This window comes from Trinickia mobilis (assembly GCF_017315705.1).
Classification (GTDB): domain Bacteria; phylum Pseudomonadota; class Gammaproteobacteria; order Burkholderiales; family Burkholderiaceae; genus Trinickia_A; species Trinickia_A mobilis.
Genome location: NZ_JAFLRF010000037.1, coordinates 1 through 55831, shown reverse-complemented (window position 1 = coordinate 55831; position 55831 = coordinate 1). Strand labels below are relative to the sequence as shown.

The window sequence follows — 55831 nt, the reverse complement described above, 5'->3', positions numbered from 1 at the left end:
ACCCCCAATTGTCGTTGCATTTCCCGCAACATGCCAACAACGTGGCAGTAGCGCGGAAAGATACAAACAGTTAAGACCTTTCAGGCTCCGGCGGTCGCCTCAAGCAGTTTTTGCAAGCACTCAGGCCCGGCTGCAATCGCATGAAGGTACATAGTGATCGAGAAGTGAACCATCGGATCAACAGCGACGCGCACATCCGACCTTGGCACGCGACTGCTGAGGATGAGCGTCGCAAGCCCGTGCTCCATCGCCCACGCGCCGTGACTCACAAAAGGCAGCGATTCCGCAGTCCACCCGCATTCCTCGGCATAAGCTGCGATAGCCCCGGCGAAGTCGGAAAACGACTCGTTACCTGCCTGCAATAGGTCAGGGTAGGCGTCGCGATCGATGATGCGTGGGCCAGCCATCAGAGCGAATACACCCTTGTGCGCATCGGCGAACTCCACGTAAGCGTTCATCATCCGATAGGCAACGGTGAGGGAATCGCCTCCCGCGCTGACTATCGTGCGGCGGATGCCGGCGAGTTCTCGAAACCCGTCAGTCGCGAGGGCAGCGAGAAATTCAGCCTTGTCGGAAAAGTGACGGACCGACGCGGCCGAGGATACGCCCACCGCTTTGGCCAGGCGACGAAGACTTAACTCATTGGGTCCGAGCGTTTCGAGTTCGGATCGACCTTGCGCAATTAGGGCGTTGCGCAGATCACCGTGATGATAGGCACTGCTAGTGGCGCGTGATGTTTCTGAAGACATTCAATGGGTATCTCGAAGAAGTCTCAATTGCTAAGGCATGAGCCTAGTCTCGTGATCGATTTGGCGAGCACTCTTTCCCAATTTTACCAAACCGGACAATGGCGTAGCCCGGTCGTTCGTTCGTGTCAGTTCCGCGGGGAAACCCTAATACCAGGAACCGCTTCCGATGTTACCATTGAGCACATGAATGTTAGCGCTGCAAACACGGCGACACGAACGGAGCTGAAATGTGCAATGAGATTCTCGCGGTGGAGGTTAGGGGGAAGGTTAGTGTCCTTACGATGACCCATCGTCCGCACAACCTCATGGGGCCCACGATGTATCGATCTCTTCTTGCTGGCTTTGCTGAGGCAGTGGAGCGCGGTTCAAGAGCAATCCTCCTGCGCAGTGCACTGCGTCACTTCTCGGCGGGCGCCGAGGTCAGCTTGTTCCCTGAGCGCATCGAAAGGGAGGGTAAGGGCGTAATCGACCCGGTCGAAATATTGCGCGCCTTCGAGACGCTGCCCATTCCGATCGTCGCGGCTGTCAACGGCGTTTGCCTGGGTGGCGGTTTCGAGGTCGTGCTGGCGTGCGACTACAGTGTAGTTGCAGAGTCGGCAAAGATCGGTTCAGTGGAGGTTGCACTTGGGCTGCATCCGCTGCTTGGCGGTATCCAGCGGCAGGTCATGCGTGCGGGACCGGCTCGGGCCAAGGAACTTGCGATGCTCGGACGTCGCTACGACGCGGCCACGCTAGAGCGTTGGGGGCTGGTGAATCTGGTCGTGCCTGACGACAAACTCGACGAAGTTTCGTTCTCGATAGCCGAAGAACTGGCGAACGGTCCGACGGTCGCCCATGCTGCAACGAAACGGCTCGTGTCGATTGCGCTCAATGACGGCGTCGAGGCTGCGGACAAGGCCATGTTTGAAGTACAGAAACCCTTCTGGGCATCGGCAGACTTGAAGCGGGGACTCGACTCGTTCTTCAAGGACGGTCCCGGCCTTGCCGTCTACGAGGGGAACTGATTATGCCGGGTCCTCTTTCAGGTATCAAAGTTGTTGATTTTTCCCGAGTGCTCGCTGGGCCGCTCTGTGCGCGCACGCTTGCCGACCTCGGCGCCGAAGTCGTGAAGATCGAGCCACCTCGCCCCGACGTTACGCGTCTGTCATACCCCTTCGTGGACGGCATGTCCGGGTACTACGCACAGCAAAACAGCGGCAAGCGCAACGTGAGCATTGACCTCAATGTGGCGAACGCGCGTGAGCTGGCGTTGCGGTTATGCGACGGCGCCGACATAGTCGTGGAGAACTTCCGGGCCGGCACGCTCAAGTCGTTCGGGCTGGATTATGAGACGCTTAGCAAGCGCAACCCTCGCCTGATTTATGTCTCGATCACCGGTTATGGGCAATTCGGGCCATGGGCTTCACGGATGGCCTATGCTGCGACCGTGCAGGCCGAAGCCGGCTTCACTCATCGAATGCTGACGCACTTCGATAACTACGATGGACGTTCACGCACCGATGCGCTGTCTCATGCCGACGTGTACGCAGGTCTGCAGGCCTCGATTGGTGTTCTCGCGGCACTGCGCAAACGGGAAGTAACGGGGCGAGGGCAGCACATTGATGTCGCGATGGCGGCAGTGCTGCTTTCTGTCAACGAGCGCGCGCATCTCGACATTGAGGAAGTTGATACAGGGGCAGAGCCGGGCGCCTTAGGTGCGGCAGACGGTCCACACTTTGTCGGTCCCGGCGGAGAAGAAATCGTAGCGGCGCAAAGCATTATCGGCAGCAGGTCGTTCCTGAACTATCTGCGCGCGATGCGTCGGCCCGATCTGATTCACGATCCGCGCTTCAATACGGCGGAGGGGCGTCTGCAAAACTACGACGCGCTGCACTCGATCATCCAGACGTGGATCCTGTCGTTCAGAGACCTCAAGTTGCTGGATGCCCAGTTGGATGAAGCGAAGATCGCGATTGGCGAAATTCGGACACTTAAGGAACTCGCCAATACCGAATGGGCACAGCAGTGGGGCGCGGTACACGAAGTGTCGGACCGGCGCGGCGGAACGTACAAGATTCAGGGCTATCCGTGGCTCTTTTCCGACGAGACGCTTGAGCCTCGAACCGCGCCCGCGTTTCGCGGCGAACATAACGTCGAAGTGTTTCGCGAAGTGGGTCTTTCGGAGCAGGAAATCCAGGATGCGATTTCCAGCGGCATGTTGCTAAGCGCCGTGCCGGCGACCGAGAACCTCGCCGTCGCCGCTTCGTGTATCGGGTCGAACTGAAGCCACTTGCGACGTTTCCATCTTCATCGAGCGCCCGATGTGCGCGGTCATTGTGTCACTTAGTGCTGGAATCCTCGTTTGTCGCGTGATGTCGCCGCTGTTCGAGGCACGTAATCTCGCAAGGCAAGTATCGCAGAACGAGTCAACGCCATCCTCTGGCTCACGGGCCGAGCAAGAGACGATATCGGAGTCCTGATTATAAAAATCGTGGGGAAGCGTATCCCGGAGCTTGCCTGCGAGAGCGGCAAGTCCTTAAACACCGATTTCTTCGGCTATCGAAGAGACTCGACCCAGGCGTTTTTCACGGAGAACCTCATGCCGTACAACACTGTCAGTCCTGCTACAGGCGAGCTACTCGCCACCTACGATGACATATCCGACCAGTTGCTCGAGGCGAAGCTCGCTGCAGCGCATCGTGCTTTTGAAACCGACTGGCGCCGCCGTCCGGTCAGCGACCGGGCGCGAGTTGTGTCGCGCGCGGCGGCGCTGCTGCGGGAAAAGGCCGGCGAATACGCGGGCTACCTGACGTTGGAAATGGGCAAACGCAGCGGTGAAGCACGCAAGGAAGTGGAATCGTCGGCAAGCATTCTCGAGTACTACGCCAAGCACGCAGACGCGTATCTGCAACCTCGCCCACTCACAGAAGCGCCCGGCGCGGCCGTACACATCGAGCCGATCGGCGTACTCTTCGCCATCGAGCCATGGAATTTTCCCTACTATCAGATTGCGCGAGTAGCCGGGCCGCAACTGATGGTGGGTAATGTCCTGCTGCTCAAGCACGCCGAAAGCGTGCCTCAATCGGCGCTGGCTTTCGCGCGACTGTTTGAGGAAGCGGGTGCACCAGAAGGTGTATATACGAATCTGTTCATCTCGATCGAGCAGGCTGGCCGCGTCATTGACGACCCGCGCGTCCAGGGCGTGACACTGACGGGCAGCGAGCGCGCCGGCGCCGCCGTCGCCGAGCGTGCCGGGCGCAACCTGAAGAAGGTCGTGCTCGAACTGGGCGGCAGCGATCCGTTCATCGTGCTCGAGGATGCACCGCTCGACTGGGCTATCCAGAGCGCGGTCGCGGGCCGCATGCTCAATGCGGGTCAATGCTGCGTTGGTTCGAAGCGCATCATCGTGGTCGGCAAGGCACGCGGCGACGCGTTTCTCGAAGGTTTCGCGACGCGGATGGCAGCGCTCGAGACTGGTGATCCGGCCGACCCGGCGACCGCCGTCGCACCGCTTTCGTCCGAGCGCGCGCTGAATCTGCTGCTTGAGCAGATCGATCGCGCGGTATCGCACGGCGCGCGCGTCGTGTGTGGCGGCAAGCGCGTCGAAGGGCCGGGCTTCTATTTGCAACCGACTGTTCTGACCGGCATCACAACGCAAAATCCGGTCTTCGCCGAAGAACTGTTCGGCCCGGTCGCCGCGTTCCACGTTGTCGAGGACGAAGCCGCCGCGGTTGCGCTCGCTAATGGCACGCCGTACGGTCTCGGCGCGTCGGTGTTCACCGCGGATACCGAACGCGGCGAGCGCGTCGCCGCGCAGATCGACAGCGGCATGGTGTTCGTCAATCAGCCGTTCGGCACGTCGGCGGAACTGCCGTTCGGCGGCGTCAAGCGTTCAGGCTTTGGCCGCGAGCTTTCTCAGTTGGGCTTCGACGAGTTCGTCAACAAGAAGCTGATCAAGGTTGCCCCCGTCGGAGCGGCGCCATTCGGCCCCGCGCGGGCCGCCTGAACGTCCCGCGGCGCGCCGCCCGCTCACTGTCATTTCCATCATCGAGAAGACACATCATGCCACTCTGGAACATCCGAAACTGCCCGGACCAGACGACCGAGAGGACTGGATGCGGCGGCCACTCAAGTCCGAGCCCCTATTCGATGGATGCCACGACGGGCGCCTGACGCCGGTCACATGGCGAGGCGCTCGATTGTGGCGCTTCATTCTTATTTCCTTTGAACGAACACTATGACAAGCAAGACGATTATCAGTTGTGCACTCACTGGAGGCGGCGATACGCCGCGGCTGAGCCCTGCAGTGCCCGTTACGCCCAAGCAAATCGCCGATGAGGCCATTGCTGCATGTGAAGCCGGTGCGAGCATCGCTCACATTCACGTTCGTGACCCCAAGACTGGCGTTCCAAGCACTGAGCTGTCGCTTTACAGAGAAGTCGTTTCGCGTATCCGCGATAGTGGGTGCCCGATCTTGATCAATCTGACAACGGGCCCGGGTTCACGTTTCGTTCCCAGCGACGAAGACCCGAACCGGGGAAGTGAATTGAGTATGATGATGACGCCTGACGCCCGCGTCCGGCACGTGCTCGAGTTGCGCCCGGAAATCTGCAGCCTCGACGTGGCGACCATGAACTTCGGCAATCGCGCATTCGTCAACGTGTCTGACCATCTGGTCAAGATGGCAACCTTGATCGAGGAAGCAGGCGTGAAGCCGGAAATCGAGGTATTCGATCTCGGGCACGTGCGTCTGGCGCGCCACCTGATCGAAACGCAGGGGATTCTGCAGGCTCCTCTGTTTCAGTTGTGTCTTGGTGTGCCATGGGGAGCGTCCGCCGACACCGAGAGCCTTCTGCAGATGAAGCGATATCTGCCCGAGAAAGCGCGTTGGTCGGCGTTCGGCATCTCGCGCGCCCAATTTCCGATCGTGGCGCAAAGCGTGATTCTTGGCGGCCACGTCCGCGTGGGCCTCGAGGACAATCTTTATCTTGCCAAAGGGGAACTGGCGCCAAGCAACGCAGCGCTGGTCATACGTGCGGTCAATATCATCAAAAGCATCGGCGCAGACGTGGCAACGCCTGACGAGGCTCGCAGCCTACTCGGCCTTCCCCGTCGCCAATAGAACGGGTTGAGAGCGTGCGACGGTACCGATCATCGGTACGGTTCACGGGAGATGCCGTCGGTGTTGGAACGACGATGTGGCTGCGTACTTCTGCCCGAAGGGGCGCAATTGATCGTTGTGAATCTGGCCTTGGTTCTAAAGGAAGCGGATGGGCAGCGGGATCGCCTTTCCTAAGAACGCTGCGTTGCGAAGAACATTGGTTTTAACCGGTAGCCTATCCCTGGGCTACCGATACCGCCGCCTCACTAATGTCAAGTTCATTATTTCTTGCAAGAGACTTAGATGTACTGACATACGAAACGCGGCATCTATTGTGATGCATGGAGACAAAAATGCCTTTGTGGAATATCTATCATCCAGTCGGCGCGTACACGGCAGAGGAAAAGCAGGAGATGGCCAGGCGCATCGTCGACATTTACGTCGCCATTCCTCGCTTCTACGTAGGCGTGCTGTTTCATGAACAGCCGAAAGACTCCTTCTTCATGGGAGGCGAGTCACGAGGCGACTTTGTAAGAATCAGATTAGACCAATTCGCCAGGCACATCTCTAAGGACGTCGAGTGGAGGGAGTCTTGGCTGCGCAAAGCGAACGCCGCGATAGCGCCATTTGTCCAGGATCGAGGCTACCACTACGAGTTGCATGTCGGCGAAACGCCGCGAGAACTGTGGTTGATCGACGGCCATCGACCACCTCGGCCTGATACGGACGCTGAGAAGAAATGGAAGCTTGAAAACCGCGCGTCGCCATATGATCCGAGCGAAGGTTGAATGGGTCAGTTTCGTCTGAAGCAATTCGGACGAGAAACTTAACAGCCCGCGGTGAAGGGCTAGCCGTCACCGCAGTCTCTCTCAACCTTCTGGCTGCTCGCCTCTCTCAAGTATCGTTTTATACCAAGACGGAGGCGTGGCCGGCATTCGCGACGGTATTAACGCCGATAACAGAATGCGCGTAACAGCGTTAGCACTGTTTTCGTTTCGTCGAGTTTTATTTTCACCCACCATATTAGAACCTGCTCACATGACTATCGAGCTCGCGTTGCCCAGCAAAGGGGCAATGGCAAGGAATGTGCCACAGCGAATATTGGGAATCTTCGCAGGGCGCATGGCGCAGCGATCGCCCCTTTGGTCGGGCAACCTCTTGAACGATTTTTAGATTTGGGGAACGCACTCTGCCGGCCATCTGGCCGCGTTTCCGGCTGCTTGCTTGGAGCGACAGAGCGGTGCAGCGTGCGCCTTGCCAGCCGACCGGCAGATACGTTCTCGAGTTCGATAGTCATGTGCACAGGACCCAGCGCGGCTCCCCCGGGGTGTATTTGCCTTTCCCGGACACTGAGGATACGGCTGCATCAGGAATCAAGAAACCAGGAAATATGAGGAGATAGATATGGAAGCTACAACAGTACTCGAAGAAATCGAGCCGCCTGACAGGCTGTATCGGAAGATCACGTTGAGGATCATTCCGTTTCTGTTCATCGCATATGTCGTTTCGTTTCTGGACCGGATCAACATCGGATTCGCCCAGTTGCAGATGAAGCAGGATCTGGCCTTCAACGATTCCATCTATGGCCTCGGCGCGGGCATGTTCTTCATTGGTTACTTGCTCTTTGAAGTGCCGAGCAATCTGCTGCTGGAGAGAATCGGAGCACGGCGAGCCTTCGCGCGAATCATGATTTTATGGGGCCTTGTGTCGGCCGGCATGCTTTTCATCAGTTCGCCATGGCAATTCTATTTGTTGCGCTTTTTGCTGGGCGTGTCTGAGGCGGGATTCTTTCCTGGCATCGTGCTTTATCTGACTTACTGGTACGCGTCCAAACGGCGCGCCACAGTGGTCTCATGGTTCTTCGCGGGCGTCGGCATCGCGGGTCTGGTCGGCGGACTGCTGTCAGGATGGATCATGAAAGACATGACGGGTGTCGCCGGGATGCAAGGCTGGCAATGGCTGTTTTTGCTTGAAGGTGCGCCCGCGTGCATCCTGGGCGTGATTGCCTATTTTCGCCTCGTCGATGGCCCGCAACAGGTGTCGTGGCTGTCCGACGAGGAGAAGCGGAACCTGATACAGGCGATTAACGCCGATCATCTCGAGAAGCATGACGCGAAACCTCAGTCGTTTGGCAACGCACTGAAAAACCCCAAAGTCTATCTCTTCTCGTTTGTCTATTTCACGGCCGTTTGCGGTGTGTTTGCCTTCAGTTTTTGGCTGCCGACGCTCATCAAGGAGTCCGGCGTCAAGGACGTGATGCTGGTTGGCCTGTACAGCGCGATTCCTTATGGCATCGGGGCGATCGCCATCGTAATGATCTCACGCCATTCGGACAAGACGCGGGAACGTCGGCGTCATTTTGCGGTTTGTGCGGTCGGCGGTGCCCTTGCGCTGTCGCTGCTCACGTTGCATACCGGTCTGCCTGTGATGCTTGGCATTGCGAGCGTCGCGACGCTCGCGTTGGCTGCGCTACCGATTTTCTGGGTCATGCCGCCAGCCTATCTCGGCAGTAGCGCAGCAGCCGGCGGGATCGCCCTCATCAGCAGCATCGGGCAGATCGGCGGCTTTGTCAGCCCCTTTCTCGTCGGCTTGATCAAAACGCGTACAGGCCACATCGACTATGGCCTGTACCTGATCTCGGTGCTGTTATGCCTAGGCGCTGCCGTGTGGTTGTTCAGCGTGCGCGACGAACTCAAAGGGCGTGCGCTGTAACCGGCGTTTGCCGTCAAATTCGAAATATCAAAGATACGTAAAGAGGTTGCATCGCTCGTTCGGACAGTCGGATAAGTGGGTCGGCCGCGGCCTTTGCCAGCGATAACGCTGGCAAAGGTACCGAGGATACGACGACGAGAACCCGACGAGCCCACTCAGCGGTCACCTCTTAAACCATGGAGACGGAAACATGAGGCGATACGGAGTATTCGGAGTATTGGCGTTCGCGGCGATGTCGGCCTCGGGCTTGGCAGTCGCGCAAAGCAGCGTGACGATCTATGGTCTCATTTCGGAGGGGGTCGCCTGGACCAACAACGAAGGCGGTGCGTCAAACGTCAAGCTGATGAGCGGAATCCAACAGAACAACCGCCTCGGCTTTAAGATCAGTGAGGATCTGGGCGGAGGCAATCGCGCGGTCGCGCAACTGGAAAACGGTTTTAACATTACCAACGGCAACTTCGGGCAGGGCGGGCGGATGTTCGGACGCCAGGCGTTCGTTGGGCTAAGCAGCAATACCCTGGGGACAGTGACCGTAGGCCGCCAGTACGACGCGTTCTGGGACTATATCGCGCCGATCTCCGCAGGGGTGGCGACCAATGGCCTCGCGGCTCACCCTGGCGATGCCGACAATCTATATGGCAGCTGGCGCTACAACAACTCGATCAAATACGTGTCTCCCACGATAGCCGGCTTCAATGCGCAGGCACTGTACGCGCTCAGCAATGCCGCCGGTGCATTTGGCCTCAACCGGGCATACAGCGCCGGCGTCAACTATGCGCAGGGCGGTTTCAAGTTTGCGGTGGCATACGTGCAACTGGATAGCCCGGGGACGGTGAACCCCACCGGTGCGGTGACCGACGATTATCAGGGCGCGCCGTTTTTTCTGTTCCGCACCAGTCCGCTCAACTCGGCGGCCGGCGTAGTGAGACAGCATAATTTCGGCGCCGGCGGACGCTACGACTTTGGGAACGGCGTGCGCTGGAACTTCATGGTCGACAATATCCATTATTCGTATCGCGACGGCACGGGGCTGTCGTTGACCAATTACGACACTTCGGTTACCTACGATCTCACGCCCGCACTCATGTTGGGAGCCGGGTACGTGTATACGCAAGGAAGTTATGGAGGTTTGAGCGCCAACCCGCATTGGCACACGATGCAGGTGAGTTTGAATTATCGTCTTTCCAAGCGTACCGATGTTTACATCTACAACGACTTGCAGATGGTATCCGGGCCGCAAGCTGTCGCCGACATTTACATGAACGCGCCTTCGAAAACGCGCAATCAGAATCTGCTGGTCGTTGGCATCCGCCACGTCTTCTAACCGAGTATCCGCAGAGACGCCGCCGCGCCCGGATCAAATACGCAAGATCTGCCCGGTGCGGCTGCATCGACTCTTCTTCCTCATCTTCACATGGAGATTGGCATGTCCGATACCCGACCCACTTGCAATACCTACACCCTTTGGGGTGGGGCACTGTCCTTGTTCACCGGCAAGGTGCGCTCTTATCTGATCAAGAAGGGTATCCCATATCGCGAGTTCTATGCCGGGCACCCCGATTTCCAATCGCGAATCCGGCCCATCGTCCGCCTCGGCGTCGCACCCGTCCTGGAAACGCCACAGGGCGAAGTGCTACAGGACTCGACGGAGATCATCGACTTCATGGAGCGGCGTCTGCCAGAGCCGGCAATGATCCCGGCGAGTCCGGTGCAACGCGTCGTCGCCTGGCTGCTCGCCGCCTACGGCACCGAGCATCTGAGGCTGCCAGCGATGCACTACCGCTGGGCCGAACCGTATCTGTCCGAGCAGCGGTCCTTCCTCGACGCCGAGTTCGGCCGTGTCTCCTATCTGGGCAACGACCGCCAGGCGCGCAACGCTGCCGGCGCCAGGATGATCGACTATTTCAGCGGCCGGTATCGGACAATCGGCGGTTCGCCCGAGGCCGCCCCGGCCATCGAAGGCGTGTATCTGGAACTGCTGGAACTGCTCGACATCCACTTCCAGCACGTGCCCTACCTGCTCGGCGGCCATCCCAGCATCGCCGATTTCGGCCTGATGGCGCCGCTGTTCGCTCACCTTGGGCGTGACCCGGCGCCGGCGCGGATCATGGCGCTGCGGGCGCCTAACGTCTTACGCTGGGTCGAGCGCATGAACCTGGCGGTGATTCCCGATGCGGAGTACCCCGACATCGCCCCCGCTTTCCCCGCCGACGACGCACTGCCGAGGACGCTGGAGCCGGTGCTGGAGATGTTGTTCCGCGACTGGACGGCCGAACTACTGGCCAATGCTGCCTGCTACCACGCCTGGCTCGCCGCCTATCCAGACCTACCGGCCGGGCAATTCGTCACTACCGATACCAAGCGGCGCGTACATCCGACGCTGGGCCCAATCGAATTCAAATTGCGTGGCGTAACGATACGGCGCAGCAGCGCACCACAGATGCTGTGGCACTTCGACAAGGCGGCCGCGCTGGCGCGTGATCTCGACGGCGAAGCACGCACACGCTTTACGGCACTGCTGCGCCGCGTCGGTGGCGAGGAAGCGATGGCGATCAGCCTCGCCCGGCCAATCGTGCGCAACGATTATCTGCTCGCCGTCGGCTGAACACGGTTCAAAGAATCTGCAGGGCCGACGCACGAGGCCGAGATCCTCGGCGCCGAGCATATCGCCGAACGCATGCGCGACTTCGCCGCCCGGCACGGCGACCGCCACGGTGATTGGACACGCCGGCCCGCCGCTTCGCCGCGTGCACCAATGTCGACTAAAACACAGCGCATTTGCTGAAAGGTTCTTCACCATGAAAACGCGCATCACCCAACTCTTTGGCATCCGCCCCCCGATCAACCCCCTTCGGAGAACTCCATGAGCACGGACATCCTGTATTCGGTCGAGCAACGCGTCGCGACCATCACGTTCAACCGGCCGGAGAAGATGAACGCTATCAGCCCCGCGATGCTGGAGCGCTTCTTCGCCCGCGTGGCCGATGCCGCCGCCGACACCGAGGTGCGCGCGATCGTGGTGACGGGCGCCAAACGTGCCTTTTGCGCCGGTGTCGACTTGGGTGGGGCCACGAACCGGGACCCCAACGCGCCGACCGTCCCCGGCACGCTTACGCCGGCTGCCGACCAGCCGCCGCCGCAGTGGGACGACGGTGTCGGCCCCGCGCTCGCGCGCCAATTCGCCGCCGGATGGAGTGGCCTGATCCGCGCTCGCAAGCCCACCATTGCCGCCGTCAACGGCGCGGCCTACGGCTGGGGCGCAATCTTCGCGCTGCATTGCGACCTGCGCTTCGCCGCGCGCTCGGCGGTGATGAATTTCACCTTCGCGCGCCTGGGCGTGCCCGCCGAGAAGGCCAGTGCCTGGCTGCTGACGCGTCTCGTCGGCCCGGCGCGCAGCGCCGACCTGCTGTATACCGCGCGCCGCATTGAGATGGCCGAGGCCGAGCGCATCGGCCTCATCAACAGCGTGCACGACGACGACGTGCTGCTCGCGCACACCATGGCCTACGCGCACCAGCTCGCCGAGCATTCGGCGCCACGTTCGCTGGCAGCAATGAAGGCCCAGATCTGGATGGCGCTGGACGAGTCCTACGACGACGCCTACCTGAAGGCCGACGAAGAGCAGGCGCGCTGCATGCGCACGCTAGATTACAAGGAGGGCTTCACGAGCTACATGGAAAAGCGCCCGCCCTCCTTCACGGGACATTGATGCAGGAGCTGAGATGAGCGACTACCATGCGCCCCGGCGCGACCAGCAGTTCGTCCTCGAGACGCTCGCTGGCCTTGACGAAGTACTGGCCTTGCCCGCGAACGCGGGTGAGACAACGAGTGAAGTCATGCTCATGATTCACTGGCAAGGCGGCCAGCACTCCCCAGTTGCGGATCCGCAAGCCCAAAACGGTCGAGCATGGATGCAGCACGTCGGACGAAGCGCTCGCAATCGTCCGCAGCATGCCAACCCGATGGTCTGATCAGGTTACACGATCTCGAACGATCTCGAGGTGCGGTTAAAGGTCCTGAAGCGTACGCGGTCGGTTCGCGCCGCGACTCTCCCGGACGATCGTCAAGCGCGCGACGGGCCGGATGGCACGGCATTGCGAGCGCATAACATGCCGCGTTTGCCCGGTGATGGTGCCGATGTTGAAGCCTTTCATGTCACAGGCGCCGCGCCCGTACAGGCGACCGTCCTTGACCTCCGGTCTGAAGGGGGCCGTGTCCCATGACTGACTTTCAATGGGGAACACGTCTGTGTGGCCAGCCATTACAATTCCGCCTCGAGTTCGACCGTCATGTGCCGGGACCGTGGCTACGAGAAAAGCTTTTCTGCCGCCACTACAATGCGTGAGGGCAACAGGAAGACCACGCCGAACGAAGTGGTCTCTCATGATTTCCATGAGCCCCAGATTCCATATGCGCGTTGTCGTGTCCATCGACATAATCCGCCGAACCCACTCGAGTGAATCCACTTCGGCCGGCACTGCAACCTGAACGGTATCTGACAACATTCACCTCGCACACAAACGTGCTGCCCTCAACTGGGAATGGCGAAATTGACCGGTCGATGCCGCCACTGAGACAGACCGGGTTAATGCTGCACGCCCAAGCTTTCGCGTTTGCCATCCTTGAACGTATAGAGCGTCAAGGTTGCGTCCATAACGTCGCCCTTGTTGTCAAACTGCGTCTCGCCGATGACGCCCTTGTAGTCTGTCTTTTTGAGGTACGGCAGATACTTCGCCGGGTCCGAAGAGTTCGCCCGCTTCATCGCGTCGACCAGAATCATTACCGCGTCATAGGCGTACGGTGCATAGATGACCACCTCCTCACCATACTTTTTTACTAACCGAAAGCGTGCGGTTCACGTTCTTGTTCTGTTTACTAGAACGTTGGAAGCATCCCGAAAACCGGACTGTAGGCGCCAGACAACCGAGCCTGTAGGCGAAGCCGAGATGTCTCCTGGCCAAGATGCTCAGCGCTTATCGGTCCTCCCGTCGGGCTGCCTCCGCCCTGGCAAGCGCTACGGGCGAGGTGACGCTCTCGCTGACGTCGCGGCGATTTCGAATTCCTTCCTCCGGCCGCAGTGCCTCAACGCACACATAACGGCTCCCATTAGGGCGTGTGCGACTGAATCGGGTTACCGGGACCGGCGTCGCCGAATTGGGCATCGGCCAGTTTTCCAACAAGAAAGCGCAAGGACTTTTCTGCGCTCATCCGCTTCTCCTTCAACCTCTTTTCCATTGGGTCGGCCGCGCCGTGTTGCACTCGACAAGACGCAGATTCGGCCACAAGGAGATTGGTCACTTCGTGAAATAGTGAACGCAACCCGACGAAGCATGCCTGCGAATTTCTAACTCAGTGCTGAAATGAATTCCGCTGACTGATCCACGTTTCCTCGATACCATATATGCAATATTTTCTGCCATCGCCGACTTGACCGCCCTTGGACGAACGGCGCTTCGCCCCCTCAGTGGCCCGCTGCCGTGCGGATCCCTTTCGTCGGTGGTGAGCAGCTGAGAACCTGCGCGAGTGGGCCGAAAAGTACATTTCCGCGTAGCAAGACGGCAGGGGGCTCGGCCAGAAGCGGAGTGCCCTCTGCCCAAGGGACATCAGTTCTTCGCGACGAGCACAAGCTTCTGGTTCACAAACTCCTTAATGCCGAGTTCAGAGAGTTCAAGGCCGTAGCCAGAGCGCTTGACGCCACCAAACGGAAGCTCCGGCGCAGTGCTCGAAAACGTGTTGATCCAAACGGCACCGGTCTCGATCCTCGAGGCTAGGGACTTGGCGCGCTCGACGTTCTTAGAAAACACGACGCCAGCTAGCCCATATCGCGAGTCGTTGGCCAGATCGACGATCTCGTCGTCCGTCCGGACTACGTACACCTGGGCCACTGGACTGAAGAACTCTTCGAAGTACGCAGGGTTGTCACGGCTCACGTTGGTCAGGATCGTCGGCTCGAAGAAGTTGCCCGCTCGATCGGCCGCTTTGCCGCCATAGTGCAACGTCGCGCCGTGGGCCACGGCCGCCTTGACCTGCAGCGCCAGGTTGTCACGGGCCGACTGGGACGACAAAGGCCCCAGCGTCGTGGAACCGCCTTTAGCTGCTCGATAGGCCAGACCTTTCCTGCCCCTAAGTTATGCGTGTTTTCCAGGCATAGCAGTTTCACGGGCGCCGGAACTGTGCTCGGAAAGAACTTGTGCGACACCCCCAATGCATTCGATACGTCCTCCGGCGTAAACACGCCACGTACCCCAGGCCGAAGACGAGGTAACACGCCAGAGATGGCGGCGGGCGCACCCCCTTCGAAAAGATATACATGCGCATTCTGGTCGAACATGACCGCGTCGCCGGGCTCCGTGTGCGCACGAATCCCCAGCAATCCGAACCTCCGCCTGATCACGACGATGACCCGATTGAACGCATCTCATCGTCGCTGGCAGGGTGAAACCGGAGTGATCGACACGGCCAAGATCAAGCTGGCAAGCGCCGGCTTGACGGAACCGATTTTCTATCTGGCCGGACCGCCCGCCATGGTCGAGTCCATGAGAGGCGTGCTCAATGACATGGAAGTCGATGACGACGATATTCGCGGCGAGGAATTCTTCGGATACTAAATTGGACATCCGCGAGATCGAACAGGCTTACGTTTCGGTATCGCCGCACTCGCCAGGAGCGCCATTCCAAGATCACCCGACGGAGCGCCGCAAATGCTGAGTCTTTTGAACATGCGCCAGCTCGACCGCGATGCACAGCATTATTCAACGCAGGCCGACATCACGATCGTTCCGCCCTTATGCCCGCTTGATGTCTCGGATCGACTTTTGGTTTGGGTAGTTGTATGCAATCTAAATTTCCTGAGGCGGCGTAGCAGTAATGCTCGCGGGTGTCAAAAATGGGAGGGACCATAGATTTAATACGGTCTACGCTAGAACGAATGCCGGACGCCGAGCATCGCTGCAGCCTGACCTTGACCAAATGGCGGGGTGGACGCGCCGCCTGCGCTGACCGAATAGGCCGCCTTCTTGCTGTTGAACAAGTAGGCGCCTTCCGCGTACACCGCGGTTCGTTTCGACAGCAGGTAGGTCGCACGGAGAGCTACCTTTGTCGCACGAGCGTCCTGGTCTTGGTTGATGATCCGCTGCACCTCGGCATCGAGCAGCACGGCAGGGGTAAGCAGGTACGAGGCGTCCAGGAAATAGAGGTTGGAGGTGATATTCGACGATGGGGTCGTGACGTGGCGGCCGACCCAGCCGGAGCCGACTTTGAGCGCGCTGCCGATCTTGACGTAGGCATCGACTACCGCAAGCGCATCCTTGTCGACGCGGCTTGTGATGGGGAAGGGCGTTGCACCGTCGTAGAAATTGACCGCCGCCGTCGCGCCGCCGCGCTGCTCGTCGTATGAAGCCGCTACGCCGAAGTACGCGGAGTCGTATTTCAGAAGTGCAGTCCATTGGCGGCACTGTACCGGATCTCCCGGCACGGAGCCGACGCACGTCCCTTGTCCTGGCGAGTTTCCGGTTCCCGCCGAGTCTCTTCCGAATGAATACGTTGCCCCGATCGTCAGTCCGTGGAATGTGCCCTTGTATGCAACCGTATTGTCGCTGCGTGCATTGGCGAGGTACGCATCAAATGAAGGAATGCCGTAAATTGTAGGATAGAAGACGTCGGCATCGGATAGAGCGTAATAGGTCATGACGTACTGTCGCCCAAATGACAATAAGCCATACGGTGAATTGATGCCCACCCAAGCCTGTCGGCCGAATTCCCTGCCGCCCTGATTCAATGCGCCACTACTGACGTTGAAGCCACTCTCAAGTACGAACTGCGCCTGCAATCCGCCGCCCAAATCTTCCGTGCCTGCAATCCCCCAGCGGGAGGGAAGTTCCCCCGTGTTGCCTGGCATGCGAATCACCTTGTCGCCAGCCGGGTCGGCGTGGGAGATGTATTCGATTCCCGTGTCTAGTATTCCATACAGCGTTACGCTGCTTTGAGCGTGGGCGGTGCCGCTCGCGCACGCTGCGGCGCACAGCATTGATATAATCCGAAGCCGGCCATCCACCGTTTGTCTCCTCTGTTTGTCAACTTAAAAACCGCATTCGCGTCCTGATAGCCATTAGCTGCTGCGTCGGACTTGGTTTAACTAAAGGTCATCTATCGTCAGATGACCTCGTTAATGAGCGAATCTATACTTCGTACTACAAAATATCTAATTTGAGCGTCGAAGTTGAAAGATAGTCATTTTCACCGGCCTGTGGGGAGTGCGCTCGCACTTGATGCCGCGAAATCCGGTGCGTCAGGCTTCAGCGGGCCAAAGCCTGACGTAAGGGCTCATTCCTGCGGGCTATACCGTCACGCTTCAGGACTCGACGACCGGCTCAAGAACGAGATCGCACGTAATCGTGTGGAAGGGAACCTCCATTTTCGTCCCATCCGGTGCCTTGCCAGCCGGGTGCTTCAAGAAGCGGCCAATACAATTTGAGCGCACGCCGAACACGGTGTCGGAGTCGAGATACGGGTCACCGTCTGAGAAGATATGTGTGATGAGCGTGTCGTAGCCGGGTTTCTTCACCATGAAATGAATGTGCGCCGGGCGCATCGGGTGCCGGTGCATCGCTTCGAGCATTTGGCCCACCGTCCCATCAGTCGGAATCGGGTAGTTCTTGGGATTGACCGTGCGAATCGATAAGGTTCCCGATTCGTCGGTGATGAAGCGGGCACGCAACGACATGTTGTCGCTCGACCACTGAGTGTCCTGAACGTCATAGTATCCTTCTGAATCCGCTTGCCAGACGTCAACCTCCGCACCGGGGAGCGGCTCCCCATTCGTCGTCATGACCCGCGCGGAAATAAAGCACGGGTCGCCTGGCGCACCGTTGGTGATATCGGCGCCGCGAGGCGGCAAGAGTGGTGAATTAGGCACGTGGAACGGGCCGAACACCGTCTGCTCCGTGGCGTTGCTCGAGCGCTGATGGTTTTGCGCTACCACCAGTTGCGACAGGCCGATCGTGTCGCTCAGGAGAATGAACTCCTGTCGCGTGTCAGTGCATTTGTGCCCGGTCGCCGTCAGGAAATCGATGCCTTGTTTCCACTCTTCCTCGGTCAGCTTCGTTTCGCGGGCGAAGGCATGCAAGTGTTGGATCAGGTTGACGACGATCGTTTTCAGACGATTGTCCGGCATATCCACGAGCCGGGCCAGAACGGCTTGGGTAATGTTGTCTTCATTCAGGTTGCGCATTATCGCCTCCTTCACGCTGTGGCTTGGAAATAATGAATGTGGCAAATTGATTGTCGAATGTGCGCGCGCCGGCGCGAGGTAGCGGACGCACATGCAAGCAAAAACGACGGCACGCTATTTAGCGCGGTCGTTATGCTTGCCGTGCTTCCAGCGCTCGACGATGACAGTCGCAAACAGGCCCGCTTGCGTGAACGGATCGCTCTTGACGAATTCGTCAACCTCGTTCCAATCGGAAGCTTCATAAATCAAGAAGCTTCCCGTCATGTCTTCGTCGGCGGCGCCGGCTCCGGCGCCCAGGGTGGGGCCACCCACGTGAATCTTGCCCGTCAGGGGAGCAAGATATTCGAGATGACGCGCATAGTTTTCGAGCCGGACGTGCAAATGTCCCGGTTTGTCTTTGCGATAAATCAGAAACAGCATGGTCGCTCCTATCTTCGTCAAAGTGAAATGAATCGTGCGAGCGCGCGATGAGTGAAGGTTAGTTTGGTGCTGCGCCTTCGTAAGCGCGCTCGAGCAGTTTCCGTATCCGTTGTTCTTCCAGCGGTTGAGGATTCGGATAAGGGCTTTTTACTGCCAGGTTGGCTGCCAGGTCGATGCCCTCCCTTGGCATGCCGAGTTCAGCCAACGAGACCGGCAGTTCGTATCGTTGAAGCAGCTCATACAGTCGGGCGGGTGCGTCTTGCACGCCCAGCGCACGCGCAATGCGAGCGAGTGCTTGCGGCGCACCCGGGCTGTTATAGGCGAGCGCGTGCGGGAGAATCACCGCATGCAATTCCGAGTGCGGCAAGTTAAAGGCGCCACCGAGGGTATGGCACAACTTATGGTGAAGCCCTATCGACACCGCGCCAAGGACCGTGCCGCACAGCCAGGATCCGTAAAGGGCATCGCTGCGGGCCGTGATGTCGGATGGGTCTTCGCGCAATGGATCGAGGGCCGCCGCAATCGCCCGAATTCCTTCCTCTGCCATCAACGCCATGATCGGATTGCCGTCGTGCGCATACAGACCTTCGGCCGCGTGCGCGATTGCATTGAGTCCGCTCGAAACGGTCATGTTCAGCGGCAGCGACAACGTCAGTTCGGGATCGTAGATCACCGTGTGTGGTAGCACGCGCGTATCACGCCCGGTCTTTTTGATACCGGCTTCGGTCAGTCCATAGATGGAGGTCATCTCGCTGCCGGCGTAGGTGGTGGGAATCGCGAGGATCGGCAGACCGCCTTCGAGCGCGATCGCCTTGCCGAGGCCGATCGTCGAGCCGCCGCCAATGGCCACCATGCAGTCCGCACCGAGGCGGTCCGCCTCGCTTCGCGCTTCCCGCGCGAGTTCGAGCGGAACGTGCATCACTGCCTTGGGAAAGATTCCCACTGTGCGATCGCCAAGAATCTGCGCGACCCGCTCGGCTTGGTCCGCCTGCGCCGGCGTGGAGAGGACCAGCGCGCGGCGTGCCTGCATCGCATCGATTTCTCGCGTCAGAGACCGCAACGAACCCGCGCCGAACACGACGCGCGGAATCTTCGGTTCAAAGATGAAAGGGTTCAAAATGGCATCCGGCACTGGAAAAGAATTCAAAAGGGAACGCTTTCGGTTGGATTCGAGCTCTGTACAAAATGCGCCCGAACGGAGTCTCAATCCTTGGCGTAATCGACTTGATGACGCGCGATTCGCAGGCCTTCCAGATCCTGCTTGACCCGCAAATGTGCGGGATGGGTCGCGTAGTGCTCAAGCGCCTCTCGTGATTCGAACTCGGAATAAAGCACGACATCGCATGCGTAATCGGTCGTGCTGATATTGTTCCCGATCTCCAGCGCCGTCATGCCAGGAATCGAATCCTGCAGCCCCTCGAAAGCAGCTTTCAGCTTACGAACGTTGTCTGACTTTTCGTCAGAAGTGTCGCCTTTTACATTCCACATGACGATGTGTTTGATCATCGCGTTTATACCCTTGGTTAAGTGAGGCGCTCCGGCGCTTCGCCGCCAAAGCGAGTCGACGGGACAAGTGTAGGTATTCGCCAGTTGGGTGACCATGCCGATGCTGAAAATGAGTTTCCCGCTGGGCGGGACCTACTTGCGCTCGAGGGCGGGAGAGGCCGAGGCCCGAGGGTAGGCCGCCGTAGGGCAGTTCGGCAACTGGACCCGCCGTTCGGTGCGCGCCTTACTGTCTGATACCTTCGGCCTGAATGTGAAGCGTGGTTTTCATGTTGAAGCCATAAGCCTTGCCGAAGTCGATGCCGAATTCGTCGCGATTGAAGGTGGCCGTCGATTCCGTGCCGCACACTTCCTTTTTAATCAGGGGGTTCTGGTAGCACTTGAACGACTCGATCTGCAGGTTCAGCGGCTTCGTCACGCCATGCATGGTCAGTGTCCCGATTACCTCCACCGGCTTGTCGCCGTCAAATTTGACGGCGGTGCCCTCGTACACCGCAGTGGGGTATTTGCTGACGTCGAAGAAGCCGCCTTCTCGCAACACACCGTCAAGCTTGTCGTTGCCGATATCTACCGATGCTAGGTCGATAACGACCTCAGCCGTTCCCGACTTGGCCACGGGGTCGAGTTTGACAGTGCCGCTGCTCTTCTTGAATTTACCTCGCCAAATGGACGCACCGCCGAAGTGGTCGGTTTCAAAGCTCGGGTACGTATGGCTCGGATCGAGTTGATACGTAGTTTCGGCGGCCATCGCGCTGAACGATAGGCCCATAGCGATCGCACAGGCCGCATATGCAAAGGTTTTGCTCAACTTCTATCTCCTCCTACGTTATGTCGCCTATTTCTTGGCGACGATGACATGAAACTTGATGACGACCTCGTCGGCGACGATTGACGTGTCTTTCCATTCGCCCGTTCCGATATCAAACTGGGTGCGCTTGATCGGGAAAGCGCCGTCGAAAATTTGCGTCGCGCCTTGCTGCGTCACGGTGACAGGCACTGTTACGCTCTGCGACTTGTCTTTTATGGTGAGCTTGCCGGTCACCTTCAGTTGGTTGTTTCCGGTCGGTATGATTGCGCTTGAGACGAAGGTCGCATTGGGGTAGGTCGAACTGTCGAACCATGCCTTGCCGCGCGCTTGTTCGTTGTAGCTTGTGTCCCCGAGATCGAAACTGCTGGTTTCCACAGAAAGACTCGCGCTACCGTTTGTCGGCTTGCCGGGATCGAAGGTGACTTGCGCCGAGAACCGGGTGAACTTACCGTCGATGGGGACGTTCATTTGCCGGGAGGTGGCTATCACGGTGCTCCTGCCCGCATCACTCTGAGCAAAGGAAGAGGCCATCGGACCCAGGGTCGCGGAGACGACACCTGCGAGCATCCAATTGAAGAAATTCAATTTCATATCTGATCCATTGAGGCGTTGAAACGAGATCTAAAGCAACCTTAAGATTTGCGAGAGCCGTAAGCCGGCTCTTGTGTTTTTCGGTTCCTGCGCAGAAAGGGCATCATCCGCGCGAGCGTGTCGTCTCGGTCGAAAAACTGATGCTTGAGCACTGCAAGGACGTGCAAGGTGACCAGCGCGAGAAGCGTGTAAGTCAACGCCATGTGAATCAAACGCAGGGTGCCCTTGATCGCGTCATTCGGGTCGATAAGCGGCGGTAGCGGAACCAGCCCGAGGTACACAACCTGAACACCTGCAGCGGAGCTGTAGAAATAGCCGGAGATGGGGATCAGAACCATCAACGTATACAGCAGGAAGTGGGCGAGGTGCGCAGCGCCCCGTTGCCAGCCTGCGATGCCATGTGACAGCGCGGGCGCGCGATGCGTCACACGCCAGGTGACACGTACCATGACGAGTACGAATACGGTTACCCCGATCCATTTATGCCAGGAGAAGTACTCGAGCTTCCTGGGGGTGAAACCCGGGATGTCGGTCATGATCCAGCCGAGATAGAAACCGCCACCGATTAAAAGTGCGATCAGCCAGTGTAGGCCGATAGCGACTCCGCTGTAGTAAAGATCCTGGGTTCTTTCCATAACTAGTTACATAGGATAACGAAGTGTTAGGGTAAGAGGGGTATCCAAGCATCAATGGCTCGAAACCCGCCATCTGTGACTTTCATGCGAAAACGAGCTCGGCACGTGGATGCATCATAGACGCGGTGTGCCACGCGGACTCCGTCAAATCCGGGAAGGTGTCTTCCGGTTAGCGCAAGGCACCTAGGGCTCGACAGTCGCGACGACGGGCCGATATCGGCGCATTTGCATTTAGCTGTTATGCGTCTCCTGTGACTCGAATTCGGCCCGCATCGACTCCATGCTCAGAGCGACGTGCTCCATGAATGCATGGACGCGGCCCATCTGGCGCAGATTGGGGTGTGTCAGCAGCCAGACGTCAATCGAGAACACTCGGGGCACCTCTTCCAACAACACCAACCCCGACCGACGCGCTACGAAACAAGGGAGCAGCGCTGCGCCCAGGCCCAGCTCGGCTAAGTGGCGCATCACAAGAAAGGAATCGAGCTGCGCAGCGATCGTGGCGTGCCCGATGCGTGACTGTAGCCAGTCGGTCAGCCGTCTAAACGAAGGCGACAGATCCGGCAAGAGCCAGTCGAGCGACTCAAGCCCACCCCTGCGGTGGGCGGCGAGCCAATCAGACTTCGCGTAGAGGCCAAAGTCGCACCGCACCATACGCCTGCCAACCCACGAAGGAGGAGGGGCGGCGGTCGGACGTAGGTTTATGTCAGCCTCCCGCGTCTCAAGGTTGAGGCGGACGTTTGTGATGCGCATGTCTACCTTGATCCCGGGATATCGTTTCCGAAAGCTCGCCAGGATCTCGGGCATCACGAGATTTGCGAATGCATCGGTGGTGGAAAAGCGGATCGTCCCGATGAGATCGGCGGTCTGCCCCTCGACTTCGCGTTGAGTGCCGGTCAATGTGCGTTCGAAAGCGTCGCCAACCTCGATAAAACGCTGTCCTGCTGCTGTCGGTACATATCCCGTGTGCAGACGGTCGAATAACGGTGTGCCTACCCCATCTTCCAGTGCTTGTATTCGTCGCAGCACGGTGGCATGCGACACACCTAGCACGCGCGCGGCGCCGGCGGCCGAGCCGCTACGCGCCACGGCGAGCAGGAATCGCAGATCGTTCCAGTCGACATTGTTCATTTTTGATAAGTCTGTGCGCAGAGATGTCTATTCTTAGACGAACCAACGGCTGGCACCATAGGGAACTTGTAGCCCATTACCACGGGATGACTCAGTATCCGCCGCGCAACGTGACCCGTATCCGTCGCAATCCTGCACTTCGGCAAGCGATCACGATCGGTGTCAAGTCTACAATATGATGAATCCATCTACGAATACGCAGACTACCATTTCGACGCACCCGGAAGCCTTAACTGGCTCAACGCCGAGCGGTTGGCAAATCGACCCGGCGCATGCGCACCTCTGTTTCGAAGTCGATCATCTCGGCTTGACGAAAACCCCCGGTTTTTTCCGCAGCTTCGAGACAACGCTGCATCTCGACGACGAAAACATTGAGGCGTCCCGTGTCGCCATCGTTATCGACGCGGCCTCGGTGGATACCGGATTTGAACTTCGCGACGAAAGTCTTCGCGGCCCCGAATGGTTTGATGTCAAAACGCATGCGAAATTAACCTTCGAATCGACGTCCGTGCAACGGGTTGGTGCCAACCAATACCTCATCCTCGGCGATCTCAACGTGCGCGGCAACACCGCCCCGGTCAGCTTCCATACGACGCTCACGAACCGTGCCTTTAATCCATGGCTTAACTCCCACGCGATTGGCTTCGTTGGATTTGCGCGGGTCAATCGTTCTAGTTTCGGAATGGCCGGTTACCCGCTGGCAATCTCGGACGTCATTGAATTGAAGATCTCGGTAGAAGCCCTCAAGAAAATTTGAATCGCTTTCTTCGCCAAAAGCGACGATCACGGCGTCGACTTCCGGAAGGCTTATGCCTTCAACATGAAGATCACACCTCATATTCAGGTAGAAGGTATCGGACAGCAATATGCAGATTAAGTGCCGGGCACAGGTTCGCAATCCGTCCAGGTACGCGTCTCGACACGCCGGCCGCCGTCCTGGCTGTCAAGTTCGCCGTGGCGGGCCGAGTTTCTAATTGAACAGAATGCGCGCGAGAATCCGTACCGAATATGAGAGTCGTACGCGTCGCCGGACATCAAGCCTACTTACAGGAGGGCAGAAATGGAGAAGACCGTTCTTGCGAGGATCGGCGCTGTGTTCTTCGTCATCTGGGGATTGGCGCACTTCTTTGCCGCATACCAGGTTTATCAAACTGGACTCGCCGGGTCACCAAGCCTGGTGCAGGGGAGACTTTTCCAGGAGGCTTTCTACATCTTCGCCTTTGCAACCACGGGTATCGTGTTGGCAATCAAATTGAATTGGCGCAACAGCCGCGCGGGATTTTGGGTGAACGCACTGATAATCGGCATAGGCGATGTCCCATTTATTCTGTTTGTGCTAATCCCAGGCTACGCACCCTTTTGGCCAGGGATATTGGGGCCGGTGCTTTGGATCGCCGGGATGATTTTTACTGGCCTTGGCCAGAAACGACCGATCCGGCTCATGCAGGGCTCGCAGTAAATTGCACTTTTTGGGGCCCCAGCCAGATTTGACCTTCCCGCTGTTTTTCGCTTTCCCTAGCCCTCCGGTTATGGAGCCATATCCGCCAGCCCTCGTCGGTCCAGGCATGGCTCAGATGGCCCAAGAAATTGGGGCATCTCGAGTCGCGCATTCGTCACAGGAATTGCCCCAAAGCTTTTGAAGCCATGGACCGCCTGACTGAAATCGAACTCTTCGTGCGCACAGCGGAGCTGGGGAGCGTGACCAAGGCCGCTGAAAAGCTGGACTTGTCCCTATCCTCGGCGAGCCGCTACCTGATCGATCTCGAAACACGTCTCGGCGCAAGACTGCTCGACCGCAGCACGCGACGAATTCAATTGACGCAAATCGGACAGGAGCACTTCAAGCGCTGTAAGCATTTACTGATCGAACTTCAGGAGGCGGAATCGTTGGTGAGCGCGAGTGCATCGAGCCCGACTGGCGTCTTGCGCATCACCTCGTCCGCGTCCTTCGCCATGAACCATATTGGCCCGCTGTTACCTGAATATATGCGGCGCTTTCCGGATGTGCGTGTCGAGGTCGAGGCGAGCAACCGATACGCGAGTCTGCTCGACGGCGATGTCGATCTCGCCGTGCGTACGCGAGAATACGAGCCAGACTCCAACATAACAATCAGACGTCTGGCGACGACGCGTCGCGTGTTGGCAGCCGCACCCAGCTATCTTTCGCAGCACGGCATCCCTCGAGTGCCCGATGATTTGCAGCGCCACCAGCTCTTGCTTTACAGCTATGCGAACCGCCCGGACGAACTGCATCTTACGCGTGAGGGCGTGACCACCGTGCTGTCGGTAAGCGGAGCGATGAAGAGCAACGAAGGCCAGGTGATTCGGGCGGCTGCGCTGCAAGGCCTCGGCATTCTGGCGCAACCAAAGTACATCATCTATGAGGATATCGTCAGCGGACGCCTTGTGCCCGTGCTGGACGCATGGGACCTACCGCGGTTGACCATTAATCTGGCTTACGCGAATCGGAAGTTCGTTGCCGCAAAGGTGAGAACCTTCATCGATTTTCTGGTGGAGCATTTCCAGACGATGGGCTTTGAGCGCAAATGGACGCAATGACACAACGCGAGCCCAGGGGACCGCTTTCCTCCCCGCTTCCCGCGTCGGCAGCGCACTTGTTTGGTACGTCGCCCGTCTGGTCTCCGATTGCAAGTGGGTCTCGCTCGGCGGGACATTCATTCTCAAAACCGGCATGGTCACTCACTTAGCGAATAGCAAGACTCGACCTGTCGTAGCGCCACGATTATCGAGTTGACGGGCGCGCATTTCATCGCCGCTGGCGCCGCGGCTCACTTCGTTCTGGCGTCGCACTACAAGCGCGTCGCACGGCACGTAGTTTCCGATTGAGGACACCACCAATGGAAATACTCACCCTGGATCTGGCCGGCCGGATCGTTTCCGAGGCACTCGTCATTGCGCGGCGACAAGGTCTGCGTCCAATGGCGCTCGTCGTGGTGGACGAGGCGGGCAATCTGAAGCACATGGCTGGTGAGGATGGCGCGACGCCATTGCACTCTCGTATCGGTAGGCAACCACGACGACGATGTGCACGCCGAATTTCTGCTTCATTTCACGCGGGAATCATTGTCCATCCGATTTTCACGCATCGGCCGAGACAGCGTGGAATGTGACGCATCCGGGTCAAGATCCGGTCAATGACGCTAGCGAGCAGAAATCGTCGCATCCAGGATGAAGTCAGTGACGTCGAGATATTGCGTGCTAAATCAGCTCGGCTGCATCTCGACGATCGTAAGACTCGGTGCGAAGAACGGCAGATGGCGAGTACAGGGGTAACCCCGATACTCGCAGCAATCCACGTCTGTGAAGCGGATGAATGCCATCACCCTGTTGTCGGGACCGGCGAGCGTTGGGCGCCTTGCGCTGGTCGGGAAACACCTTCCCGAAGTTGACGGATTCCGGGGAGAAAGTCGCGGCTATGATGGGAGCACGTGCCGGACCACTAAAAACCGGTGGTCCATGCCGGCACGGTTAGCATTTTCAAATTTGATGGGCAACAGGTCGGCATCCTAAATTGTGAATGCGTGCCGCGTTGGATCCCTTTGTTTCAAGGAATACAGGCGATGTCAAACAACGAATTTCTCTCGACCATTTTTGGTAACGCTCGCAGCCAGAACGGTTGGCTGAACAAACCCGTTTCCGATACCCAGCTGCTCGAAATCTACGAGCAGATGAAATGGGGGCCGACGTCATTGAATTGCCAGCCGGCGCGCATCGTCTTCGTGCGCAGCCAGGAGGCCAAGCTGAAGCTGAAGGAGGCGCTCGCCCCCGGCAACGTCGACAAGGCGATGAACGCACCCGTGGTAGCCATTGTCGGCTACGACTCGCGCTTCTATGAGCACCTGCCGGAACAGTTCCCGCACAACCCCGGCGTCAAGAGTTGGTTTGAGGGCGAAGAGAAAGCGGCGTTTGCCGAAACGACCGCATTTCGCAACGGTACCTTGCAGGGCGGCTATCTGATTCTGGCGGCGCGCGCGATCGGCCTCGATTGTGGCCCGATGTCCGGCTTCAATAACGCGCTCGTCGACGCCGCTTTCTTCACCGGCACTTCGGTAAAGTCGAACTTCATCTGTGGCCTCGGCTACGGCGACCTGTCTAAGGTGTTCGCCCGTAGTCCGCGCCTGTCGTTCGAGCAAGCGTGCACGCTCGCCTGACGCGACTCGTGCATTCATTGCGGTTTGCCTTCAGGATGCCGGGATCTTTCCATGAGTGGATACGACTTTGACCTGTTCGTTATAGGCGGTGGATCCGGCGGCGTCCGGGCGGGCCGCATCGCTGCGGGTTACGGCGCGAAGGTCGCCGTCGCAGAGGAATACAGACTCGGCGGCACGTGTGTGATTCGCGGGTGTGTACCCAAAAAGCTCTTGGTGTACGCATCCCAATTCGGCCCCGCGCTCGAGGACAGTAAGGGATTCGGCTGGCGTGTGACAGAAGCGTCGCACGACTGGGAAAGGCTGATCGAAGCAAAGAATGAGGAGGTCGGCCGTCTGGAACGGGTGTATGAGGACTTACTCGGCAAGGCCGGTGTCGAGGTATTGAAGGGAAGAGCTACCCTTGTTGGGGCACACGAGGTTCGCGTAAACAATGTGAGCTTTACCGCAGATCGCATCCTGATTGCCACTGGAGCAACGCCGGAGGTACCGGCGATTCGCGGCGCCGAACTGATGGTGACCTCCAACGACGTGTTCAACATGGAACGTGCTCCACAAAGCGTCGCGATCCTGGGCGGTGGATATATCGCTTGCGAATTTGCGGGCATTTTTAGCGGGCTCGGGTCACGAGTGTGGTTGGTCCATCGTGGCGCAAAACTGCTGCGCGGATTTGACGAACAGGTTCGGGAGCACATTGGGAGCGAACTGGCTGCAAACGGAATTCAGATGCGGCTTTCCAGTACGGTCACAGCAATTGAGCGAAGGCTTAACGCGTATCTGGTTTACCTCAGCTCTGGTGACGTTCTGGAAGTGGATGTCGTGATGGCCGCGACGGGACGCAGACCGAACACGCGCGGTATCGGGCTCGAGAGCGTCGATATTCAGGTCGATGCGAACGGCGCAATTCCCGTGGACAGCTACTCGCGCACGTCATCCGACCACGTCTACGCGGTGGGGGACGTTACAAACCGTCTGAATCTGACACCTGTGGCGATCCACGAAGGCCATGCTTTCGCGGACACGGTCTTCGGGGACAAGCCACGGCAATCAGACCATGAAGGTGTTCCGTTTGCCGTATTCAGTCAACCACAGGTCGCGGCGGTAGGGCTGAGTGAGGAAGAAGCCTGTGCAAGACATGGTGCGGTTCGGGTGTACAGCAGCGCTTTTCGGCCCATGCGAGCGGCACTCTCTCGCCGAAATGAGCGCGTCCTGGTGAAACTCGTTGCGGAGGCGTCGACGGAACGAATCCTGGGTGCTCACATTGTGGCACCCGACGCGGCTGAAATCATTCAAGGCCTTGCTGTCGCACTCAAAGCGGGCGCCACTAAGGCGGACTTTGACGCCACACTGGGTGTGCACCCGAGCGTGGCGGAGGAGTTTGTGACGCTGCGAAACGGCAGATATTCAACGCAACTGTCGTCTCGGCCAAGTACCGACGCCGTCGAAACCGCCGCACGAGAACTGCATCGCAGGAGCGAAAGAAGATGATTGATCTGTATACATGGGGAACACCGAACGGAAGGAAGATTTCGATTGCCCTGGAAGAACTGGGGATGCCCTTCAGAGTGCACCCGATAGATATCACGAAGGGCGAGCAGTTCGAGATTGGTTTCCTCGCCTTGAATCCGAATAACAAGATCCCGGTGATGGTCGACTCGGAAGGCCCGCAAGGCCAGAAAATCACCCTGTTCGAATCCGGGGCGATTTTGATTTACCTGGCAGACAAGACAGGAAAATTACTGCCGTCTTCCGGGCTCGAGCGTTATCAGACGCTACAGTGGCTGATGTTTCAGATGGGCGGCATCGGCCCGATGTTCGGGCAGACGCATCATTTCCGGCGATACGCACCAGGCCACACATACGGCGTGGAGCGTTACACGTCGGAGACGCATCGGCTGTACAGGGTGTTGGATGGACGCCTTGGCGGGTCGGAATTTGTCGCCGGAAGTCAATATTCCATTGCCGATATTGCAATCTATCCTTGGGTAGCGCGTTTCGAACTGCATCGACTCCAATGGAGCGACGTTCCGAACGTCAAACGATGGTACGACGCGATCGGTTCAAGGCCGGCCGTCAAGCGAGGAATGGAGGTCTTGGCATGACGAGCGGCCAACCCTTGACGGTTCTCGGCAGGAGCAACTCCTCGAACGTGCAGAAGGTCATGTGGCTACTCGGCGAACTCGAGCAGCCATGCACGCGCGTCGATTTCGGGGGCGAGTTCGGTGGTAACAATGATGCAGACTATCTCGCGAAGAATCCGAATGGCGTCGTTCCTACGCTGATTCACGGCGATATCGTGGTGTGGGAATCCAACACGATTCTGCGGTATCTAGCCAACCATCTTCGTGCGGATTCTTTGTATGGGGATGACCCTGTTTCGCGCTCTTACGTCGAGCGCTGGATGGACTGGCAATTGTCGACCTTGGGGCCGGCGAACAGGGTTCTCTTCCAGAGCATTGTCCGAACGCCGCCTGAGCAGCGCCGTCAGAAGGTAATCGCTGAGGCTAGTGATCAAAATGCAAGATTGTTTGCTTTGCTGGACCATTTTTTGGCGCAGTCGGAATACCTTGCTGGCGCTTCTTTCTCGATTGCGGATATTGCGGTTGGCCCATTGGCTCACCGCTGGTTCGCGCTCCCTGTGGAGCGCCCGCTCCATCACAACGTGGAACGATGGTACGGATTGCTTTGTAAGCGTGAGGCATTTGAGAAGCACGTCATGCAGATAGGATTGAGTTGACATATTAAAGGAGGTAGGTGTCGATGAAAATGTAATAATTCGATATCCTAAATATACGGGATGTTGTAGAAAGCGAATCGTGCACGGCTAAGCGTGACATGACCGGGCGTGGCAGCAGTTTATTGGCGGATGGAGACGAAACCCTCATGAATAGCAATTTAGACCGTGATTCAAACTCCGCGTACGAGTGGAAGATCGTTGCATTGATGTCGCTGGGGTTCGGCCTGGTTGGCATTGACCGATTCATGATCATGCCTCTTTTCCCGGTAATGATGAAGGACCTCCGTCTTGATTATCAGGACCTTGGCCACATTACGAGTGCGCTGGCCGTAGCGTGGGGCGTCTCGGCGCTGTTTACGGGTCGTCTCTCCGATCGATTCGGGCATCGAAAAGTCATCATCCCCGCGATGATCGTCTTTTCGCTGCTTGTCGGTGCTTCCGGGGTGGCCGGCAGTGTCGGCGCGTTGATCATGATTCGGGCGCTCATGGGCTTCGCCGAGGGCGCCTTTACACCGGCAAGCATTACGGCCACCCTCGATGGGTCCAAGCCGACGAGGCACGGCCTCAACATCGGAATCCAGCAGAGCGCCATGCCCTTGTTCGGATTGGGGGTAACACCGATTCTCGCGACCCAGTTGCTCAAGGTGGTGCCGTGGCACTGGATCTTTGGAATCGTGGCCATTCCCGGACTCATCCTCTCCTATTTGACGTACAAAGTGCTGTGCAATACCAGCGCATCGGTCGCAGCGGATCACACACAGACGCATGATCAGGCGGATCACAAGTGGCACGACGTGCTCCGCTACAGGAATGTGTGGTTGAGTGTGATAGGAATGTTGTGCTGGCTCACCTGCTTGATCGTCCTGAGCGCGCTATTTCCCAATTATCTGGTCGACTACTTGCATCTGAGTCTCGAGCAAATGGGCTTTGTGCTGTCGGCAATCGGTGCGGGAGGCGCACTCGGGACGTGGATCATGCCTGCGCTGTCCGATCGCATTGGACGCAAGCCCGTCATGGTCATCTCGGTTGCCGGCGCGCTCGCCGCTTCCCTGACGCTGTCGCAAACCGGCCCGCATCCCGCGCTCCTTTTCGTGTTCCTGATGGCAACGATCTTCTTCATCTTCACGATGATCACGCTAACCGTGGGCCCCATCAGTGTCGAGGCCGTTCCGGCCAAATTGATGACCACCGCATCCGGATTGGTCATCGGAGTCGGGGAGATCTTTGGCGGGGGCGTCGCACCGGAGGTGGCCGGTTATGTGGCGCAGCACTTTGGCATTCAGTACATCTTGCACCTAGGCACCGGAGCGTTAGTCTTGGGTCTTGCGGTCGTCCTCTTCCTGCGGGAAACCGCGCCAGTGAAACTGAAGAGCGCGGTCGCCCTCGCTGGCGCACATTACGTCCCGCCTGAACAATTGAACAAGCTTTGACAGCCGGCGATCATCTGGACCGAGCGCGCCCTGAATCTCCGAGGAACCATGGATGAGAGAGGTGATTCGGTGTCTTTGCAAATAGACTGAAAACATCCATCGCATGATTTCGCTGTAGCTGCACGGGGTTAAATGTTCAATCCAAGTGGAGATCCAACAATGCTTCGAATTCGTATCGGTGTGGTCGCGGTAGTCGTATCGATTGGGATGGCGTCGATCGGCGCGCAGCCGGCATTGGCGCAGACATCCGACGCGATGGTGTCCACCCCGGCGTCTTCCTCCACGCCAAAGGAGACGCTCAAGGCACAGCGCAAAGCACAGCGCAAAGCCGCGCGCGCCAAGAGAAACGCGGAACTGAAAGAACTCGAGAAGAACGGATTCAACCCGACAAGTGATCAGGATAACTACCCGCAGAACATCCAAAATTCCGAGCGCAAGACGGCGAAATCGAAAGCTGCGGAGGGCGCGTCGGCTTCTGGGAAGTAGCGGCCGTTGCGCAGGGCGCCGGGGCTAGAGGGGAGGAGCCAAATCGGGCACGAGCGCCGAATGCCTATCCGGAATAGCGCCTATTCCCGATCAGGGCTTGTGCGCGGCCTCGCGTGTGCCTAGTGTTCCGCCATTCCCACCCGTTTGCATATCCAGCCGAGAATTCGTCGAAGGAATTGCGCTAGAGCTTCCGAGGCCATGGACCGCCTGACTGAAATCGAACTTTTCGTGCGCACCGCGGAGTTGGGCAGCGTGACCAAGGCCGCCGAAAAGATGGACTTGTCCTTGTCCTCGGCTAGCCGTTACCTGATCGATCTCGAAACGCGCCTCGGCGCAAGACTGCTTGACCGCAGCACGCGACGCATTCAACTGACACCGGTCGGGCAGGAACACCTCAAACGTTGTAAGCATTTGCTGATCGAACTTCAGGAGGCGGAATCGTTGGTGAGCGCGAGTGCATCGAGCCCGACTGGCGTCTTGCGCATCACCTCGTCCGCGTCCTTCGCCATGAACCATATTGGCCCGCTGTTACCTGAATATATGCGGCGCTTTCCGGATGTGCGTGTCGAGGTCGAGGCGAGCAACCGATACGCCAGTCTGCTCGACAGCGCTATTGATCTCGCCGTGCGTACGCAGGAATTCGAGGTCGACTCCAACATCACGATCAGGCGTCTGGCGACGACGCGTCGCGTGTTGGCTGCCGCGCCCAGTTATCTTTCGCAGCACGGCATCCCCCGAGTGCCCGATGATTTGCAGCGCCACCAGCTCTTGCTTTACAGCTATGCGAACCGCCCTGACGAACTGCATCTTACGCGTGACGACGTGACCACGGTGCTGTCGGTGAACGGCGCGATGAAGTGCAATGAAAGCCAGGTGATTCGGGCGGCTGCACTCCAAGGCCTCGGCATTCTGGTTCAACCAAAGTACATCATCTACGACGATATCGTCAGCGGTCGTCTTATACCCGTGCTGGACGCATGGGAGTTGCCTCGGTTGACCATCAATCTGGCTTATGCGAATCGGAAGTTCGTTACCGCAAAGGTGCGAACCTTCATCGACTTTCTGGTGGAGCATTTCGAGACGATGGGTTTTGAGCGGAAATGGACGCAATGACGTGACTCGAACGTGACGGGTGGCCTGGGAGCCACTCATTCAAACTCCGACACAAAGAAGCCGGATCGTTCAATTCTTCGAGTTGTTTAGCAGGTTCAGACGCGGGATTGCCTATCCATAGACGCAACTACGGACATGTTTGTCAAAAATGAATCATGTCGACTGGAACGATTTGAGATTTCTGCTTGCCGTAGCGCGTGGCGGCTCCGCCGCGAGCGCCGCGCGCGTGCTCGGTGTGTCGTATGCGACCGTGCTGCGACGAATACAGGCGCTTGAAGAGGGGGTAGGCACACCGCTATTCGACCGATTGCAGACCGGCTATGTAACGACAGAGGCCGGCTTACGATTCGTCGAGGTTGGTGATGCGTTCGAGCGTACATTGACCGGAGCGCAGCGGGAGGTCGAGGGGCAGTCGGCCGACCTCGCCGGCACGATCCGGTTCACGACCACCGATTCAATTTGGATATGAATTGATGCCGGAGATCCTGGTGAGCTTTCGGACGCGATATCCGGGTATAGCAGTCGTGATGCGCGTCACGAACGTCCGCCTCGATCTGGAAAAGCGGGAGACTGACGTCACCCTGCGACCGACTGCCGAGCCCTGCGTCACATGGGGCGCGTCCGTGCCTTCATGGATCATGTGGCCCTAAGCTTAAAGGCGACGCAGAGCTGATCACGGTGATGTAGTCAATTTTGCAAGTTTGACTCGCAAGGTTGTGTCTTCCTGGCATGTGTGGACCGGTCTAGCATCCAGACGTTGCCAACTCCGATTCATTCTCAGAATATTCAGGGAGACGAAATCATGGAACTGACGCGCCGACAATTGCTGCTCACCGGCGTAGCTACCGCTGCAAGTTCGGTGCTTGCGGCATACGGCAGTTCTGCCGCTGCTGCCGCGCCTACCCCTTTTCCTTCAATTTCCGACAACCACACGGCGACGCCGGAGTTGGTGAAGTTCCTCACAGCGTTCTTCACGGCCAAGACGAACCGGGATTTGAATGGGACGATGTCGTTCTTTTCACAGCAGTTGGTGACCTACTTCGATGCCACTCTGGGGCTCGACATGAACTTTGACGTTCTGAAGAGCACGTTTAGTCAATTCATGCCCAAATGGCCACCTGGATCCGCGTCGTACCCCACGCGCATCATCGGCAACATGAGTGGGGCGCTTGTCGCGTTCACTGACACGCCGGAGTTGTTTGGGGGGAGATCCGCAGTCTCGCGTCGATCGATATCGAAAATGACCTGATTGTCCGCTGGGTCGATCATTGGGATTCGCGGAGCTGGCCGAATCTTTTCGGTCTGGCTAAGAGTGGCGACACGGCGACTCACGCAACTGTCGTCGGTGAGCACGCCTCAACTACCTTGCGGTCCGTCGCTGGCGCGTTGATGAAGACCCTCGGAAATCAGGATGCAACGTCCGCCGCCGCAATGTTTTCATACGACGGTGTCTACGAAGATTTGACGCTACGGACTCAAGTCAGTGGTCGTGCAGCGATTCAGAGGTACTTCGCAAGATCACTATCCGCTCTCCCGCTCGGTTCCGGTGTGTTATTGCAACATGTGGTCGGGAGCGACTTGGGTGGTGGGATTGAATGGGCTGGCGGGATTGCGACCGCGGTAAAGTTGGGCGTGTCGGCCATCGTTCTGGATAGTTCAGGCCTCATCACGCGCATGACGAATGTGTACGACGGCGCGCTGATCGGGAGCGGTATCGGCACCCTCGCGGCCATGAGCGTCGATCCCTAAGCCGACGCGCCATCCGCACGATGTCGGGATTCGATTGCCTCGCGGCAATCGCCCTTTCATCGCTCAGCTCTGCCCAAAGAGAAGATGAACTTGCGCACGCAGCCATTGGGACGCCGGGTCATGGCGAAAGCGTTCGTGCCAGTATTGCGCGACGACAAATCCTGGGAGATCCAGCGCGAAGGGCAGGCTGACGAGATCAAATTCGGTGGCGAGTGTATTGGCCGCTATCGAAGGGATGGTGAGAACGTGATCGGTATTGCGCAGAAGCATCGCGCCGAGCACGAAACTAGGAACCTTTATCGCGACCTTGAGTGGAGGAATCTCGTGGAGCAGCATGGCCTCCGCGCGTGCGTGAGCATGCCCTGATTTCCCGGCGGAAATGACGATATGCGTTTGTTGAAGGAAGCGTTCGATGTCGATGGTACCGACTCCGCAAAGTGGGTGATCCGAGCGCACGAGGCAGATGTATTTTTCGGTGAACAGTCGCTGCTGGTAGATGCCGCTCTCATGGAGGTTCGGGAAAGCGCCGATCGAGAGATCGATCTCTCCATTTGCAAGCCCATCGACAACTTCCCTCTGGCCTCCCAAAACCACGTTCATACGCGCATGCGGCGCCGTGGTCTTCAGATGACGTGCAAGCACCGGAACCAAGGCGGAAATGCCAAGATCCGAGGCGTGGATCGTAAACATGCGATCCGAGTTGGCAGGGTCGAAGTGAGGGGCGATTGCGATCCGATCGCGATACGTGCGCAGCATCTCGGCGATCGGCGCTACCAACTCGATGGCGCGCGGCGTCGGCTCCATGCCGTTCTGGGTACGCACGAACAGTGCGTCGCCCAATTCGTGACGCAAGCGCTGCAACGATTTGCTGATGGCGGACTGGGTAATGCCGAGGCTGTCCGCTGCGAGCGTCAGATTACGATGCTTGACTATCTCGTCGAATATGGCAAGGAGCCGCAGGTCGAGGTTCGGTAGTTTATGAAAATCCATCGGAGCATCACATTTTGGGTTGCGCCGTACACATCAAAGTAAAACAGGTTGAAGGTGCGAACACCATTGGGATTAACCGCACCGAGTGTTCGGGCAATCAGGCGGTTCGATAATATTGCTCGCTTGATTACGAAAAAGAGGAGCTGCGGATCAGACTAGCGACGATGACGCCGCAGTGTGTGATCTCCTTGGCACAACACAGAAGTCTTGGAATGAGATCGTCGACTTGTCCTCGGTTGCGGTAGCCTCTTCATGCGCGCAAGGAACCCCATATACCAGCGTTGTGGAGAGAGACAGAAGATGCGTATCGTTAATTTGTGTGCCGCGCTCGCGAGCGCGGCGATCGTGACCCAGGCCTATTCCGCCGACATTCAGTCCATTTCCCGAATTGCATTTGGACCGAGCGACGTGTTGTTCGTGGCCGACTGGAAGGCGTCCACGATCGATGCCATTCGGTTGCCTGCCGCCCCCGCTTCAGCAGCCAGCCCCTACAACATATACGACCTCGCGACGCTCCTCTCCCGGGTGTCTGGGGGCGCGGCGGTGCACGTCAAGGACATGAAGGCGCGTCCGGGAACGGGAATGGTCTACGTCGCCTATGAATACGGGCCCAATGCCTTGCCCGCGCTTGCCGAGGTCACGCCACAGGGCATGGTCCAACCCGTCGATCTGAAGGCGGCAAGCGCCACGGAAATCGTTCTTAAGAACGCGACTACGGCGAATATCTCCTTTTGGGGAAAATTTCCCGAGCGCAGCCTCACGGTCACGGACATGAAATGGAATGGCAGCGAGCTGTTCGTCGCCGGGCTGTCGAATCTGAGCTTCGCCTCTTCGTTGTGGCGAGTGCGCTATCCCTTCGACGGAACGTCGAACCTCACGACACTCGAGATCTTTCATACCACGCATAACCAGATTGAAACACGCGCGCCAATCCGGGCGATGACGTTTGCCGAACTCAATGGCATGCCTTACCTCGTCGCCGCCTACCTGTGTACACCGCTCGTGACGATTCCGCTGGATGCGTTGAAAGACGGCGCCCACTTGCGCGGCCAGACGATCGCAGAACTCGGGTACGGCAATACGCCTTCGGACATGATCAGTTACAGCAGCACCTCGCAGGGAACGACAACGTCGAATATTCTGCTCACCAATTTCGAGCGCAGCGCCGACCTGATGCCCGTGAGCGCTGTCGCTTCGGCAGCGGCGGGGCCAGGACTCAATCAGTGGGTTCCGTTCGGGCAAATACAAGGCATTCAGCCTGAGGCTTTGCCGCTGTCGGGGGTCGTGCGGGTCGACAACCTGGACGATAAATTTATCGTTGCATTGCGCAACGATATTGAATCGGGCAAGACCCAGTTGGTGACCTACGACAAGTCATATTTCATTCGGGTGTCGGATTATGTTCAAGAGTATGCATTTCCGGGCTACACGTATCCCCCTGGATTCGAGACCAACGTGATTGCGCCGATCGAGGCAACGCTGAGGCAGGAAGAGGGCTATACCAGCCCATACACTACGTACGTGCCGCGATGAAAGCTGCGCAATTCGTCATAGCTTTGGCATTGGCCTGTGCGGCGGCAGATTGCATCGCCGCAGCGCAGGCTGTCCTGGCCGTACGGCCGTCCGGCGCGGCCGTACCTGAGAACCTGCTGCGCCTTTCGATCGTGTTTGCGAAGCGGCCGGAGCGTCCTGTGATCCCGCAATTGCGGCTCCTGCGCGATGACGGCTCTGAAGTCTACGAGCCGTTTGACACGCAGGAACTATGGTCGCCGGACGGACACGTATTGACCGTACTTTTTCAACCGGGCCGGGTGAAGACGGGACTTGTCGCTCACGACACGTTGGGACGGGCACTGGTTGCCGGCGAGCATGTCCGGCTTATGTTGAATGAGCGGGAGATCGCGTCGTGGAGAGTGACAAATGGCAACACAGAGTCGCCTGACCCCGACCGCTGGAAAATCGTGCCGCCGCACGCGGGTACGCGTAAGCCACTTTCTGTGGAGCTTGACAATCCCGTCGATGCCATGGACCGCGATTTCATCGCTGTTGCCGACCCGGGCGGCGAACGTGTGCCCGGTTCAGCAACTCTGTCGCGGGGCGAAACGCGCTGGTCTTTTGTGCCCAGCAAGCCGTGGCGCGACGGTGCCTATACGCTCATGATCAATGGCGAGCTGGAAGATTCATCCGGCAACCGCGTGGGACAACAATTCGAACACGGGGAAGCTTCGACGGGCGAGAGACCACGTGACAGTTCGATACCCTTTCGAATTTGGTGAAGCAGTATCGGCGTTCAAGCTTGTCGGAGCACAGAAGGGGGACAGGGCGGGTTCCCCCATAGTCGTCAAGTTCTGTCGGTCTCCAGCGCGCGCGGCGTTTGAACGTCTCCTAGATTCACCGCATCTTCGAAATTGGACTGCAGAAAGTCGATAAATGCCCGAGTTTTGGACGATAAATTGCGTCGCGTCGGATAGATCGCATACAAAGACGTACCGCACTTCTTGCAATCCGGCAGTATAGGAACGAGTCGCTTCGCGTCAAGATCGCCACGTATGATGAAATCGGGAAGGACCGTTATCCCACAGCTCGCGATTGCCAACTCCCGAAGCGCGTCCCCGCTGTTGGACCACATGCAGGTACGGACGGGTGCTATCGATTCCTCGCCCGTCGTCACGTTTTGCAGCCTCCAAAATTGTCGCTCCTCGACGTTGCTATAGGTCAATGCCCGGTGACCAGCGAGCTCATCGATGGAGCAGGGGTGTCCAAACACGCCAAGGTACGCCGGGCTGGCGCAAAGCGTGCGATTGACCGTCGCGATCTTGCTTGCAACCAGATTGGAGTCTTTTAACGCGGCCACGCGGATGGCCACATCGAATCCCTCTCCGATGATATCGACTAGGCGGTCATCCAGGACAAGATCGATAGTCAGTTGCGGATAGTGCTTCGAAAATTCGCCCAAGATGGGCGCGAGACATATCGTACCGAAGGACATGGGCGCGTTGACCCGAAGATGGCCGACTAGCTGATTGTCTTTTTTGCGTGCGACGGATTCCGCCTCATCAAGGTCCGCCAGCAGGGCGACGGCCCGTTCATAGAATTCAAATCCTACGCTTGTGACGCCGATGGTTCGCGTGGACCGGTTCAGGAGCTGAATGCCCAGGCGCGACTCAAGCTCATCGATGCGACGACTCACGGCCGACCGTACTACTCCAACGCGTATTGCGGCAGCTGCGAAACTACGGCGTTCAACCACGGCCACAAAGGTCCGCATATCTTCGAAACGATCTTGCATGATGCTCTGGACGGGCTCTGATTTGACGGTGTGCTACGGCGATACGGGTCCGATCGATTCCTTTTGCCGTTTCGGTGCCGCATCCTGAAAGGACAGGGCGACCTGCTCCGCAAGCCCGGATAGCACTGGGTTGCACATCGGCAACGCGCGGTTGACGTCGAGTTGACGGAGCTCATGCACCAAATGCTCGATGCGATGGGCGACAAATACAACGCGGCAAAGCAGCAGTGCGTACACGAACGAACTTTTCGGCATCGTTGTATCGCATCCGATTGAATCGGTGAGCCACCATAGACACGCCCTTCCAACTTAGCGCACTCATGCAGTTATTGAACAGTCCGAATTGGTCATTCGCACTATGCCGATTCGGCATAGTGCCTACTGCAGGCACAGCAGATGGTGGCGCTGACCGGGGCGACCGCCGCGAAGTTCTTCGAGCGTGTTAGGCGAGGGCGGGGCGGATGAGGCTTAAGGGTTCCAGGGCACGTTGAGAACATTGCCGTAAGGCCTTCTGGCAGGATCGCGCGGCGCGCCGGCGAGACGTGCATCGCCAAGCCGCGCTTTCAGTCTCGATACTTGCAACCGCCTCGGTTTTCTTAACCTGCTTTGACCATTTCCCGAGACGTTGGGCGGCTATACATGGCGGAGATTTGTTCAAATTAGTTCCCGCATGGGGAGCGTTGGGTACCGGAAGCGATAGCGGTGATAATTCGCTCCTTATCACCGCAATCCGTTCACATGGTTGCGACTCATGCGGAGAGCCTGGCTCGATGGTTCATCCCTGTAGGTGTTCCGCGACAGGCGGACTGCTCGGAGCGTTGATTTCAGATGGTGCCGGCACCGTCACGTCGGTTATACCCGACACGCCACGATTCGAGTGCCTCGTTGAGTTGGCTGATAGCTGATTGCGCCTTGAACGTCTGCTGGTTGAAGAGCTCCTTCAGCGAGAGGATGCATTGATGGATTGCGGGCATGAGGGTGATTGCTTTATCCAGATACGCCGTAGCCGGCTTCTGAAAATTGGCGCGCGCAGTTACCAGTACGTGCTGCAACCGCGAGTTATCGGTGATCAACGCATCTGGCGACGAGTTTGCTGCTGCAAGATTGCATAGCATCTGGTGCTCCCATCCGTGCGTGGAATCGGCGACCAGTTGAATGCACAGGCATCGCGATCGGGGAATCTCGAGCACGAACAGCATTTCTGCTTCGGGCACGACTGCACATATGCCTGGCCACTAGGTGACAAACCATGCCCGGCTGTCATTGCGGAGAGTAGAAGAGTCCCATTGCCGCAGCAGATTATTGGACATATCGTTCTCCGGAGACTGATCCTGCTGCACCGCGCAATTGCCGCGGGCCAAGAAAAGGTTTGGGGAGGCGTCCTGGCACCTTTCTCACATGTTAGTAAATTGCCCTCGCCGCCGACGAAATGCTGCTAGTTGCCGACGTTGATTTGCCCGAAAGGATGGGGCCACGGTGACGGCATAATCGCAACGCCGATTGTACGGCGGCGAAGGCCGTTTGTCGGCCTTATGGAAAGCTTCGCATAAGGCCGATTGAACTAAACCGCTGACGCGGTAGCAAGTGGTTGGCCGGTCGTGTCGGCTACGGCGCGGTTTGCGGTGCGCATTCCTTCGAATGCGACGATGGCAGTGCAGTTTCTGCCTCGTCCTTTCCAAGGAGTCAGCCATGACGGCATTACGTCGACGCATGATCGAGGATATGCGCGTGCGCAACCTCGCGGCCAACACCCAGCGCACGTACCTGCAGCAGGTGAGTAATTTCGCCCAGTACTTCGGCCGCTCGCCTGCACTGCTGGGCCCGGAGGAGATCCGCGCATACCAGTTGCATCTCGTCGAGGTCCAACGGCGTTCCCGAAGCACGCTGGTCGTAGCCACCGCGGCGCTGCGTTTTCTGTACACCATCACGCTCAAACGCGACTGGTCGATCGATGAGATCCCCATGTCGAGGGTACCTCGCAAGCTGCCAGTCATCCTCAGCCCCGACGAGGTGACGCGGTTTCTCGAATCGATCAGAAGTGTCAAGCATCGCAGCGTGCTGATGGTGGCGTACGCGGCTGGCCTGCGCATCTCGGAGGCCACCCGCCTGAAGGTCAGCGACATCGACAGCCAGCGCATGGTACTGCGTGTCGAACAGGGCAAGGGCGACATCGACCGCTACGTCATGCTTTCGCCGCGACTGCTGGAGATCCTGCGCAGCTACTGGCGTATCGGCCAGCCACAGAACTGGCTGTTTCCGGGGCGGTTTCCTGAGCAGCCCATCGACCCGGCAACGATACGACTGGCGTGCCAGCAGGCACGTCGCCGATCCGGGATCAGCAAGCCCATCACGCCACATGCCTTGCGTCACGCGTTCGCGACGCACCTGCTCGAATCCGGTACCGATGTGCGCACTATCCAGTTGCTGCTCGGTCATCGCAGCCTCGCCACCACCTCGCGCTATCTGAAGGTCGCAACCAGCACCATCTGCGCGACGACCAGTCCGTTCGACCGACTGCCTCAACAATCTCCTACGTCGATCTACCCCGAGCCACCGCCCACCAATGGCTGAGTGCGATCGTGCGCGCCGCGCTAGAACTGGCGGACGTTCTGCGTCGCCACGGGCCAGCCTATCGTGAAGTGCATGCCGACTCGCTCAGCCGCGAGCAGCGTCGCGTCATGGCCGCGATCGAGCAATGTCGTACAGCAGCACTGGGTGGCCACGTCGAGCAGTGCGACACCTGCGGACATCAGCGCATCGCCTATAACTCCTGCGTTATGGGGAGTCGTTTCGTATGGGGAGTAGATGTGTCAAGCGAGCGCGGACTGTGGAACCCGCGCTCCTGCAACTCTCCATTAAAGCTTTGCCCTGAGCATGGCGATGACCTTGTCGGACGGTCTGAACGAACCCCTGCGCAGTTCCGGGGGAACGATTGCGTTCAGTGCTTCAAGCTTCTCGGTAGGATCGGCGCGAGTATAGATTTCGGTAGTAGCCAAATCGCTATGTCCGAGCCACAGAGACACTTTTCGGATATCGTTCGTGCTCTGCAGTACTATCATTGCGCACGTATGCCTCAAGACATGCGGCGAAACACGTTTCTGTAACAACGAAGGGCACTTCTGGCTCGCCGCCTCAGCATGATGTTTGAGGACGTACGCAAAGCCCCAGCGGCTCATCGCTTCACCCCGAACATTGACGAACAACTCCGGTACGCGAGCCGTTCCCCGTACCGCCATCCACGCACGCAACGCATTGGCGGTCACCTTCCAGAGGGGAAGCGTACGCTCACGCCGCCCCTTGCCGTGAATGCGGATGCTCATCGACGGCAATGCAACATCTGTCATCTGCAATCCCGTCAACTCTGAAACGCGCAGCCCACCGCAGATAGCCAGATGCAGCATTGCCCGATCCCGGATTCCCTCACGTGTTGTCGGGTCTGGCGCATCAAGCAGGGCCCGGACTTCCCTTTCTAACAGATACGGTACCAGGCGCGAATCAGTCTTCTTGTATGGAATGCCGAGGACGCGCCGCACCTGCTCGAGCACGACGGGCTCGCGATGTTCGAGGAAGTGGAAGAAGGACCTGATTGCGGCCAGTCGTACATTGCGGGTCTCAGGCGAGTTATTCCGTTCGTCTTCAAGATACTCCAGGAACGCACAGATCATTTCAGCGTCAAGCTGCTCCAGCGCAAGCGCCGATGGTGTCACCTTGAGTCGTTCAGCGGCATACTCGAACAGGAGCTGGAAGCTGCAGGCATAGGAATCGCAAGTGTGCTGACTGGCGCCTCTCTGATGTGCGAGGTTCTGGCGAAGGAATGCCACAACGTGGGGTGCGAGCGGTATCATTTCTGCTCTCCGACGAGGAAACCTTCAGCGGCGACCGCTATATCACGCAGGAGCTCCGGAGTGGCCTCGAGATACCAGTAGGTGGCATTGATGTTAGCGTGCCCCAGGTACGTCGCGAGGGCCAGCATGTGCTGCCCGACGCGGTCCCGCCCCTCAGGGCTCGCCTCGAGTGCACGAATGGCGAACGTATGCCTGAGCTCATGCAAACGAGGGCTGCGGCCGTTGGCTGCGGGCCTATGCCGGCGAACTTCAGCAGCTTCCGGAACATCCAGTAAACAATCGTGTACCTGAGTGGGTGGCCGTCGTCATCAACAAACGCATGATCATCGTCCGGATGTGCCAGTCGCCGCAGCGTCAGATACTTATGCAGACCCTTCGTCGCCGTATCGTGCAGAGGAACCAGACGGCTCTTCTGGAATTTGCTTTTTCGAATGACGAGTGCATCGGGCGTAATGTCGGCAAACCGCAGGTTCAGGGCTTCCGAGACGCGTAGACCCGTGGCGGACAGCAGCGCGATCAACGCAGCATATGTGTGTGGTTGCAGTGCATTGGAGGGCCCGAGTTTCAGGGCAGCGTCGATCAGGCGTTCGATGTCGGTCCGTGTGTAAATGTACGGAGTCCGCCGAGTCTTTCGGCAGGCAAAGTACCGTACCGGCGGCAGCTCATGGTTCTGATCCTCGATGGACAGATACCGGGCGAACCGGCATACGGTCCTCAACCGCGCGTCACGCTGGGCTACCGACGCAGCCTCGGCTGCCCAGTCGATCGCGGTCTGCGCGCGGACGTGCATTTCACCACGATTGACGGCAAAGCGTGCGAAGCTGCGCAGCAGGTATTCCGCGTTCGACAGCTTGAATCCCGCGGCACGACGCGCAGCGAGATAGGACTCCACGGCGGGCATCATTTCTTCACCTCCGGCCACGGCTGTGCGATTCGCCTGAGCAGCGCAAAGTCAACCTTGGCGTAATAGGCTGTGGTGTCGATGCCGCGATGCCTGAGGACCATGCCAATCTGGTCGAGGGGAAGACCGTGACGCAACATCTCAGTCGCCGCTGTGTGTCGCAGCAGATGTGCACCCTTGGCGGGTGAGCTCACCTTGGCCCGTTTGAGCGCGCGTTTCACTACCGACGAGATACCATCGCCTGAAACAAGCGGTCTGAACGGAGCAATGTTGCGTACGAAGACGCGGTCATCTCCGGTCACTCGAGGTCGGGATTCGAGATAGCGCAGGAGTGCCTCACCGGCGTCCTGCGGCAGCGGGAGTCGAACTTCATAACGGCCCTTACCTGAGACCCGCAGCGTCCCGGTTTCCCACTCGATGTCTTTCATGCGAAGGTTTGCGAGGTCGCCCGCACGCACCCCGAGTCGCACAAGCAACAGAACGATCGCGCGGTCGCGAAGGGTTCGAAGTGAATGGCCATCGCAAGCGGCAATCAGACGGTCAACGTCGTCAGTTGCAAGACACTGCGGGAATGTCGACAGGCGCCAATGCGCCAGGGTGGGGACCGCTTGATCGAGACCGGCCCGACACAGGCCGTGAACACCCAGATAACGCAGGAAGGCCCGCACACTGGTGACCCGCTTTTCGGCCGTACTGACGCCGCACTTGCGAGCACTATCCAGGAGGAACGTGCGCACGCCCTTCGGATCCCATCCACTGACATCATGCCCAAGCGACTCAAGCATTACCGTGACATCGCGACAGTACAGCCGAAGTGTCGCCGGCTTAGCACCCCGGTGCTTTCGCATCCACTGCCGGAAACCGCTCACGATGGCGGGTTCGCAAATCGTGGCAGGGGAAGGATTCCGGGCTTCACAGACACCGATCCCCATCAGGTATTCAAGAAAGCGCTTCGCGCCGAAGTAGACGTGGTGGTTTGCCGTACCTCCCTTTGCATCCGGGCAGTTGCACATTGGAAGATGTCGACGGAAGACTTCCAAAGTCTGTGGCCCCACCTCGGTCAGGGGGTTGCCACTCATCAGCATGAAGCGGCCCAGATGATCCGCGGCCCGTATGTACCGCACGACGCTGGCCGCTGAGTATCCATCCCGATTGAGCGCATCGGCAAAGCCGTCAATAAAAGCGCTGGCCGGTCCCGTACGCAGGCGCCTCAATGTCTTGGGCGCCACCAGGTATGTGTCTAGCATCACGTCCTCCTGTGATGATTGCTCGTGGAAGCCAGACCACGATAGCAACGGAGGAGCGCGATTTAATGGGGAGGGGAAATGCGTCTCGTGCGGCAGCAGACTAGCAGTGTTCGGTCGGAGTCGCGCCGAACATCGTCTCGAACTCTCTGTTAGCCAGAACTCCCCATAACGCAGGTAATGGGGCGCACTCCATTACCTGCGGCAACCGGCATTGTCCGAAGTGCCAGTCGCTTGCCCGCGCACAATGGATCGAGGACCGCCAGGCCGACCTGCTGCCCGTGCCGTACTTCCACGTTGTCTTCACCATCCCCGAACAGATCGCGTCGATCGCCTTCCAGAACAAGCGGGTGGTCTACGACATTCTGTTCCAGGCCACGGCCGAAACGCTGCACACGATCGCGGCCGAGCCACGCCATCTCGGTGCAACGATCGGTTTCATCGCGATCCTGCACACGTGGGGGCAGAATCTTGTGCATCATCCCCATCTGCACTGCGTGGTCCCGGGCGGTGGCCTCACTCCCGACGGCAACCGCTGGGTAGCCTGCAGGCCCGGTTTCTTCCTGCCCGTGCGGGTGCTTTCGCGTCTGTTCCGGCGACTGTTCCTCGAACGGTTGCAGCATGCCTTCGACGTGGGCGAGTTGCGGTTCTTCTCCTCGCTCGCACACCTAGCCGAACGACGCGAATTTGCTCGCTACTTGGCCGGTTCGCGGCAGACCGAGTGGGTGGTCTATGCAAAGGAGCCGTTCGGCGGCCCGCAGCAGGTTCTCGACTATCTCGGCCGCTACACACACCGCGTCGCGATCTCCAACAACCGCCTCGTCGGCCTGAGCGGCGAGCACGTCACGTTCCGCTGGAAGGACTATCGTCATCCGGGTAGGCCGCGCGTGATGCACCTGGACGCCCACGAATTCATCCGGCGCTTCCTGCTGCATGTGTTGCCGCGCGGGCTACAACGTATCCGTCACTACGGGCTGCTCAGCAATCGCCTGCGTGAGCCCCGGCTGACCGTATGCCGTCATCTGCTCAATGTCGAGCTCATCAGGGAAACCTGCAGCGCGCCCGAACCTGACTATCGCGACCGTTACGCGAAACTCACAGGCCGCTCGCTCCACGACTGTCCTGTCTGCTCACGCGGGCGCATGCTGTGCATCGACCGCCTGTTGCCCAGTGCGCCGCCGCGCGCGCCACCGGTGAATCCCCGATGAATCCCGATCCGCTCACCTGCAACACCGGTTCCAGCGCATCCCGCCGGCGCTGCTGGACACGCTCGGCCACACGTCGCCCACCACCGCCTGAGGCACCCCGCGTCGTCTGTTCATCACATACGTCGTGCGGGTATTCCTTCCACAAACCTGGCCCCGAACCGTTCATCCCGGGCGCTGCAAGTACTGTCGTCGAGAACATCGTACGCAGGCACCTCGATTCAACGCCCATAGCCGCAACCGTCAGCGGACCGGTTTAGCTCAAAGAATTTTTAGCGAAGCGCAGACGACCCGTACGTCGTGCCAATGCGGGCCAGTTGCGCCGTCTGCGCTTCGCTAAAAATCCTCTGCCTTATCACAATAGAACGATGCGTGGTCTCAAATTCATCACTCTGCGTTGCGCAGCATTGATCGGCGACAGTTTGAAGCGCCGCAACGACACGCGTACTGAGCGCGAATATCGTCAGTGATCTCGCCGTCGACCGCGAGGCCGTAGTCGATGAAAAGCTCGTCGCCGGGCTTGATGGCGGCGAGTGCATGGATGAACACCCGGTCGCCCACTTCAATTGCCTCGCAGTTGGGCGAACACGCGTGATTCAGAAAGCGGGCACTGTTGCCACCACGGCTACCGTCAATCACGCGTCCGTTGGACAGGCCAAACGCAAACGTGTGACCAACGTCGGATCGTTGACGGGCGGCGGCGCGTCGCCAGCTGGTCACTTTACCCTTGTACTCGATGAGCCGATCGCCTGCTGCGATCGGCTGCAATGCGAAAAGTCCCTTGCCATGCACCGATGAGCGCCGTGCTGTCATGCGTCGCAGTCGCATTGTGTCGTGTCCCGCCTGTAACGTGTGTGTGACTGTAATTGCCGCTGAGGTGCGAAGCATATCGCTGCCGCTGCGCAAATTCAACGAGCGCCATAGCGTATTGTGTGCAACTAACCGTCAGCCGCGCATTGATCCAAACCCAGCTTCGCCAAAAACCAGCCGGCAGGAACCGGGGCACCGGTCGCCTACTTCATGGATGGGGGCATGGATGGACGTGATGCATAGACTGCGATGCCTGTTCCACGGCCTCGCGGGTTGCCTTATCTGGCTATGCAGCTTGACCCGGAGGATGGTTGCCTGACGGTGCGCGGGGAGAGCGATGACGAATCGTTGACCGCATTGACTCCGGCCGGTGTTGAGCCGCTAATCGAACTGATCGACAACGTGAAATCCCGATAGGGTGGCCTCATCGATCGAGCCGTGCGCTCTGCGTTGACGGATGCAAGAAGGCCGGAGTACCTGGGTGGTGGTTTGAGCTCGTCACGGCCTGAACAGGGTGAAGCCGATTGCCTGTCATCAGCCTCGAAGTGATGCACCAGCGCGACGGCAGCAGCATGTCGATCGAACCTCCTGTTTCGCACACTGCCGGATGCCGTCATCGTCGGGCGGAACGTGCTGCGACGAGCGGAACGCCGCGAGAGGCGTAAGGCGGCGATCGACGCCGGCAGAGGGGCTACCAGTCGATGCGGTGTTTTTCTTCGGTTTCGCGGTGCCGTTGCTCGTCGGACGTGTGCAGGTACGGATTGGTGCTCGTGAGCGATGCGTGACGCAGGTTGTCGCGCACGGTGCGCAGATCGACGCTGCCGTCGGCCATGTGCGAACCTGCGGTGTGGCGTAACCAGTGCGCGGAGGCCTGCTCGAGCAACGCCGCCTGTCCCGCGAACCCTTCACCGCGCAGGCGAAGCCGCCCGGCCGCGCCGGCAAAGATGCCCTTGACGATCGTGTGCAGCGCGGCGCGCGTGAGCGGCTTCATGGATTTGCCCAGCGGCAGCACGAGCGGCGTGTCCTCGTGCCGCGAGGGCAGTGCGGACAGACCCCGTTCGCGCCGGTAGCGTCCGAGTTCGACCATCATTTCCGCCGACGCCGGCACGAGCCCTTCCTTGTCGCCCTTGCCGAGCACTTCGAGCCACCAGCGCTCGTGGCCGTCGGCATCGCGCCGGCAAAAGAAGCGGCCCATCGTGTTGCCGCTCACTTCCGAGATCCGCAGGCCACCCAGGTAGAAGAGGGTGAACAGCCAGCGCGCCCGCAGGTAGCGCTCGCGCTCGCGAGGCGTGTCCTTGGGCAGACTGTCGATATAGACCTTCACTTCCTGCCACAGCTCGCGCTCGAGATAGCGGGTAATGCGCGGCTTCGCTCGGCGGGTGCGCTGGCGCGACAGCGGGTTGCCCGCCAAGTAGCCGGCTTCGACCAGCCACGCAAACAGCACGTTGAGGATCACCATCGCCTGATACTGGCTGCTTGGCCGGAGCGTCTTGTAGAACGGTCGCCAGCGCGGGTCATGGCGCGGGTACTTGCGACCGCCGTCGGCGACCCAGCGGGAGTGCGGCTGTGGGTCCTTCAGAAATTGCCGGAACATCAGCAGGTCCTCGTGCGTGAGCGACGAGAGCGGCTTGCCCAGCTGGACGATCGCCCACAGCAGGAGACGCTCGGCTTCCTTTCGGTAGTTCTCGAAAGTGGTCTTCTTGTCGGCGACGCGGGCGAGCCATGCGCGCACCGCATGGAGGTCGTCGCGAGCGGAGATCTGCGAGTGTCCGTGCGCCCGGTTGGTGCCATCACGGCCATCCAGATCGGCGGGCAGTTCGAGCACGTCAAGGGGCCGCGGGGCGATCAGGGCTGTTTTCATGATGTCTGGTCTGGCGTTGCGGGGCGCGCCGCGAGGGGCTGAACAAGGTCACGGACCTTGCTCAGCCTCCCTACGATCGATCAACGTCCGGCGAGCCATCCCACTTATCCGCGAGCGGTCGGACACGGCGGTCGATGACTTTGACCACTCTCAGGCAGTGCTGTATCGCCGGCATGCGCAATGTCTGTCTTCTTTAATGATCACGCAGAAACGCCTGCTTCGGCCGGCGCGTGCTGGACGTGAGGCGTACCTTTCTGGCGCGCCTGCCAGAGGTCATAGGCGGCCTGACCGGCCATCCATACATCGGCCCGGCCGCCGCGCGCGACACCCAGCCACGCCTCGATACGCAGCGCCATTTCGGGGGAAATTGCGGCGTGCTCATTGAGCACGCGCGAGAGTGCGGAACGCGTGACGCCGAGTTGCTGCGCGGCCTGCGTGACGGTCAGGCCGAGCGCTGGTAGCACGTCCTCGCGCAGCGTCGCGCCGGGGTGCGGCGGATTGAACATACGACTCATGAAAGACTCCTAATGATAGTCGTGGTAGTTGACCAGTACAGCATCTGTGCCTTCGAAGCGAAAGGTCAGTCGCCAGTTGCCATTGACCCACACCGAAAAATGGCCCTCCAGATCGTCGTGCAGCGGATGCAGCCTCCAACCAGGCACGTTCATGTCGTCGGGGCCCGACGCGTCGTCGAGTTGCCGTAGCTGGCGCGCAAGCCTGGCAGCATGATGCGGCTGGATGCCCGCCTTGCTGCCCTTTTCAAAGAAGTCGCGCAGGCCTTTGTGCAGGAACGTTTTGATCATGGCGTATTGTATTGTGTAACGTCACGCTACACAAGCACTGCCGCGGAAGAACCGAACTCGGGGGGGCAGGCGGCAATTGTCGCGCTCCAGCTATAGAATTTCAACATTATAGGATTAATGTCAAATTACCGGTCTTTAAGGTTAGATATATAGCGTTTTACGTTGTATTATTAACTGACTGAAACGATCTTCCGCCTCCATGTCCGACGATCTGCACGTTGTTTCGTCCAATGTCCCGTCCGATGACACCCGTCTTGCGGCCGAGATCGAGCGGCTCAAGGCCGAGTTCCCGAAAACGCGCGAGCTGTACCGCGAAGTCTGTGCACTGCTGTTCTTCCGCTTCGGCCAGACGCCGACCGCGAACCGTCTGTACCAGCTGGTCAGGCGCGGCAGCATGGGCACACCCGCGGCGGTGCTCGGCGAGTTCTGGGCGGAACTGCGCGAGAAGAGCCGCGTGCGCATCGACCATCCAGATTTGCCGGCGGACTTGCGGGACGCGGCCGGGGAACTGGTCGCCACGCTGTGGACGCGTGCCACGGCCTCGGCGCGGGCGGAGCTCGACGCGCTGCGCACGGAAGTGGAGGGTGAGCGCTCGGCAGCGGAGCAGCGCGTTGCCGCGGCCCGCGGCGAGTTGGGCCGCACCGAGACGGCGCTCGAGCAGCGCACCGCGGCGCTGCTTGCCGCCCAGGTGGAGGTCCGCGAACTCGAGAAGGCGCAGGCCGAGGGGCACGCGGCACGGCAGGCGCTCGAAGCCGAGGTCAACCGGCTGAAGGCCGAAGCGGCAGCACGCGACCGTGAACTGGCGACCGTACGCGAAGGCTTCTCGCGGGATCTCGACAAGCTGCGCGAGACGGCGGAGCGGGCCGAAGAGCGCCTGCGCGCCACCGAAAAGCGGGCATTGCTCGAGATCGATCGCGAGCGCGGCGCGCTCGCGAGGCTGCAGAAGGAAGTTGACGAGACGACAAAGCGCGCCGACCGGCGCGAGGCGGACCATCGCCGCGCGGTCGAGGCATTGCAGGCGCAGCTCGGTGACGCGCGCCACCAGGCAGGCGTGCTGCAGGGGCGGCTGGATGCCGCACAGGCTACGAATGAGGCGCTGCAGCAACAACTGGCGGCGTTGCGCGAGGCGCGCATGAACGAGGCGCGACCCGATCGCGCGAAGGCCGCCCCGGCACGCCCGGCAGTCACACGCCCGTCCCGTCCTCCGGGTCCGTCGCGCAAGACAGCGTCGGCACCGGCGACGGCGGCCAAACCGGCGATACGCCGGAAGCGGGGGTAGGCGCGATGGACCAGAAGACCCGCCCGCGGAAAGGGCAAACCGGGCGCACCGGGCGCAAGGCCCCGGTCTGTCCGCCGATCGGCGTGCTGCTGCGCTATGGCGAGCGCACCGTGCGCGTGATCGCCGAAGCGAGCGGCCAGCGCGTGATCATCGAGTCGGTCGACGAGGACGGCCGCACCTTCCGGAGCACCGTGAAGTGGGCTAATCTGGTCCGTCTTGAAGGGCAACTTTTCTGAGCGCGATGACGTGCGGCACCGGCGAGCGTGACGCGATCAGCGACCGGGATCATCGCTAGCGCGGTTGTCGCATTGTGCAGTCGGGCGAGCGCGGAGGTGACATGACATTGAAGGCACAGTGGTACCGCGATAGGCTCGCGAAAAAAGCGCTCAAGGGTTTTTGTGGCTACCCTGTGGCAACGGTTGCTTTCTATGGGCCCGACGACACGCGGGCGACGAAGGTGTCGGTCGGCATCGTCGCGCACGAAGATGCGGAGGCCGATCCCGTTGAGCGATGGTTCTGTGAAACCTCCGATGCGAGGATCGATCCGGGAATCAGCGAAGCAGTCGTGCGCTTCATCGAACAGCACGGTGCCCGATCGGTCGCAACCGTCGATCGCATCTTCGGGTGTCCGCATGAGGAAGGCATCGACTATCCCGAAGGCGAAGCCTGTCCGCTGTGTCCGTTCTGGCGCGACCGTGACCGGTGGAGCGGCGAGATCATCGGGTAAGTGCGGTATGCAGTTTCCGCAACCGATGCACGGGGTCACCGGCATAAGCCAGGGTAACGGGATCGGGTGCGGAAGATAGGAGCGGTGCGGCGCCGCAACCGCCTGTCAATGAGGCCTCGCGGACTCAATCTTCCGTGACAGTCCGTGACGCTTCCGTTCTCTTCGCGCACCCCGTCTGACGAGATATTCCATGTCCAACCTCACATGCTCGGCTCTGTCCTCGCTCTCCAGAAATTCTGGCGTTTCCATGGAGAAAATGGAGTTCGCCATCGAACTGCTCATCGTATGTTTTGTGGCGATGAAAGAATCCGGTCTCGCATGGCCCGTAATCACGGAGGACGACCAGGAGCTGCAATTGCAGCTTTACACGACCACCGTCCGGCTTGGCGAAGACCTGAGTCCCTCACGACGAGATCGACTGATGCAGCAGTATGTCGAGAACCATCCCGAGAAGAATCTGTGTGCCTATGTATGGTCAGAAACCGCAAATTGGCTGAGAGGGATTGTCCCGGAAGACAGTGACAGGTATGTCATGCTGGTGGTCATCAACCTTGTAAATTGCATTGCGTACGTACCCATGCCCGACCCTGGAAAGCCGGTTCGTCGGCGGGAGGAATCTGCATGACTCAGGAAAGATGCGAGCAGTGCGCACAGCCCATGGCAGCTTACGATGCGATCCATTACGGCTCCATGGAAACCGGACACCGACTGCTCTGCACCCAATGCTTCAATGTCGAGGTAGCACGGCGATATGGCATGACCGATCTCGAAAACGTGCGCCTGGAACCGATCGACATGGTCGATTCCGCAGGCGACTCCCATCGGTTTCATTTCCAGATGCGTTTGCTTGGCCCAAACATGATCGTTCTCGACGCTTTCGAACTTCGCGAAGACGTCCGTGCCGGGTACGAATTCCGGACCGTGGGCGAACCTGACGATGATGTGCTGACATTGCTTGGCCGTCTGGTCGAAAAGTTGAGGTGAGCTCTGTCGGTCCGATTTCTCGGCACCGAAAACCATCGACTGCGAATCAGCGATCAAACCGTGCAAGGGAGAATCTCATCGGATATGTCTGGGATCGAGAATATGCCTGTCGTTGTTGTCGACGGAAAAGAAATCAGGTGGGACGACTTCGGCCGGATGCTGATGGCGTTCGAAGGCTGGCAATTCAAGCTGGACATCGCCGATCCGGCCGACGAGCTTTGAGCCGCGCCCAGACGGATGGCCGCGCCGCGCTACCGAACAGTCGGACTTGATGTCGCGTGGCCGCTCGTCGCAGAACTGGCCCGCCTATAGCGGCGCACGCCGTCATTTCGCGAAAACTTGGTAAATTCCCTGGCGCACGCCCACCCGTCAGGCTGTCCGACCATGCACCTAGCAACGCGACGACATCAAGGGTAGGCCTGCAAGTGGGGGCAATTTTTGACAGAGGCGGTTCACAGCAAGGTTCGATTTCCTGCTCGACGCGATCAAGCCGGCGATCATTGTCGTGCACGGCACGGATACTGTTTCGCACATTCTGCAAAAGAGTCTCTCGGTCCCAATCATCGACGTTGGCCACTTTTCGCGTGGAAAGGATCAGTGGTGGGCAGCCGCCATCGCGAAAGCGGGTCTGTCTGCCGTCGCGAATTAGGATGCTGCGACGGAGGTTGCGCTCGGAATCGCCAGGACGGTTCGCGAACAGCTCGATCAGATTGCCTCCATTCGCGACGCGCAGATCGATCCGATGTGCGCCACTCTCCGGGACTTTTCTGTGGATGTCAGCAGGCTCGCAGTCCAGTTCGACGTGTCGATGCCGGAATTGGACGCTGCCCGAGCCGATCAAAGCCTACGAAGACAAGAAGGAGCGCATCGCCAAGTACCGGTAGTGCACTTCGTGGGTTTTGGGGTTTGGCCACGCCATCGGCACGTCGACCTGTCATGTTTTGGTGTAATCGTACTTTTCATGCAAATTCTGGCGGTTTGCATGAAAAATTGCCGACAGATCAATACCTTGCGATGACTCCCGATCACGCGCCATTCACCGGGTCGCAAACCCTCGCTGGGGGAGCATCGGCGCCCTTCTGCCGCCAGATTCGGCATGAAAAGTACGATTACCCCTTCATAGCCTCAACGAGTTCGGCGGTGGTGAGAATCTCGTGTGCGTAGGTCGGACCGTCGATATTCATCGCGGCGTGCAACGCTTCGTGCGACCGCGCGGACGTTGCATCACGCACCAGCGTGACGTGATAGCCCAACTCCATGCCGATGCGTCCCGTCGCCTCGAGGCAGGTGTTCGCGAGAAGGCCGATCAGAATGATCTTCTCCTTGCCGTGACGTTTGAGCTGATGGTCGAGATCCGTATTCGGGAAACCGCTCGAAGCCCAATGTTCAGTTGCAACAATGTCGCCGGGCTGCACCTGAAAATCGTCATGGAACGTACCGCCCCACGTGTCTTTCGCAAACGCCTGCCGTTCGGCCGCACCCAGTTGATAGGGTGACGGGTACTTCCAGTTCACGTAGTCGCCCGACTCCCAACGGTGATGCGGAACGTGAAAGATCGCTATCCCCACTTCGCGCGCAGTCCGCACGATGGAGCGAAGGTTGTCGTGCATGTTGTTCTCGCGCGCGATGTCCTTGACCCAGGGGAAAAGCTTGCCTCCCTCGCTCAGGAAATCGTTGTACAGATCCACGCACAGCACGGCAGTGATTTGAGGTTCGTAAGTGGCCATTGAAGACTCCTTGTCGACTCAGGACGCTTCGCCGATCACGACGGCGCGTCGCTCGCGTAAAATAAAGGTTGAACATAATCTATTCTATGCGCGAGTCACGCGGCCTCGCAAGGTGCGAATTGATCTTTTCGACTATCGGCCCTTTTGGCACAACATATCGGAGCATGGCCGCTAAAATAGTGGTCGATCAACATTTAACGCCGTCAGGCGGCCAACTGGGGTTTGTCAGCTCTTCGACGTAACAGGAGATGTTCCAATGGGACGTTCAAACCGGAAGCAGGCGGAACAAAACCGGCAGCGCATCGTGGAGCAGGCAGACGCAGCCGTGCGCGGCGGTGGCGTAGCCGCTGTGAGCATCGCTGAGATCATGGCGGCAGTGGGAATGACGCAAGGCGGGTTCTACAACCACTTCGAATCGAAAGACGCCTTGATTGCTGAGGCCTGCTCATCTGGCTTCGCGCGCTCCGTGCAGAACTGGAAAGCGAAGGCGATGTCAGCGCGGCATCCGGTTGCGGGCGCATTGAAACGCCTGATTTCGTATTACTTCGCCAAGAAGCCGGTCGAGCAGGGCTGCCCGATGGTGGCGCTGGGACAGGATCCAATCGCCGCACATTGGGGGCGCGCCAACCTGGCATCGTCGGACATGATGTCGCTGGAAACGGCTCGTACAGTGTGGCAAGCGCGGGTAGACCCGCGTCGACGCACTAAATCGATCGGCATGTACACGCATGTCCGCGATCGCCGGGGCATCTTCTACGATCAACCCATTATCCTCAATGAGCGGCAGGCCGGGGCAGCGATCGAAGGTGTGATACGTCAAAGCAGTGCCGACGATGTTGCCCAGCTTGCCGTCGATACACATGGATTTACAGACTACGCAATGGGTCTCGCACGCATCCTGGGTTTTGACCTGTGCCCGCGGCTCTCGCATCTTCGCGACCGGCGTTTGCATGTTCCGCAGCACCATACCGTCCCTGCGGAACTGATTGCCGTTACCGATCGCGATGTCAGGATGAACTTGATCGAGAGCATCTGGGACGAGCTTGTCCGAGTCGCCGCTTCAGTGCAGACGGGCCAATGCACCGCCGTCCAGGCGTTATCGCGCTTCGGTTCAGCCGCACGCGGACAGCCGGTATACGATGGCGGCACGCATATCGGACGGTTATTCCGGACCATATACCTGATCGATTACTTCACCAATTCAGCGTTCCGCGCCGAGTTGCAGCATGTGCTCAATCGTGGCGAAGCTGTCCATACCGTACAGCGGGCGATCCACATCGGCAAGATTCCGCTAGAACTGACCAGGCACAATGACTCGCTCGCAGCGGTGTCCTCAGCACTGGCGCTGCTCTCCAATGCCGTGATGGCATGGAACACGATCCACATGCAGCGCGCGGTCGACCAGATAGAGGCGACGAGTAGAGAGACCGTTCAGGCGGACGACTTGCGGCACATCGCGCCCACGCATCTTGAAAGTATCAATCTGCGCGGAACGTTCGATTTCCCGATCGAACGCTATGCACATCATTTGCTGCCGAGCGTGGCCGACCGTAAGCGCGAATTTAAGCGCACATAGATTGTCGATGGTCGAGAGCGCAGCATGTGTGTCCACAGTTTTTTCTGC

General features: G+C 59.0%; 57 protein-coding genes and 6 pseudogenes. 38 read left to right on the top strand and 25 right to left on the bottom strand.

Features of this window, described 5'->3' with window-relative positions; translation table 11 throughout:
- Window positions 1-80: 80 nt before the first annotated feature.
- Window positions 81-749: a TetR/AcrR family transcriptional regulator gene (locus J3489_RS30350; RefSeq protein WP_207004517.1), complete on the bottom strand. Its 669-nt coding sequence runs from the start codon at window positions 747-749 to the stop codon at window positions 81-83.
- Between the two features lie 227 nt (window positions 750-976).
- On the opposite strand from J3489_RS30350, the gene J3489_RS30345 reads away from it, so the two are divergent.
- The 10 genes from J3489_RS30345 (at window position 977) to J3489_RS30300 (ending at window position 12512) form a co-directional block, all read left to right on the top strand.
- Window positions 977-1753 (top strand): enoyl-CoA hydratase/isomerase family protein, encoded by a 777-nt coding sequence (locus J3489_RS30345; RefSeq protein WP_207004516.1) that lies wholly within the window; start codon window positions 977-979, stop codon window positions 1751-1753.
- Window positions 1754-1755: 2 nt separating this feature from the next.
- Entirely contained in the window at window positions 1756-3012 is a 1257-nt protein-coding gene (locus J3489_RS30340) for a CaiB/BaiF CoA transferase family protein (protein WP_207004515.1), read from the top strand.
- Window positions 3013-3327: 315 nt separating this feature from the next.
- Window positions 3328-4734, top strand: a complete 1407-nt coding sequence (locus J3489_RS30335; RefSeq protein WP_207004514.1) for an NAD-dependent succinate-semialdehyde dehydrogenase — start codon at window positions 3328-3330, stop codon at window positions 4732-4734.
- Between the two features lie 231 nt (window positions 4735-4965).
- The gene (locus J3489_RS30330) at window positions 4966-5850 is read left to right on the top strand and encodes a beta-keto acid cleavage family enzyme (protein ID WP_207004513.1); all 885 of its coding nucleotides are present in this window, start codon (window positions 4966-4968) and stop codon (window positions 5848-5850) included.
- Between the two features lie 332 nt (window positions 5851-6182).
- The gene (locus J3489_RS30325; protein ID WP_207004512.1) at window positions 6183-6617 is read left to right on the top strand and encodes a tautomerase family protein; all 435 of its coding nucleotides are present in this window, start codon (window positions 6183-6185) and stop codon (window positions 6615-6617) included.
- 616 nt (window positions 6618-7233) lie between these two features.
- Window positions 7234-8541 (top strand): MFS transporter, encoded by a 1308-nt coding sequence (locus J3489_RS30320; RefSeq protein ID WP_207004511.1) that lies wholly within the window; start codon window positions 7234-7236, stop codon window positions 8539-8541.
- A gap of 190 nt (window positions 8542-8731) precedes the next feature.
- Window positions 8732-9865: a porin gene (locus J3489_RS30315; protein WP_242540421.1), complete on the top strand. Its 1134-nt coding sequence runs from the start codon at window positions 8732-8734 to the stop codon at window positions 9863-9865.
- Between the two features lie 102 nt (window positions 9866-9967).
- Window positions 9968-11146 carry a glutathione S-transferase family protein gene (locus J3489_RS30310; protein ID WP_207004510.1) on the top strand — a complete coding sequence of 393 codons (1179 nt, stop codon included), beginning with the start codon at window positions 9968-9970 and terminating at the stop codon, window positions 11144-11146.
- A 258-nt stretch (window positions 11147-11404) separates the two neighbouring features.
- A complete protein-coding gene (locus tag J3489_RS30305) occupies window positions 11405-12250 on the top strand; it encodes an enoyl-CoA hydratase-related protein (RefSeq protein ID WP_207004509.1) in 846 nt (281 codons plus the stop codon).
- A gap of 13 nt (window positions 12251-12263) precedes the next feature.
- A complete protein-coding gene (locus J3489_RS30300) occupies window positions 12264-12512 on the top strand; it encodes an acyl-CoA dehydrogenase N-terminal domain-containing protein (protein WP_207004508.1) in 249 nt (82 codons plus the stop codon).
- A gap of 36 nt (window positions 12513-12548) precedes the next feature.
- Here J3489_RS30300 and J3489_RS38975 read toward each other — a convergent pair whose 3' ends face one another.
- The 4 genes and pseudogenes from J3489_RS38975 to J3489_RS30280 all read right to left on the bottom strand — a co-directional run.
- Window positions 12549-12803: a M20/M25/M40 family metallo-hydrolase gene (locus tag J3489_RS38975; protein ID WP_207004507.1), complete on the bottom strand. Its 255-nt coding sequence runs from the start codon at window positions 12801-12803 to the stop codon at window positions 12549-12551.
- A gap of 323 nt (window positions 12804-13126) precedes the next feature.
- Window positions 13127-13372: pseudogene (locus J3489_RS30290) on the bottom strand (branched-chain amino acid ABC transporter substrate-binding protein); the annotation flags it as partial.
- 772 nt (window positions 13373-14144) lie between these two features.
- Complete coding sequence (locus tag J3489_RS30285) at window positions 14145-14606, bottom strand: aldehyde dehydrogenase family protein (RefSeq protein ID WP_242540420.1); 462 nt, start codon at window positions 14604-14606, stop codon at window positions 14145-14147.
- Window positions 14607-14683: 77 nt separating this feature from the next.
- Window positions 14684-14872, bottom strand: a pseudogene (locus tag J3489_RS30280) (low specificity L-threonine aldolase); the annotation flags it as partial.
- Window positions 14873-14939: 67 nt separating this feature from the next.
- Here J3489_RS30280 and J3489_RS30275 point away from each other — a divergent pair.
- Window positions 14940-15149: a ferredoxin reductase domain-containing protein gene (locus tag J3489_RS30275; RefSeq protein WP_207004506.1), complete on the top strand. Its 210-nt coding sequence runs from the start codon at window positions 14940-14942 to the stop codon at window positions 15147-15149.
- A gap of 311 nt (window positions 15150-15460) precedes the next feature.
- Here the strand turns inward: J3489_RS30275 and J3489_RS30270 are convergent, their stop codons facing one another.
- The 9 genes from J3489_RS30270 to J3489_RS30230 all read right to left on the bottom strand — a co-directional run bounded on the left by J3489_RS30270 (window position 15461) and on the right by J3489_RS30230 (window position 22858).
- Window positions 15461-16567: a porin gene (locus J3489_RS30270; RefSeq protein ID WP_207004505.1), complete on the bottom strand. Its 1107-nt coding sequence runs from the start codon at window positions 16565-16567 to the stop codon at window positions 15461-15463.
- Between the two features lie 324 nt (window positions 16568-16891).
- Window positions 16892-17770: an intradiol ring-cleavage dioxygenase gene (locus J3489_RS30265; protein ID WP_207004504.1), complete on the bottom strand. Its 879-nt coding sequence runs from the start codon at window positions 17768-17770 to the stop codon at window positions 16892-16894.
- A 114-nt stretch (window positions 17771-17884) separates the two neighbouring features.
- Complete coding sequence (locus J3489_RS30260) at window positions 17885-18190, bottom strand: YciI family protein (RefSeq protein ID WP_207004503.1); 306 nt, start codon at window positions 18188-18190, stop codon at window positions 17885-17887.
- 58 nt (window positions 18191-18248) lie between these two features.
- Window positions 18249-19307, bottom strand: coding sequence for a maleylacetate reductase (locus J3489_RS30255; RefSeq protein ID WP_207004502.1), 1059 nt, complete (start codon window positions 19305-19307; stop codon window positions 18249-18251).
- 86 nt (window positions 19308-19393) lie between these two features.
- Window positions 19394-19696 carry a Dabb family protein gene (locus tag J3489_RS30250; protein ID WP_207004501.1) on the bottom strand — a complete coding sequence of 101 codons (303 nt, stop codon included), beginning with the start codon at window positions 19694-19696 and terminating at the stop codon, window positions 19394-19396.
- 223 nt (window positions 19697-19919) lie between these two features.
- On the bottom strand, window positions 19920-20462 hold the full coding sequence (locus tag J3489_RS30245; RefSeq protein WP_207004522.1) for a YceI family protein: 543 nt from the start codon (window positions 20460-20462) through the stop codon (window positions 19920-19922).
- A 66-nt stretch (window positions 20463-20528) separates the two neighbouring features.
- Window positions 20529-21092: a YceI family protein gene (locus tag J3489_RS30240; RefSeq protein WP_207004500.1), complete on the bottom strand. Its 564-nt coding sequence runs from the start codon at window positions 21090-21092 to the stop codon at window positions 20529-20531.
- A 41-nt stretch (window positions 21093-21133) separates the two neighbouring features.
- Window positions 21134-21727: a cytochrome b gene (locus tag J3489_RS30235; protein WP_207004499.1), complete on the bottom strand. Its 594-nt coding sequence runs from the start codon at window positions 21725-21727 to the stop codon at window positions 21134-21136.
- Window positions 21728-21958: 231 nt separating this feature from the next.
- A complete protein-coding gene (locus tag J3489_RS30230; RefSeq protein ID WP_207004498.1) occupies window positions 21959-22858 on the bottom strand; it encodes a LysR family transcriptional regulator in 900 nt (299 codons plus the stop codon).
- A gap of 175 nt (window positions 22859-23033) precedes the next feature.
- Between J3489_RS30230 and J3489_RS30225 the strand changes: the two genes are divergently transcribed.
- The 14 genes from J3489_RS30225 (at window position 23034) to J3489_RS30160 (ending at window position 34542) form a co-directional block, all read left to right on the top strand.
- On the top strand, window positions 23034-23615 hold the full coding sequence (locus J3489_RS30225) for a YceI family protein (protein WP_207004497.1): 582 nt from the start codon (window positions 23034-23036) through the stop codon (window positions 23613-23615).
- A 303-nt stretch (window positions 23616-23918) separates the two neighbouring features.
- Window positions 23919-24317, top strand: a complete 399-nt coding sequence (locus tag J3489_RS30220) for a hypothetical protein (RefSeq protein WP_207004496.1) — start codon at window positions 23919-23921, stop codon at window positions 24315-24317.
- A 185-nt stretch (window positions 24318-24502) separates the two neighbouring features.
- Complete coding sequence (locus tag J3489_RS30215; RefSeq protein WP_207004495.1) at window positions 24503-25417, top strand: LysR family transcriptional regulator; 915 nt, start codon at window positions 24503-24505, stop codon at window positions 25415-25417.
- Window positions 25418-25716: 299 nt separating this feature from the next.
- Entirely contained in the window at window positions 25717-25989 is a 273-nt protein-coding gene (locus J3489_RS30210) for a heme-degrading domain-containing protein (RefSeq protein ID WP_207004494.1), read from the top strand.
- A 450-nt stretch (window positions 25990-26439) separates the two neighbouring features.
- Window positions 26440-27030, top strand: a complete 591-nt coding sequence (locus J3489_RS30205; protein WP_207004521.1) for a malonic semialdehyde reductase — start codon at window positions 26440-26442, stop codon at window positions 27028-27030.
- Window positions 27031-27081: 51 nt separating this feature from the next.
- Window positions 27082-28515 (top strand): glutathione-disulfide reductase, encoded by a 1434-nt coding sequence (gene gor / locus J3489_RS30200; protein ID WP_207004493.1) that lies wholly within the window; start codon window positions 27082-27084, stop codon window positions 28513-28515.
- Complete coding sequence (locus J3489_RS30195) at window positions 28512-29129, top strand: glutathione S-transferase family protein (RefSeq protein ID WP_207004492.1); 618 nt, start codon at window positions 28512-28514, stop codon at window positions 29127-29129. The genes gor and J3489_RS30195 overlap by 4 nt, the downstream gene beginning before the upstream one ends.
- Complete coding sequence (locus J3489_RS30190; RefSeq protein WP_207004491.1) at window positions 29126-29764, top strand: glutathione S-transferase family protein; 639 nt, start codon at window positions 29126-29128, stop codon at window positions 29762-29764. The genes J3489_RS30195 and J3489_RS30190 overlap by 4 nt, the downstream gene beginning before the upstream one ends.
- A 146-nt stretch (window positions 29765-29910) precedes the next feature.
- Window positions 29911-31194: an MFS transporter gene (locus tag J3489_RS30185; RefSeq protein ID WP_207004490.1), complete on the top strand. Its 1284-nt coding sequence runs from the start codon at window positions 29911-29913 to the stop codon at window positions 31192-31194.
- Window positions 31195-31353: 159 nt separating this feature from the next.
- Window positions 31354-31680, top strand: coding sequence for a DUF4148 domain-containing protein (locus tag J3489_RS30180; protein WP_207004489.1), 327 nt, complete (start codon window positions 31354-31356; stop codon window positions 31678-31680).
- Between the two features lie 198 nt (window positions 31681-31878).
- On the top strand, window positions 31879-32793 hold the full coding sequence (locus tag J3489_RS30175) for a LysR family transcriptional regulator (protein WP_207004488.1): 915 nt from the start codon (window positions 31879-31881) through the stop codon (window positions 32791-32793).
- 148 nt (window positions 32794-32941) lie between these two features.
- A complete protein-coding gene (locus tag J3489_RS37980) occupies window positions 32942-33262 on the top strand; it encodes a LysR family transcriptional regulator (protein WP_242540418.1) in 321 nt (106 codons plus the stop codon).
- 333 nt (window positions 33263-33595) lie between these two features.
- Complete coding sequence (locus J3489_RS30165) at window positions 33596-34042, top strand: hypothetical protein (RefSeq protein ID WP_207004487.1); 447 nt, start codon at window positions 33596-33598, stop codon at window positions 34040-34042.
- 140 nt (window positions 34043-34182) lie between these two features.
- A complete protein-coding gene (locus tag J3489_RS30160) occupies window positions 34183-34542 on the top strand; it encodes a hypothetical protein (RefSeq protein ID WP_207004486.1) in 360 nt (119 codons plus the stop codon).
- A gap of 63 nt (window positions 34543-34605) precedes the next feature.
- Here the strand turns inward: J3489_RS30160 and J3489_RS30155 are convergent, their stop codons facing one another.
- Complete coding sequence (locus tag J3489_RS30155) at window positions 34606-35532, bottom strand: LysR family transcriptional regulator (protein ID WP_207004485.1); 927 nt, start codon at window positions 35530-35532, stop codon at window positions 34606-34608.
- Window positions 35533-35877: 345 nt separating this feature from the next.
- Here J3489_RS30155 and J3489_RS30150 point away from each other — a divergent pair, with 345 nt between their 5' ends.
- Both J3489_RS30150 and J3489_RS30145 read left to right on the top strand, forming a co-directional pair.
- Window positions 35878-37065, top strand: coding sequence for a hypothetical protein (locus tag J3489_RS30150; protein WP_207004484.1), 1188 nt, complete (start codon window positions 35878-35880; stop codon window positions 37063-37065).
- Window positions 37062-37808 (top strand): hypothetical protein, encoded by a 747-nt coding sequence (locus tag J3489_RS30145; RefSeq protein ID WP_207004483.1) that lies wholly within the window; start codon window positions 37062-37064, stop codon window positions 37806-37808. The genes J3489_RS30150 and J3489_RS30145 overlap by 4 nt, the downstream gene beginning before the upstream one ends.
- Window positions 37809-37873: 65 nt before the next feature.
- On the opposite strand, the gene J3489_RS30140 is transcribed toward J3489_RS30145, so the two are convergent.
- Both J3489_RS30140 and J3489_RS30135 read right to left on the bottom strand, forming a co-directional pair.
- Window positions 37874-38821: a LysR family transcriptional regulator gene (locus J3489_RS30140; RefSeq protein ID WP_207004482.1), complete on the bottom strand. Its 948-nt coding sequence runs from the start codon at window positions 38819-38821 to the stop codon at window positions 37874-37876.
- An 824-nt stretch (window positions 38822-39645) separates the two neighbouring features.
- Window positions 39646-40035: a hypothetical protein gene (locus tag J3489_RS30135; protein WP_207004481.1), complete on the bottom strand. Its 390-nt coding sequence runs from the start codon at window positions 40033-40035 to the stop codon at window positions 39646-39648.
- Between the two features lie 475 nt (window positions 40036-40510).
- Here J3489_RS30135 and J3489_RS30130 point away from each other — a divergent pair, with 475 nt between their 5' ends.
- Window positions 40511-41392, top strand: a complete 882-nt coding sequence (locus J3489_RS30130) for a tyrosine-type recombinase/integrase (protein WP_207004480.1) — start codon at window positions 40511-40513, stop codon at window positions 41390-41392.
- A gap of 8 nt (window positions 41393-41400) precedes the next feature.
- Window positions 41401-41595 (top strand): annotated as a pseudogene (locus J3489_RS30125) (transposase zinc-binding domain-containing protein); the annotation flags it as partial.
- 81 nt (window positions 41596-41676) lie between these two features.
- Here the strand turns inward: J3489_RS30125 and J3489_RS30120 are convergent.
- The 3 genes from J3489_RS30120 to J3489_RS30110 are packed head-to-tail and all read right to left on the bottom strand — an operon-like array spanning window position 41677 to window position 44814.
- Window positions 41677-42666, bottom strand: coding sequence for a tyrosine-type recombinase/integrase (locus J3489_RS30120; RefSeq protein WP_207004479.1), 990 nt, complete (start codon window positions 42664-42666; stop codon window positions 41677-41679).
- Between the two features lie 37 nt (window positions 42667-42703).
- Complete coding sequence (locus J3489_RS30115) at window positions 42704-43570, bottom strand: tyrosine-type recombinase/integrase (RefSeq protein ID WP_207004478.1); 867 nt, start codon at window positions 43568-43570, stop codon at window positions 42704-42706.
- Entirely contained in the window at window positions 43567-44814 is a 1248-nt protein-coding gene (locus J3489_RS30110; protein WP_207004477.1) for a site-specific integrase, read from the bottom strand. The genes J3489_RS30115 and J3489_RS30110 overlap by 4 nt, the downstream gene beginning before the upstream one ends.
- Window positions 44815-45008: 194 nt before the next feature.
- Here J3489_RS30110 and J3489_RS30105 point away from each other — a divergent pair.
- A pseudogene (locus J3489_RS30105) lies at window positions 45009-46019 on the top strand (IS91 family transposase); the annotation flags it as partial.
- A 384-nt stretch (window positions 46020-46403) separates the two neighbouring features.
- Here J3489_RS30105 and J3489_RS30100 read toward each other — a convergent pair.
- The 4 genes from J3489_RS30100 to J3489_RS30085 form a co-directional block, all read right to left on the bottom strand.
- Window positions 46404-46844, bottom strand: a complete 441-nt coding sequence (locus tag J3489_RS30100) for an SET domain-containing protein (RefSeq protein WP_207004476.1) — start codon at window positions 46842-46844, stop codon at window positions 46404-46406.
- Window positions 46845-47517: 673 nt separating this feature from the next.
- A complete protein-coding gene (locus tag J3489_RS30095) occupies window positions 47518-48687 on the bottom strand; it encodes a tyrosine-type recombinase/integrase (protein WP_207004475.1) in 1170 nt (389 codons plus the stop codon).
- Between the two features lie 200 nt (window positions 48688-48887).
- A complete protein-coding gene (locus J3489_RS30090) occupies window positions 48888-49202 on the bottom strand; it encodes a HigA family addiction module antitoxin (RefSeq protein WP_207004474.1) in 315 nt (104 codons plus the stop codon).
- Window positions 49203-49211: 9 nt separating this feature from the next.
- Complete coding sequence (locus tag J3489_RS30085; protein ID WP_207004473.1) at window positions 49212-49490, bottom strand: type II toxin-antitoxin system RelE/ParE family toxin; 279 nt, start codon at window positions 49488-49490, stop codon at window positions 49212-49214.
- 199 nt (window positions 49491-49689) lie between these two features.
- Between J3489_RS30085 and J3489_RS30080 the strand changes: the two genes are divergently transcribed.
- From J3489_RS30080 to J3489_RS39085, 6 genes are all read left to right on the top strand, one after another.
- Window positions 49690-50769, top strand: coding sequence for a DNA-binding protein (locus J3489_RS30080; RefSeq protein ID WP_207004472.1), 1080 nt, complete (start codon window positions 49690-49692; stop codon window positions 50767-50769).
- Between the two features lie 5 nt (window positions 50770-50774).
- Entirely contained in the window at window positions 50775-51005 is a 231-nt protein-coding gene (locus J3489_RS30075) for a hypothetical protein (protein WP_207004525.1), read from the top strand.
- 101 nt (window positions 51006-51106) lie between these two features.
- Window positions 51107-51496 (top strand): hypothetical protein, encoded by a 390-nt coding sequence (locus J3489_RS30070; protein WP_207004471.1) that lies wholly within the window; start codon window positions 51107-51109, stop codon window positions 51494-51496.
- Window positions 51497-51686: 190 nt separating this feature from the next.
- Complete coding sequence (locus tag J3489_RS30065; protein ID WP_207004470.1) at window positions 51687-52121, top strand: hypothetical protein; 435 nt, start codon at window positions 51687-51689, stop codon at window positions 52119-52121.
- On the top strand, window positions 52118-52480 hold the full coding sequence (locus tag J3489_RS37975; RefSeq protein ID WP_445267844.1) for a DUF7686 domain-containing protein: 363 nt from the start codon (window positions 52118-52120) through the stop codon (window positions 52478-52480). Before J3489_RS30065 ends, J3489_RS37975 begins: the two co-directional genes overlap by 4 nt.
- 3 nt (window positions 52481-52483) lie before the next feature.
- Window positions 52484-52702 (top strand): DUF7713 domain-containing protein, encoded by a 219-nt coding sequence (locus J3489_RS39085; RefSeq protein ID WP_445267845.1) that lies wholly within the window; start codon window positions 52484-52486, stop codon window positions 52700-52702.
- 887 nt (window positions 52703-53589) lie between these two features.
- Here J3489_RS39085 and J3489_RS30055 read toward each other — a convergent pair.
- The gene (locus J3489_RS30055; protein WP_207004469.1) at window positions 53590-54207 is read right to left on the bottom strand and encodes a cysteine hydrolase family protein; all 618 of its coding nucleotides are present in this window, start codon (window positions 54205-54207) and stop codon (window positions 53590-53592) included.
- 256 nt (window positions 54208-54463) lie between these two features.
- Between J3489_RS30055 and J3489_RS38405 the strand changes: the two are divergent.
- A pseudogene (locus tag J3489_RS38405) lies at window positions 54464-54637 on the top strand (TetR family transcriptional regulator); the annotation flags it as partial.
- Window positions 54638-54799: 162 nt separating this feature from the next.
- Window positions 54800-55783: pseudogene (locus J3489_RS30050) on the top strand (Tn3 family transposase); the annotation flags it as partial.
- Window positions 55784-55831: the final 48 nt, after the last annotated feature.

Excerpts from the sequence above, each read along its gene's own strand:
- J3489_RS30350 (WP_207004517.1), bottom strand. The coding sequence starts at position 749 with ATGTCTTCAGAAACATCACGCGCCACTAGCAGTGCCTATCATCACGGT.
- J3489_RS30345 (WP_207004516.1), top strand. The coding sequence starts at position 977 with ATGTGCAATGAGATTCTCGCGGTGGAGGTTAGGGGGAAGGTTAGTGTC.
- J3489_RS30340 (WP_207004515.1), top strand. The coding sequence starts at position 1,756 with ATGCCGGGTCCTCTTTCAGGTATCAAAGTTGTTGATTTTTCCCGAGTG.
- J3489_RS30335 (WP_207004514.1), top strand. The coding sequence starts at position 3,328 with ATGCCGTACAACACTGTCAGTCCTGCTACAGGCGAGCTACTCGCCACC.
- J3489_RS30330 (WP_207004513.1), top strand. The coding sequence starts at position 4,966 with ATGACAAGCAAGACGATTATCAGTTGTGCACTCACTGGAGGCGGCGAT.
- J3489_RS30325 (WP_207004512.1), top strand. The coding sequence starts at position 6,183 with ATGCCTTTGTGGAATATCTATCATCCAGTCGGCGCGTACACGGCAGAG.
- J3489_RS30320 (WP_207004511.1), top strand. The coding sequence starts at position 7,234 with ATGGAAGCTACAACAGTACTCGAAGAAATCGAGCCGCCTGACAGGCTG.
- J3489_RS30315 (WP_242540421.1), top strand. The coding sequence starts at position 8,732 with ATGAGGCGATACGGAGTATTCGGAGTATTGGCGTTCGCGGCGATGTCG.
- J3489_RS30310 (WP_207004510.1), top strand. The coding sequence starts at position 9,968 with ATGTCCGATACCCGACCCACTTGCAATACCTACACCCTTTGGGGTGGG.
- J3489_RS30305 (WP_207004509.1), top strand. The coding sequence starts at position 11,405 with ATGAGCACGGACATCCTGTATTCGGTCGAGCAACGCGTCGCGACCATC.
- J3489_RS30300 (WP_207004508.1), top strand. The coding sequence starts at position 12,264 with ATGAGCGACTACCATGCGCCCCGGCGCGACCAGCAGTTCGTCCTCGAG.
- J3489_RS38975 (WP_207004507.1), bottom strand. The coding sequence starts at position 12,803 with ATGGCTGGCCACACAGACGTGTTCCCCATTGAAAGTCAGTCATGGGAC.
- J3489_RS30275 (WP_207004506.1), top strand. The coding sequence starts at position 14,940 with ATGACCCGATTGAACGCATCTCATCGTCGCTGGCAGGGTGAAACCGGA.
- J3489_RS30270 (WP_207004505.1), bottom strand. The coding sequence starts at position 16,567 with ATGCTGTGCGCCGCAGCGTGCGCGAGCGGCACCGCCCACGCTCAAAGC.
- J3489_RS30265 (WP_207004504.1), bottom strand. The coding sequence starts at position 17,770 with ATGCGCAACCTGAATGAAGACAACATTACCCAAGCCGTTCTGGCCCGG.
- J3489_RS30260 (WP_207004503.1), bottom strand. The coding sequence starts at position 18,190 with ATGCTGTTTCTGATTTATCGCAAAGACAAACCGGGACATTTGCACGTC.
- J3489_RS30250 (WP_207004501.1), bottom strand. The coding sequence starts at position 19,696 with ATGATCAAACACATCGTCATGTGGAATGTAAAAGGCGACACTTCTGAC.
- J3489_RS30245 (WP_207004522.1), bottom strand. The coding sequence starts at position 20,462 with ATGGGCCTATCGTTCAGCGCGATGGCCGCCGAAACTACGTATCAACTC.
- J3489_RS30240 (WP_207004500.1), bottom strand. The coding sequence starts at position 21,092 with ATGAAATTGAATTTCTTCAATTGGATGCTCGCAGGTGTCGTCTCCGCG.
- J3489_RS30235 (WP_207004499.1), bottom strand. The coding sequence starts at position 21,727 with ATGGAAAGAACCCAGGATCTTTACTACAGCGGAGTCGCTATCGGCCTA.
- J3489_RS30230 (WP_207004498.1), bottom strand. The coding sequence starts at position 22,858 with ATGAACAATGTCGACTGGAACGATCTGCGATTCCTGCTCGCCGTGGCG.
- J3489_RS30225 (WP_207004497.1), top strand. The coding sequence starts at position 23,034 with ATGATGAATCCATCTACGAATACGCAGACTACCATTTCGACGCACCCG.
- J3489_RS30220 (WP_207004496.1), top strand. The coding sequence starts at position 23,919 with ATGGAGAAGACCGTTCTTGCGAGGATCGGCGCTGTGTTCTTCGTCATC.
- J3489_RS30215 (WP_207004495.1), top strand. The coding sequence starts at position 24,503 with ATGGACCGCCTGACTGAAATCGAACTCTTCGTGCGCACAGCGGAGCTG.
- J3489_RS30210 (WP_207004494.1), top strand. The coding sequence starts at position 25,717 with ATGGAAATACTCACCCTGGATCTGGCCGGCCGGATCGTTTCCGAGGCA.
- J3489_RS30205 (WP_207004521.1), top strand. The coding sequence starts at position 26,440 with ATGTCAAACAACGAATTTCTCTCGACCATTTTTGGTAACGCTCGCAGC.
- gor (WP_207004493.1), top strand. The coding sequence starts at position 27,082 with ATGAGTGGATACGACTTTGACCTGTTCGTTATAGGCGGTGGATCCGGC.
- J3489_RS30195 (WP_207004492.1), top strand. The coding sequence starts at position 28,512 with ATGATTGATCTGTATACATGGGGAACACCGAACGGAAGGAAGATTTCG.
- J3489_RS30190 (WP_207004491.1), top strand. The coding sequence starts at position 29,126 with ATGACGAGCGGCCAACCCTTGACGGTTCTCGGCAGGAGCAACTCCTCG.
- J3489_RS30185 (WP_207004490.1), top strand. The coding sequence starts at position 29,911 with ATGAATAGCAATTTAGACCGTGATTCAAACTCCGCGTACGAGTGGAAG.
- J3489_RS30180 (WP_207004489.1), top strand. The coding sequence starts at position 31,354 with ATGCTTCGAATTCGTATCGGTGTGGTCGCGGTAGTCGTATCGATTGGG.
- J3489_RS30175 (WP_207004488.1), top strand. The coding sequence starts at position 31,879 with ATGGACCGCCTGACTGAAATCGAACTTTTCGTGCGCACCGCGGAGTTG.
- J3489_RS37980 (WP_242540418.1), top strand. The coding sequence starts at position 32,942 with ATGAATCATGTCGACTGGAACGATTTGAGATTTCTGCTTGCCGTAGCG.
- J3489_RS30165 (WP_207004487.1), top strand. The coding sequence starts at position 33,596 with ATGGAACTGACGCGCCGACAATTGCTGCTCACCGGCGTAGCTACCGCT.
- J3489_RS30160 (WP_207004486.1), top strand. The coding sequence starts at position 34,183 with ATGAAGACCCTCGGAAATCAGGATGCAACGTCCGCCGCCGCAATGTTT.
- J3489_RS30155 (WP_207004485.1), bottom strand. The coding sequence starts at position 35,532 with ATGGATTTTCATAAACTACCGAACCTCGACCTGCGGCTCCTTGCCATA.
- J3489_RS30145 (WP_207004483.1), top strand. The coding sequence starts at position 37,062 with ATGAAAGCTGCGCAATTCGTCATAGCTTTGGCATTGGCCTGTGCGGCG.
- J3489_RS30140 (WP_207004482.1), bottom strand. The coding sequence starts at position 38,821 with ATGCAAGATCGTTTCGAAGATATGCGGACCTTTGTGGCCGTGGTTGAA.
- J3489_RS30130 (WP_207004480.1), top strand. The coding sequence starts at position 40,511 with ATGACGGCATTACGTCGACGCATGATCGAGGATATGCGCGTGCGCAAC.
- J3489_RS30120 (WP_207004479.1), bottom strand. The coding sequence starts at position 42,666 with ATGATACCGCTCGCACCCCACGTTGTGGCATTCCTTCGCCAGAACCTC.
- J3489_RS30115 (WP_207004478.1), bottom strand. The coding sequence starts at position 43,570 with ATGATGCCCGCCGTGGAGTCCTATCTCGCTGCGCGTCGTGCCGCGGGA.
- J3489_RS30110 (WP_207004477.1), bottom strand. The coding sequence starts at position 44,814 with ATGCTAGACACATACCTGGTGGCGCCCAAGACATTGAGGCGCCTGCGT.
- J3489_RS30100 (WP_207004476.1), bottom strand. The coding sequence starts at position 46,844 with ATGCGACTGCGACGCATGACAGCACGGCGCTCATCGGTGCATGGCAAG.
- J3489_RS30095 (WP_207004475.1), bottom strand. The coding sequence starts at position 48,687 with ATGAAAACAGCCCTGATCGCCCCGCGGCCCCTTGACGTGCTCGAACTG.
- J3489_RS30090 (WP_207004474.1), bottom strand. The coding sequence starts at position 49,202 with ATGAGTCGTATGTTCAATCCGCCGCACCCCGGCGCGACGCTGCGCGAG.
- J3489_RS30085 (WP_207004473.1), bottom strand. The coding sequence starts at position 49,490 with ATGATCAAAACGTTCCTGCACAAAGGCCTGCGCGACTTCTTTGAAAAG.
- J3489_RS30080 (WP_207004472.1), top strand. The coding sequence starts at position 49,690 with ATGTCCGACGATCTGCACGTTGTTTCGTCCAATGTCCCGTCCGATGAC.
- J3489_RS30075 (WP_207004525.1), top strand. The coding sequence starts at position 50,775 with ATGGACCAGAAGACCCGCCCGCGGAAAGGGCAAACCGGGCGCACCGGG.
- J3489_RS30070 (WP_207004471.1), top strand. The coding sequence starts at position 51,107 with ATGACATTGAAGGCACAGTGGTACCGCGATAGGCTCGCGAAAAAAGCG.
- J3489_RS30065 (WP_207004470.1), top strand. The coding sequence starts at position 51,687 with ATGTCCAACCTCACATGCTCGGCTCTGTCCTCGCTCTCCAGAAATTCT.
- J3489_RS37975 (WP_445267844.1), top strand. The coding sequence starts at position 52,118 with ATGACTCAGGAAAGATGCGAGCAGTGCGCACAGCCCATGGCAGCTTAC.
- J3489_RS30055 (WP_207004469.1), bottom strand. The coding sequence starts at position 54,207 with ATGGCCACTTACGAACCTCAAATCACTGCCGTGCTGTGCGTGGATCTG.